The following is a 56,766-nucleotide window of genomic DNA, read 5'->3' on the forward strand; positions in this document are numbered from 1 at the left end:
CGGTAAGCAACCAAAGGTCGCCATCGTCGCCGTGGCCCGAAAGATTATGACCATCCTCAGCGCCATGCTTCGACACAACCAACCCTGGTATCCAGACAAAGCCTGAAAACACAGTTGCTCATCCGTCTCGGCGCTGCGCGCCGATCCACCTTCTCCCACAAGGGGAGAAGGTCAGGGCGCTACTTGATCGTCTTCCCATCAGCGCCAAACCGATAGGTCCTCCCCGGATCGGGCGTCGCATAAAGCGTGGCGCCGGGTTCCGCGTCGTAGACGCCGAAAATCCGCACGGTGATCAGCCCGGCCTTCTCGCAGTCGAGATAGAGATTGGTGTCGGCGCCGAGATGCTCGGCATGGACGACCGTGCCCTTCCAGGCGCCGGATTTCGGATCGACGGTCAGATGCTCCGGCCGCACGCCGATGCTCTTGGCTGTCTCGCCGAGGCGGGCGCCGTCGACGAAATTCATCTTGGGCGAGCCGATGAAGCCGGCGACGAACTCGTTTGCCGGCGAATTGTAGAGCTCCATCGGGCCGCCGATCTGCTCGATTTTTCCCGCGTTGAGCACGACGATCTTGTCAGCCAGCGTCATCGCCTCGACCTGGTCGTGGGTGACGTAGATCATCGTCGCCTTGAGGCGGCGGTGCAACTGCGCGATTTCCAGCCGCGTGTTGACGCGCAACGCGGCATCGAGGTTCGACAGCGGCTCGTCGAACAGGAACAGTTTCGGCTCGCGCACCACGGCGCGGCCGATGGCGACGCGCTGGCGCTGGCCGCCGGAGAGCTCCGCCGGCCGCCTTTCCAGGTACGGTTCCAGCGACAGCATGGACGAGGCGATGCCGATGCGGCGGTCGATCTCCGCCGCGGGGGTGTTCGCCTGCTTGAGGCCGAGGCCCATATTGTTTTTCACCGTCAGATGCGGATAGAGCGCATAGGTCTGGAACACCATGGCGATGCCGCGTTTCGCCGGCGGCGTGACGGAGACGTCCTCGCCATCGATCAGCACCCGGCCCGAGGTCGAATCCTCCAGCCCGGCGATGACCCGGAGCAAGGTCGACTTGCCGCAACCCGAAGGGCCGACAAAGACGACGAACTCGCCATCCGTCACTTCGAGATCGATGCCCTTCAGCACCTCGACCGGCCCAAAGGCCTTTTTCACATTCTCGATATTTAGCGAGCCCACGGCTTCTTCCTGTCGTTAGAGTTTGACGGCTGCGCCGCTGCGAACGCTCTCGTCGGCGGCAAGGCAGACGGCGAGCGACCGCACCGCATCGTCCATGTGGCGGGTCAGGTCCAGGTCCTCGCGGATTGCCTTGAGGACAAAAGCCTGTTCGAGATCACACAAGTCCTGATGGCCGGGTTCGCCTTCCATGGACAGCATCTCGTCCGGCTTTAGGAACTTGCCGTCCGTGCCGGTCGCCGCACTGTGCAGGCGGATGGTCGAGGTTTTGGTGTGGGTGTCGATGTCGTCGGACTTCACGCCCTCCTTCATGACGATCGACACGCAGCCCTTGGGCGAGATGACGTCCTTCACGAAGAAGGCGGTTTCCGAAATCATCGGGCCCCAGCCGGCCTCGTACCAGCCGACCGAACCGTCATCGAAGAGCACCTGCAGATGGCCGTAATTGTACATGATGGGCGCCACCTCGTCGGTCAGCCGCACGCCCATGCCGCGCACTTCGACTGGTCTCGCGTCGGTGATCTGCAGCATGACGTCGAGATAGTGCACGCCGCAATCGACGATCGGCGAGGTCGTCTGCATCAACTGCTTGTGCGTCTCCCAGGTGTGGCCCGAGGATTGCTGGTTGAGGTTCATGCGGAAGACGTAGGGGCCGCCCAACTTGCGCGCCTCGGCGATCAGCCGCACCCAGGAGGGGTGATGGCGCAGGATATAACCGATCACCAGTTTTTTGCCATTGGCCTTGGCGGCGGCGACCACGCGTTTGGCGTCGGCGACCGTCGTTGCCAGCGGCTTTTCGACGAAGACGTGGCAGCCGGACTCGAACGCCTTCACCGCATAGTCGGCATGGCTGTCGGAATAGGTGGCGATGCAGGCGACATCGGGCCTTTCGTCGCGCAGCACCTCGTCGAAGGAGCGCCGGATGCCGTAGGCGGCCAGCCCGCCCGGCAGCGGCACGTCGGAACGGTTGATCAGGGCGGCGATCTCAAAGCCTGGATTGGTGTGATAGGCCAGCGCGTGACTGCGCCCCATATTGCCGAGCCCGGCGACGACGACACGAAGGGGTCTTTCTGAACTCACTTGACGGCTCCGGAAGTAATGCCGCGGATCAGCTGCCGCGAGAAAATGACGTAGAGGATCAGCACCGGCAGGATCGCCAGCGAGAGTGCCGCCAGGATGGCGTTCCAGTTGGTGACGAACTGGCCGAGGAAAAGCTGGGCGCCGAGCGTCACCGTCTTGGTCTCTTCGGACGGCGCCAGGATCAGCGGGAACCACAGGTCGTTCCAGATCGGGATCATGGTGAAGACGGCGACGGTCGCCATGGACGGCCGCACCAGCGGCACCACCAGGCGGAAGAAGATGGTGTACTCCGACAGGCCGTCGATGCGGCCGGCATTCTTCAGATCGTCGGACACCTGCTTCATGAATTCGGACAGGATGAAGACGGCCAGCGGCAGGCCCTGCGCGGTGTAGACCAGGATCAGCGCCGTCAGCGTGTTGACCAGCCCGCTCGCCACCATCAGCTGCAGGATGGCGACAGTGGCGAGCCGGATCGGGATCATGATGCCGAGCGCCAGGTAAAGCCCCATCAGCGTGTTGCCGCGAAAGCGGTATTCCGACAGCGCGAACGCCGCCATGGCGCCGAACAGCAGCACGAAGAACAGCGAGCCGACGGTGACGACGAGACTGTTCTGGAAATAATGGATGAAATCGCCCTGGCCGATCACCGTGGTGTAGCCGATCATATCGAAGGTTTTCGGCGTCGGCGGCGTCAGCGGCGCGCCGAAGATGCCGGCGCGCGACTTGAACGAATTCATGATGACCAGAACCACCGGGAAAAGCGCGATCACCGTGTAGGTCAAGAGGATCGCGTGGGCGCCGATGGTGCGGGGGAGTGAACGGGTGGCGATGCTCATCTCTTGCCCCTCAGAACTGGTAGCGACGCAGGCGCGTCTGGATGAGGAAGAGGTAGACGCAGACACCGCCGAGGATGATCAGGAACATGATCGTGGCGATGGTCGCGCCCATGTTGGGATCGCCGACCTGCAGCTGGAAGCCGAAGAAGGCGCGGTAGAGGAAGGTGCCGAGAATATCGGTCGAATAGTTCGGCCCGGCGAGCGCGCCTTGCGCCGTGTAGATCAGGTCGAAGGCGTTGAAATTGCCGACGAAGGTGAGGATCGAAATGATGCCGATCGACGGCAGGATCAGCGGCAGCTTGATCTTCCAGAACTGCGACAGTCCGGTGATGCCATCGCATTCAGCCGCCTCGATCACCTCGTCGGGGATCGACAGCAGGGCGGCATAGATCAGCATCATCGGGATGCCGATGAACTGCCATACCGACACCAGGCTGAGCGCGGTCAGCGCGTATTGCTCCTTGCCGAGCCACGGCGTGAACAGGCTTTTCAGGCCGACGAAATCGAGCAGATGCGGCGCCACGCCCCACAGCGGCGACAGGATCAGCTTCCAGGCGAAGCCGACGATGACGAAGGACAGAATGGTCGGCACGAAGATCGCCGTGCGGTAGAAGGCCGAGAACCGAAGCTTCGGGCTGGACAGGAGGGCGGCCAAAAGCACGCCGACCGGGTTCTGCACCAGCATGTGGATGATGAAGAACCAGACATTGTTCCTGAGCGCATTCCAGAAATTGACCGACCAGTTGGGGTCGCCGAACAGGGTGCGGAAATTGTCCAGGCCGACGAAGACCTGGGACTGGTCAACGTTGCGGAACAGCGAGAGCTGCAGCGTGCCGGCCAGCGGCAGGATCATGATCGCCGTATAGACGAGCACCGCCGGCGCCAGGAAGACGGCGATATGCCAGCGGAACGGTCTTTTCGGTCGTGTTTGTGCGGCCATGAGTTCGGTCCCCGCCGTCTCTCGGTTCAGACGATATGATGCTAGATGACGCCTCGATGCACGGCCGAATGTTCTTGCCGGTGAGGCAACAACAAAGCCTGCGACTGGTCAGCCAGCCTTCCCCAACAAGAGCAAGGGTAAGGCCGAGAGGCGATGCCGACAATCGCTATCTGAACTGCCAGGTAGTCCGGAACCGGCCGGGCATGCGCCCAGCCGGCTCCGTTGCCTGAGCTCTTACTTCGCCGGATGATACCAGCTGTCGAGACCGGTCTGCAGCTTCTTGGCCGCGGCTTCGGGCGTATCGGTGCCGTTGATGACGTTGGCCGATTCAACCCAGGTCTCGTTTTCGAGATTCGGCGTGCCGCGCGACAGGATCTGGTAGGTCGAGCGGATCGTCGACTTGCACTTGCCGCGCCAGGAGACGAATTCCTGCGCCAGCGGGTCTTCCATCTTCACCGGCGAGGAGTTCAGGCTGAAGAAGCCCGGCAGCGCGTTGGCGTAGATGGTGGCGAAGTCAGCCGAAGCCACCCAGGATAGGAAGGTCTTGGCCGCATCCGCGTGCTTGGAAGCCGCATTCAGGCCCATGCCGATATCGGTATGGTCGGAGATGTAGCAGGTGTCGCCGGCCTTCTCGACCGGGGGCGGGAAGGCGCCCATCTTGAACTGGGCCTGGGTGTTGAACAGGCCGATTTCCCACGAGCCGGCCGGGTAGATGGCGGCACGGCCGAGCGTGAACAGGTTCTGGCTGTCCGGATAGGTCTGTGCCTCGAAGCCGTCGCCCAGATAAGGCTTCCACTTGGCCAGCTCCTCATAGGGAGCGACCCAGTCCTTGTCGGTCAGCTTCTGATCGCCCTTGATCAGCGCCGCGCGGCCGTCCTCGCCCTTCCAGTAGTTGGGGCCGATGTTCTGGTAGCCCATGGTCGCGGCTTCCCAGAGATCCTTGGTGCCCATCGCCATCGGGATATAGGTGCCGTCGGCCTTGATCTTGTCGAGCGCGGCGAAGAACTCGTCGCGGGTCTGCGGCACCTTGATGCCGAGCTTGTCGAAGGCGTCTTTGTTGTAGATGAAGCCGTGGATGACGGAGGCCATCGGCACGCAGAAGCTCGCCTTGCCGTCATCGGTCTGCCAGGCGGACTTGGCGACGGGCGAGAAGTTTTCCATGCCGGGCAGCGCCGAGAGATCGGCAAGGTTGCCCTTCTTGAACAGTTCGAGCGACTTGTCGAACGGGCGGCAGGTGATCAGGTCGCCCGCAGAACCGGCGGCGAGCTTGGCGCCGAGCGCGGCGTCATATTCCGTCGGAGCCGATGGCGCGAACACCACCTTGATGCCGGGGTTCTTGGCTTCGAAGGCCGGGATAAGCTTGTCCTTCCAGATGGCGAGATCGTCGCCGCGCCAGCTTTCGATGTTGAGCGTTACGTCATCGGCATGAGCCAACCCGGCGGAGCCGAGAATGCTTGTGCCCAGAAGCAGTGCCGTCAGTAGTTTCGTTGTCATGCTCAGTCTCCCTGTTGACCTTTTTCAGGTTCCGTTTTGATGAGAACAGAGGCGTTGCGCCCCTTGCTCCCCTCGATTGCTGAAAGCGCCGGCCGCAGCTTCTGGCCGGTCCCTTCCAACAGTTTCTCGGCCGCGTCGGCGCTGTCGGCGCCGGCGGCAAGCAAAATGGCTGTCTTGACCGCGCCGCCGCTCTTTTCGAGCAGGCGCGCGGCCTCTTGCCTGTCGCGGCCGCTGACGGCGGCGACGATGCGCGCCGCCCGGTCGCGCAGCTTCATGTTGTCGGCCATGAGGTTGACCATGTAGCCGTCATGAACATGACCAAGATGAATGGCGGTCAGCGTCGACAGCATGTTGAGCGCGATCTTCTGCGCCGTGCCGGCACCCATGCGGGTCGAGCCGGCAATGACTTCCGGCGGGGTTTCGAGCAGGATGGCGGTGTCGGCCTGCCGCAGCAGAGCCGAACCCCTGTTGTTGGCAATGCCGATGGTGACGGCACCCCGTCGCCGCGCATCCTCGATGGCGCGCACCGCGTAGGGGGTCGTGCCGCTGGCGGAAAGTGCGATCAGGCAATCGCCCGCGCCGATGCCGGCATTGGCGACCGCGGTCGAGGCCTCCTCCGTATCATCCTCGGGCCCGCCGGCCAGTGTCTTGAATGCTTCGTCGCCGCCGGCGATCAGAATGGCGATCCGGTCGCGCCGGATGCCGAACGTGCCGGGCAGTTCCAGCGCGTCGGCCAGAGCCATCAGCCCGGAACTGCCGGCCGCGGCATAGGCAAGCTTGCCGCCGCCGCTCAAACCGGCCGCAATGATGCCGGCTGCCTCCGCGATGGCGGGGATGGCGTCGCGGACGGCCTTGGCGGCTTCGATCTGTGCGTCCGCCAGCGAAAGAAGGATGGCTTCCGGGGCCTGGATATCCAGCCCCTCGGCATTTCTGTGAAGCGCTTCGGTGCGCGTTTCAGCCATCCCTGTTCCTCCAATACCAGAACAATACCAAAAAAATACCACTTGTCCACATGCATTAACGAATTCGCGGAGAGGAAATCGTTGAGCCGGCGAAATGCCTAGGTTTTTCAATAAAATACGGCTTAATCTTTTTGAAACGGAAATTAAGCCTTGGCTATTGGTATTTTATTGGTATTATCCGCCCGGAGGAGAAATCGCGTGAAATTCGTGCTTGGCATCGATGGCGGCGGCACCAGCTGCAGGGCCGCACTGGCGACAGTGGACGGCGCTGTCGTGGGCCGCGCCAGAAGCGGCGCCGCCAACATCCGCACCGACCTCACCGGCGCCCGCTCGAACATCGTCGATGCGGCGCGGCAGGCCTTCATCGCCGCCGGGCAGGACCCGGACCTGATCCCGCAAACACCCGCCATTCTCGGACTTGCGGGCGCCAATGTCGGAACCTATCGGCAGCAGCTCGAAGCGATCCTGCCGTTCAGCACCAGCCGCGTCGAGACCGACGCCGAGATCGCGCTCGAGGGCGCTGTCGGTTCCGGTGACGGCGCGATGGCGATCCTGGGCACCGGCACAGCCTATATGGCGCGCAAGAATGGCAAATCGCGCGCCATTGGCGGCTGGGGGTTCCAGGTCGGCGACCAGGGCAGCGGCGCCCGCATCGGCCGCGACCTGCTTGAACAGACACTGCTCGCGCATGATGGCGTGCGCCAGGCCTCGCCGCTGACCGACAGCATGATGGCCGTTTTCCGCAACAATCCCGAGGACGTGGTCGAGTTTACCACCAACGCCAAACCGGGCGATTTCGGCGGCTTCGCGCCGAAAGTGTTCGAGCACGCGCAAAAAGGCGACATCGTCGCCAACTGGATCCTCGACAAGGCGGTCGCCGATGTCGAGGCATCGCTCGGCGCGCTCGACCTCGCGGCCGGCGCGCCGCTCTGCCTGCTCGGCGGGCTGGCGCCGCTCTATGCGCCGCGCTTGTCGGCACGCTACCGCGCCCTGCTGAAGGAACCGCTCGACGATGCGCTAGGCGGTGCCGTTCAGATGGCGGCGCGTCTGTTCGCCAGGACGGAGGCCGCACGATGAGCGATGCCGCCGACCAGATCTTCGCCGCGCTCAAACAATCCTCGCAAAGCGGTGCGCCACTTTACCTGCAGCTCAGGAAGAGCATCGAGGACGCCGTCAATCGCGGCCTGATCGGTCCGGGCGACGCGCTGCCGTCCGAGCGCGACATCGCCACCAAGGCCGACATTTCGCGCGTCACCGTACGCAAGGCGGTGCAGGACCTGGTCAAGGGCGGCATCCTGGTCCAGCGCCATGGCTCCGGCACTTTCGTGGCGCCGCGCATGGAACGTGTCGAGCAGTCGCTGTCGCGGCTCACCTCCTTCACCGAGGACATGGCGCGGCGCGGCATGGCGGTGCGCTCCGCCTGGCTTGATCGGGGGCTCTACGCGCCCTCGCCCGACGAGATGATGGTGCTCGGCCTGTCGTCGAACGAGCTGGTGGCGCGCGTCGCGCGCCTGCGCATCGCCAACGACACGCCGCTGGCGATCGAACGTGCTTCGCTGTCGGCCAGCGTGCTGCCCGATCCGGCCGGCATCGGTTCCTCGCTCTACGCGGCACTGGAACTGACCGGCAACCGGCCGGTGCGCGCCGTGCAGCGTATCTCCGCCGCCAATCTCGGCGAGGGCGATGCGCGCCTGCTCGAAGTGCCGCCGGGTATTGCCGGCCTGCACATCGAGCGTATTTCCTATCTGGCGAGCGGCAAGGTGATCGAATTCACTCGCTCCATCTACCGGGGCGATGCCTATGATTTCGTCGCCGAACTGCGGCTGACAGGGCCGAGCGAAGAGGGCCGACCATGATCTCCAACACCACCCATATGCAGCGCGAGATCGAGGAAATCCCGCAAGCCGTCGCCCGCCTGCTCGACGGCTCCGGCGCGGTGCTGGCCGAAGCCGGGCGCGGCATCAGGGAACGCGACCCGCATTTCGTCGTCACCGTGGCGCGTGGCTCGTCCGACCATGCCGCCACCTTCATGAAATATGCCGTCGAACTGACCGCGGGCCTTGCCGTCGCCTCGGTCGGCCCCTCCATCGCCTCGATCTATGGCCGCAAGTTGCGGCTTGACGGCTCGGCGTGTCTCGCGATCTCGCAGTCGGGCAAGAGCCCCGACATCGTCGCCATGGCCGAAACCGCACGGACCGGCGGCGCCCTGACCATCGCCGTCACCAACACCGCCGATTCGCCGCTCGCGCGCGCCTCGGACTATGCGATCGACATCCTCGCCGGCCCCGAGCGCAGCGTCGCGGCTACCAAGACCTTCATCAACTCCGCCGTTGCCGGTCTTGCCTTGATGGCGCATTCGACCGGCGACGAAGCGCTCCTCGCGGCACTTGCCCGCCTGCCCGAGCATTTCGGCAAGGCGATCGCCTGCGACTGGATGAGCGTGCTCTCCGAAACGATCGAGAAGCAGAAGTCGTTGTTCATTCTCGGCCGCGGCCCGTCGGCGGCGATGGCCAACGAGGCGGCGCTGAAGTTCAAGGAGACCTGCGGCATGCATGCCGAGGCCTATAGCGCGGCTGAAGTCATGCATGGCCCGCTGGCGCTGATCGGCCCCGACTTTCCGGTGCTGGCGCTGGCCGCGCGCGACGCGTCCGAGCCCTCCGTCGCCGAAGCCGCCGACAGCCTGGCGGCCAAGGGCGCGCCGGTGTTCGTCACCTCGGCACTCGCCAATCGCGCCACGCGCCTGCCGCATGTCGCCACCGGTCATCCGCTGACCGATCCGCTGACGCTGATCGTCTCCTTCTACATGTTCGTCGAGGCCTTTGCCCGCCATCGCGGCCTCGACCCGGACGCGCCGCGCAACCTTCGCAAGGTGACGGAGACCGTATGAGCGATCGTTTTGCCCTGACCGGAGCCCGCATTTTCGACGGCGACGACTGGCATGAAGGTGCCGCCCTTGTCGTGCGCGACGGCCTTGTCGAGGCCATGTTGCCGCAAGGCGCACTTCCCGGGGATATCCGCGCCATCGACACCGGCGGCGGCATGCTGGTGCCGGGCTTTGTCGATATCCAGGTCAATGGCGGCGGCGGGGTGATGCTCAACGACCATCCCGATGTCGCCTCGATCGAAACCATCTGCCGCGCGCATGCGCCGTTCGGCACGACGGCACTGCTGCCGACGCTGATCACCGACACGCCCGCGATCACCGCTGCAGCCATCGCCGCCGGCGAAGCCGCAGCGCTGCAAAAGGTGCCGGGCTTTCTAGGCCTGCATCTGGAAGGGCCGCATCTCTCGATCGCCCGCAAGGGCGCGCATGATCCGGCGCTGATCCGGCCGATGACGGACGCCGACCAGGCCATGCTGATGGCGGCGCGCCGGAAGCTGCCGGTGCTGCTCACCACGATCGCGCCGGAATCGGTCGACCCGGCCCGCGTCACGGCCCTGGCCAAGGCCGGAATCGTCGTCAGCCTCGGCCATTCGGATACGGGCCACGCCACGGCAAAAGCCTTCGCCGAGGCCGGCGCCAGTGTCGTCACCCACCTGTTCAACGCGATGAGCCAGATCGGCAACCGCGAGCCCGGACTGGCGGGGGCCGCCCTCGACATCGGGACCTTGTCCGCCGGCCTGATCGCCGACGGCATCCATGTCCATCCGGCGACGATCAGGATCGCTCTCGATGCCAAGCAGGGACCGGGTAGGATCGTGCTGGTCACCGACGCGATGGCGACGATCGGCACCGACATGACCTCGTTCACCCTCAACGGCCGCACCATCTACCGCAAGGATGGGAGCCTGCGGCTTGCTGACGGCACGCTGGCCGGCGCCGACCTCGACATGATCTCGGCCATCCGGTTCATGCACCGCACCGTCGGACTCGACCTATCCGAAGCCTTGCGCATGGCTTCGCTCTATCCGGCGCAGGCGATCGGCCAGTCGCACCGGCTTGGCCGCTTCGCCAATGGCACGGCGGCGGACATCGTTGCGCTGTCGGACGATCTTGGCATAGGAAGCGTCTGGATCGGCGGCGACAAGGTGTTCGAGGCTGCCGCTTCCCGCTGAGCGAGAGGGCATGCAGACAATCGATTGTGTCGTCGCCGGAGCAGGCGTCGTCGGCCTTGCCGTCGCCAGGGCGCTTGCCTTGTCGGGCCGCGAGGTGGTGGTGATCGAAAAGGCCGACGCGATCGGCACCGTCACCAGTTCACGCAATTCGGAAGTCATCCATGCCGGGCTCTATTATGCGCCCGGCAGCCTGAAGGCCCGGCTCTGCGTCGAAGGCCGCCGGCTTCTCTACGCCTACTGCGCCGAACACAATATCGGCCATCGCCGCGCCGGCAAGCTGATCGTCGCCAGCGAGCCCGGCCAGGCGGACGGGCTGCGGGCGATCGCGGCCAATGCCAGGCGCTGCGAGGTCGACGATCTTGAGTTTTTGACGCGCGGCGAGGCCGAGCGCCTGGAACCGGCGCTGAGCTGCGCCTCCGCGTTGCTGTCGCCGTCGACCGGCATCATAGACAGCCATGCGCTGATGCTGTCGCTGCGCGGCGACGCCGAGGCATCAGGCGCATCCCTGGCTTTCCTCACTTGCGTTGCCGGCGCGACGACCGAAGCCGGCCGGATCCGGATCGACACGCGCGATGCCAATGGCGAGACCTTCGCTCTGGAAGCAGACGCTTTCGTCAATGCGACGGGCCTCGATGCGCAGGCGGTGGCCGGCCGGATCGAGGGTTTTCCAAGGGACCTCATCCCCCGGCAGTGGCTGGCGCGCGGCAATTACTTCGCGCTTCCCGGGCAGTCGCCCTTTTCGCGGCTGATCTATCCGGTTCCGGTCGAGGGCGGTCTCGGCGTCCATCTGACGCTCGACCTTGCCGGCAATGCGCGCTTTGGTCCCGACGTCGAATGGACCGACAGCGTGGATTACACGGTCGACCCCGGCCGAAGCGCTGTCTTCTACGAGGCGATCCGCAGCTATTGGCCCGACCTTGCCGATCATGCCCTGCAGCCGGCCTATGCCGGCATCAGGCCGAAGCTGTCCGGCCCGGGCCAGGCTTCAGCCGATTTCATGATCCAGGGTCCAGCCGATCATGGCGCGGGCCGGATCGTCAATCTGTTCGGCATCGAGAGCCCCGGCCTGACGGCGAGCCTGGCGATCGCCGACCATGTCGTCGAACTCTTGTACACAAGCTGAACCGGCGTCCTCGCCGGGGCGGGGTTTCTGCCTAGCCGGCCTCGGCGGAGGCATAGAGATCCTTGTAGCTGTCGCGAAGCAAGTTCTTCTGTACCTTGCCCATCGTGTTGCGCGGCAGTTCGTCGACGAAGATCACCCGTTTCGGGTGCTTGTACTTCGCCATGCGGCCGGCGATGGCGTCGAGGATTTCGGCCGCGGTGATACGCGAAGCGGGCGAGCGCACGATGACAGCGGTGACGCCTTCGCCGAAGTCCGGATGGGCAAGGCCGATGACGGCGCTTTCCAGGACGCCGTCGAGCGCGTCTATCTCGCTTTCGAGCTCCTTCGGATAGACGTTGTAACCGCCTGAGATGATCAGGTCCTTGCCGCGACCGACAATATGGACATAGCCGTCGGCATCGATCGTGCCGAGATCGCCAGTGATGAAGAAGCCGTCGGCGCGAAATTCCGCCCTGGTCTTTTCCGGCATGCGCCAGTAGCCGCCGAACACGTTCGGCCCCTTGACCTCGATCATGCCGACCTCGCCCTGGGCAAGCGGCTTGCCGGTGTCGGGATCGGCGATGCGCAGCGACACGCCGGGCAAGGGGAAGCCGACCGTGCCGGCGCGCCGCTCGCCCTCATAGGGATTGGAGGTGTTCATGTTGGTCTCGGTCATGCCGTAGCGCTCGAGGATGGCGTGGCCGGTACGCTCGCGCCATGCCTTGTGCGTTTCGGCCAGCAACGGCGCAGAACCGGATACGAACAGGCGGATGGTCTTCGCAGCCTCGCGATCCAGCCCCTCCTGCTGCAACAGCCTGGTATAGAAGGTCGGCACGCCCATCAGGGCGGTGGCGCGCGGCAGCAGCGAGACGACGCGGCCGGCGTCGAATTTCTGCTCGAACAGCATCGCGGCGCCGGCCATCAGGACGACATTGGTGGCGACGAACAGGCCGTGCGTGTGGAAGATCGGCAGCGCGTGGATCAGCACGTCATCCCCGGTGAAGCGCCATTGCTCGACCAGGACCCGGGCATTCGAGGCGAGATTCTCGTGGCTGAGCATGGCGCCTTTCGAGCGGCCGGTCGTTCCCGACGTGTAGAGGATCGCCGCAAGGTCGTCCGCGCCGCGCTCGACATCATGGAAATCGGAGGACTGGCGCGATGCCTGGTCCGCAAGGGATCCCTCGCCATTGCGGTCGAGCGTGACCACGACGGCACCGGACGGCTCGACCATCCCACGGATATCCGCCGACCGCGCCGGATCGCAGACAATCACCCGGGGTGCCGCATCGTCGAAGAAATAGCCGAGCTCGGCCAGCGTATAGGCGGTGTTGAGTGGCAGGAAGACGGCGCCAGCGCGCACGCAGGCGAGATAGAGCAAAACCATCTCCGGGCTCTTCTCGACCTGCACGGCAACCCGGTCGCCGGGCGCGACATCCATTTGCAGCAGCGCATGCGCGAGCTGCGCCGATCGCGCCAGCATGTCGCCATAGGTGAGCGTGCGGCCATCATCGGTTTCCATCAACAGATGCCCAGGCGAGGGCATCCGGGACCGGAATGCATCGAACAGATGATTGCTCATGAAATCTTCCTGGGGTGACGCAATTGTGGGTGACGGCAATGTCGACGCCGGCCGCGGGTCGGCACGCGGCGAAGCGTTCGCGTTTCCCGGCCCGGCCGTCAAGGCCGCAAACGGCTGCCCGGCGTCTACCGAAAAGATTCGAGAGATGGGACAGCGGAGCGCGACGGTCAGACAGCCGTCAACGCTGGGCGCGCTGACCCGGACCGGCGGCGGCCTTTGGCGTCTCGCCTTGCTTGAAGCGTTCCATGCACATGGCGGCGGTCAGCTGGTAGTGATCGATCAGGGCCTGGACGGCGCCGTCCGCATTTCCGTCCAGCGCATTTTCAGCAATGAGCCGGTGTTCGGCGAAATCGTCGCGCTGGACGCTCTCGCCGTCATTGGCCATCTGGCGATAGCGGTAGGCGTGATCGGAAAGCTGGTCGCAGAAGCCCACCAGCCAGTGCGACCGGCAGGCCGAGATCAGCACCCGGTGGAAGGTGCGGTGCAATTTCTCCCAGTCCGGATTGAGCGACGAGCTGCTTTGCGGCAAAAGACGTGAGGCACGCCCCAGGCGATGCAGCGCCAGCACCAATTGTTCTTCCCATTCGGCGGTGCGGTGGGCAATGGATTCGCGCAGCGCCCGCTCCTCGAGCCAGCAACGGGTGCGCGTCAGCTCCTCGAGTTCGGCCGCAGTGACCGGCATGATGAAGAAGCCGCGCTGGTCATGGCGGCCGAGGAGACCTTCGGAGGCAAGGCGATTGAGGGCTTCACGAACCGGAGAGGCGCCGGCGCCATACTTGGAAACGACCCACTCGACGCGCAGCTTGCTTTCGGTTTCCAGGGCGCCGGCGAGAAGATCATCACGCAATTGATGATAGACCGTGCTGGCAAGCGTACTCTTGGCTCCGGGCCCGTCGTCGTTCAGATTGGCAACTCCGTATGTCAAAAGCGACTCCTTGTCCCCAACTGTCGTCTTGGGCAATTCGAGTCCGAAAATTCCCCTTCTGTACCAGTACCATACAGCGCCACGCTCCAGCCGCTCAAGCAGAAGATCGCGCTATTGTACTTTAGAACAAAGAAATATACCCAATCCGCACGCCGATCGCGGGAATTCGAATATCTCTACAACCAGTGGAAACTTAACGTGTTTTGTATGCACGCAGAAACATCTGTTTCTCCTGTGCCCGTGCGAGCATCTTTTCTGTCGCGCGCAAAGACAAGGAACAACGCGCCGAATCAGGCCTCCCGGGCGGCCTGATTCGGGCGTGCCTACGCTGAAGGGTGGTGATCGCACAAAGCCGGCGTGTTGGAATTGAAGCCGGATGACCGCGCTGTGTTAGCCGGCAGCCTTGTCGGCCGCGGTCCTGATCGCTTCGATATTGGTGCGGTAAGCCTCGACGCTGCCGCCCTTGAAGATGGCAGCACCCGCCACCAGCACGTCGGCGCCGGCCGATGTGACCAACGGGGCTGTTTCCGGCGAGACCCCGCCGTCGATCTCGATGCGGATCGGCCGGTCGCCGATCAGTGCCTTGACCCTTCTCACCTTGTCGACGATCCCCGGGATGAAGGCCTGGCCGCCGAAGCCCGGATTGACGGTCATGATCAGGATCAGATCGAGCCGGTCGAGCACATATTCGATCATTGTTTCGGGCGTCGCCGGATTGAGCGAGACGCCGGCCTTCTTGCCGAGGTTCCTGATGGTCTGCAGCGAGCGGTCGAGATGCGGCCCGGCCTCGGCATGCACCGTCATGCCGTCGCAGCCGGCCTCGGCGAAGGCGGCGAGGTAGGGATCGGCGGGCGCGATCATCAGGTGGCAGTCGAAAAAGGCCTTGGTGCGGTTGCGGATCGCCTTGATGACAGGCGGGCCGAAGGTGATGTTGGGCACGAAATGTCCGTCCATCACGTCGAGATGGATCCAGTCGGCACCTGCCGCCGCCACCGCCTCGACCTCGTCGCCGAGCTTCGAGAAATCCGATGCCAGCACCGACGGTGCGATCAAGGTTTTTTTGCTCATCTCGCGGCCTTTCCGGGCGCCCTTTTCATACGGGCGCTCCGAACCGACTGCCTAAAGCGCTCCCGGCGACTTGTCGAGGGCGCAAGTACGGCGGTTCCACAGGCAGGGGTAACGTGGCGGCGCGCGTTGGTCCTGGGCCGCCAATCGCCGCCCGCGCGGGTCGTGAAGAAAAACCCGCCGGATTGCTCCGGCGGGTTCTCGTTTGGCATCGCGCAGATGGCTATTGCTGCTGGAGCTTCAGGACCCTGTTAGGAACCGGATCCTGTTGCTGGTCGATCTGCTGCCTGCGCTGCGGCAGCAATTGCAGCAGTTGGCCCGGATCGAGCTGCAGCGACGGCTGCCCGCGTATCGGCCGGCAGTTCGGATACCGCCCGATCGTACCCTCCGGGCAGTGTCGCCTGAAGATCGGCTGGCACTGGCCGTTGACCATCTGCGAGCCCGGCGCGCATTCGCTCTCTTGCCTGGGCTTGCGGCATGCGCCGTCGATCACCTCGGTCCCACGCGGACAGACGCATTCGCCGCGCTTGTTGTGGACTTGGCCGCGTATGTCGCACTGCTGGAGCACTGGACCTGGTCGACGACATGCGTTGCCCTGCACCTCGGTACCCCTCGGGCAGACGCAATTGCCGTTGGCGTCGTGGACCTGGCCACGGATGGTGCACTGGTCAGGCTGCGGCCGGACCGGGCGGCAGGCTCCGTCGCGCACGTCGGTTCCTTGCGGGCAGACGCAGTCCCCGTCCGCATTGTGGACCTGGCCACGGATGGTGCACTGCTCGGGCTTCGGCCGGACCGGGCGGCAGGCGCCGTTGCGCACCTCGGTGCCTTGCGGGCAGACACAGTCGCCATCGGCGTTGCGGAACTGGCCAGGGATGCGGCACTGCTGCGGTTTTGGCCGGATCTGACGGCAGGCGCCGTCCCGCAGCTCGGTGCCGCGCGGGCAGACGCAGTAGCCGTCGGCGTCGTGGACCTGACCACGGATGGTGCACTGCTCGGGCCTGTCGGTCCTGACGCATTTTCCGTTCTCCAGCTCCGTGCCGCGCGGACAGACGCAGCGTCCGTCCTCGGTGCGGATCTGGCCTTCGAGCAGCACGCAGCGCGGTGGCGGTGGCAACGGAAGAACGTTGGTGCCGCCGCCCGTGCACTGGCCGTTGCGGAAGGTGGTGCCTTTCGGGCAGACACAGCGGCCGGCGTCGTTCATGACAAAGCCCGGCGAGCACTCGTTCCTCACCTCATGCGTGATGATGAAGGGATGGCACGCATAGGCCTTGCCGCGATCGCCCTGGACGTTGGTCGCATCCTTGGACAGCACATCGCCGCCGCCCTGCACACGTGTGTCGGGAGAGAGCACGCCAACGCAGTTCTGGCCACTGACGTTGCCCTGCAGGTTGGCAAGACGCCCATCGTCGGGGATGACCACCGTCACACGGTGCGACTGGCTTTCGCCGGCGCCGAGCGTCAGGTTGGCGATGCAGGAGGCCGGCAAGGTCGTCGGCTCCGGCGAGCAGCCGAAAGGCGGGTCGATCGAGGTGACCGCAACACCTTCCAGCCGGCCAAGCCCTTCCACGCCGATCGCATCGCCGATGCGGACCGGACCCGAGAAGGGGCTCGTCCCGTCATTTGTGATGGTGATGTCGAACGAGCAGGGCTGGCCGACGCGGCATTCGCGGTCGCCGGTCTTTTCGACACGGATCGTCGAAGGACCGCCGCCCTTTGCGCAGGCCTGGCCGATCGGATAGACGACATCGTCGCCCTGCGCCGGCCCGTAGGAGCCGCGCGCGCAGTTCTCGAACTCGCCATTGGCCGAGACCGTCACGTCGAAGTGCCTGGAGGTTCCGGGCGTCATGACGGCGCCTGGTATCTGGCACGACAACGCATTGGCCGGAACCGGTCCGCATGCCCATTCCGCGCCGTCAGGGGTGACGGTCTGGATCTGCACGGGCGCTCCGCCCGACACCAGCGTGGCGGCATCGTTGACCCGCACCGGACCAGTGGGGGCAGCGGTGCCAACGCTGCTGACGGTGATGCGGCAGGAAACCGCGGCCGCACCGGCGAGCGAGCCGCTGCACACCTTGGTGATGCGCAAGGTCGGCTGGCCGCCGTTGGGATGGCGGATGCGTTCCTTGGCGCAGGCCTTGTTGTTGGTGAGGTCGACCTCACCGGGGATGGCCTTGACCTCGGCGCAGTTCTCGACCGTGTCGGACCGGTAGCCGGCCGGCACGACCGCCTTGACGAAGATCGGCGTCGAGGCGCCCGCCGGCAGCGATATGCCGGCATTGTCGCAGCGGAACTGGCCGGGGCCGTTCGGGCCGCATGTCCAGGGCGGGCTCGGCCCGAAGGTCGAGGATGTCGGCGCGCCGCTTGGGTAGTTGTCGATCACCGTCAGCGGCCCGTTATAGGTCAATGTGCCGTTGTTGATGATGTCGATGATGAAGGTGCAGACGCCATCGGCGGTGCAGACTTCGGTGCGGGCACGCTTCTTGAGGATCAGGTCGACCTTCTTCTCGACCGGCGGCTGGCACTCCGGGTTGCGGTCGCCGCGGCGGCAGATCGGGATCGAGGCACAGCCACGGTCATTGGCCTGGCTGCCGAACAGCGGCTTGCCGCTGGCGCCGTAATTGTAGGTGGCGCAGTTGCGCAGCACGCTGCCTTGCCAGCCTCCGGCCGGCTTGAAGCCGAGCTTGAGGTCGACAAAGGCCCCCGGATTGAGCGTGGTCACCGGATAGGTGCACGTCATCGGGGTGGTACCCGGCGCGCAGACCCAGGGCGGATTGGGCCCTGAATCGAGCGTCGAGCCGGCCGGCAGCGTCACCTCGTCGAGCACGATCTTGCCGTTGTAGGGCGCGGTGCCGACATTGGTGACCCGGATGGTGAAGACGCAGCCGCCACCCATCGTGCAACGTGTGACATCTGCATGCTTTTCAACCTTGAGGTCCGGCTCCTTGTCCTTGGGCGGGCACCTCTGGTCGCGCGGGATGATGATGTCGATGGTTTGCGTGCAGCACAGGCCCCAACCTTCCTTTGGTCCGGCATAGGTCTCGATGCCGGTGACGATGAGATGGATGACGTCACCGGGTGAAGCGCCTACGATCTTCCAGTCGAGCACCCCGCCGCCCACCGGCACCTTCTGGGTGTCGGGGATGATGGCGATGCCTGGTGAGGTCGTCGAAACCTGCACCCACTTGCCGCCCATCTCCGGGCCGACAGGCATGTGATAGATGAAGGCGCCGCCGCCGGGCACGCAGTCGACCGTGCCGCGCTCGACCTTGAAGCATTCGTGGTCGGTTGGAGGCGGAGGTTGCCTGTCGCATTTGGTGAGGTCGATCCGGATCGAGGTCTTTTCGCCGGTCGCGATGTTGCCGTCATCCGGCTTGCCCGGATCCTGCGACGGGATGAAGGTACCCGTGCCGGGGCCCGAGGTAACCTTGATCAGGCCCTGGTTGTCGACATTGACCGGCGCCGGAAACGCGGCGTGGTCGATCTTGGCCGTAATGCGGAAAGTGATGACGCGTTCGTTCGGTGCGCCCGAGCCATCGAGATCGCTGGCGGAAATCCGGAAATCGGAAACCGTTGCGGTGTCGTTGGGGCCGGCCGAATTGCTGATGACAGCACTCGGCAAGGCCCCGCCCGATGCATCGGTGCCGTCGCCGGAGACCGTCACGTTGACGATCGAAAGACCGTGCGGAAGCTGGCCCTTGAAGTCGAGCTTGGCTTTCTTCAGCGCCGCCTCGAGGCCCGGATTGGCAAAACCTTGCGGATTGCCGCGCAGCCCGAAGGTCAAGGTGTAGAAGACATAGTCGCAGCTGCGCTGGCCACCGGTCTTGGTGAAGAACGGCACGACACGTCCGGGTTCCGGGTTGATGATGCGCGGATTGTCGAGCTGCAGCGGCTGCACATCCGGGCTGGTGACTGCCTGGGCGGTCTGGGCGGCGGATGCCGGCAATGCGGGCGCAAGGGCGACCGCGATACCGGCCGCCATCAGCCAGCGCGCACCGCGCCTGGCATATGACAGGGGTTTCATGATCGTCTCCATGACGGTTTTTTGCGTTTTGGTCGCGAGCGGGGACGGGGCAAGAATGGTCATCTTTGCCTCCTCAACGTTCGCAGCTGACGGCTGGGGTGCGGAGCGGCAAGGTCATCTTGCAGCAAGGGTAGTAGCCACCCTTGTCCTTGTCGGACTTCCTGTAGAAGCACAGCCCGACATCCACTCTGTCGCCCGGATAGTGGCCGGTGATGTCGATCGTGTACGGCTTGCCTGGCGCATGCGACATGGGTGATGTCACCCCGACGCCTGGCGTCCTGGACTGGACCTTGATCGAATCGCCGCCGAAGCCGGCATGGTCATGGAGATAGAGATCGGCCTCGAGGCCGCGCGGCGTGCAGTAGAATTGCACGTCCTCGACATCGAGACACGGAGGCAGATTGCCGGGCGGTGGGAAGTCCGGCGGGTAGAAGGGAGGCTCATAGCCGCCCGGTATTTCCTCGTAATAGCCGGCACGGCCCTCGCAGGGATGCCAGACGGCGACGTCGCCGACATGGCCTTCCACTTCGGGATCCTCGAAATAGCCGTCGAAATCGACGAACCAGGAGCCGAAGGGCGGCACGTTGGCCGGCTTGACCAGGTCCTTGGGCGTGATCTGCACGCCATGGACGGCAAGCGGCCCGCCAGCCGCGAGCTTTTCGGCAAGCTCGGGGTTGTCGCGCAATTTGTCGCCGGTGATGACCAAGGTCTGGGTGCAGACCGAGGTGTCGAGATTGCCGTCGGCATCGTAGCCATATTGCAGGTCGAGACCGCCGGCCGACTGCCCGTTGCCTTGCGGGAAGCCGACAGCATATTCCTGCGGCGCTTCGACCCAGACCGATTCCGTCGAGGGATCGTCGGGATTCTCTCTGAAGTAGCGGATTACCTCGCCCTTGCCGGAATCGGCGAAGCGGCTGTAGTCATAGCGGTTTTCGACAGGGCCGCGCTGGGCGAGATACATGAAGCCGCTGTTGTCGAAGGTAATGTCGGTGACGGCGTAGTCCTTGTCGGCCTTGACCGTCAGTTCCCAGCGCGGATCGCCGGCGAAGGTGCCGTCGCGGGCAATGCCCACAGACCAGATTTCCGACTTTTCGCCAACCGAATAATAGAGCCGGCCGCCATGATAGGAGACGGCCCAGACGCGGCGCTCATCCTGGGTGTAGCCCCAGCTGTCGGGGTCTTCGGTGTCGAAGGCCGCGCCCTGTATGTCCATTATAGCGCCATCGTCGGCGACCGGGGCCAGCCCATGCGCTGGGCGGCCGGCGACACCGTGGTCGAAAGTGTCGATCAGTCTGCCGTTGGCGTCGATGCGATGGATGAGGCCGGTGTCGAGATCGGAGGCGAAGAACTGGCGGTGGACGGGATCGAAGGTGAGATTGCCGATGCCAGGACCGCTGTTGGTGTCGATATCGGCGAATTTGGCGACCTGGCCGGTAATGCCGTCGATCTTCCAGATGGTGCCCGGTCCGCCGCCGTTTTCGGTGCCGAACTGGCCATTCATGAAGGTGGCGCCCGCCGTGCCGCGGCGCTGCCGCTCCGGCCTGCCGTCCTTGTCGGCGTCCGGCGTGACGATCTCGACGCCATGCAGCGAGGTGGCGGCGGCATAGAGGTTGGGAATGCCGGACGGCACACCGTCGCGCACGCCGTCATCATAGGTGAGGCCGAACACCTCACCGATCTGGCCTGCGGTCACCTCGAAAGGCGGCGGCGTGAAGACGAGCTGGCCGGAGGCCGGACCGCCCAGGTGCGAAACGTCGAACACGCGCAAGGTGGCGCGCGAGGTGTCTATGAAGGTCTCGTCGACCGGATCGACGCCGGGCGGCAGTCCCTCGTCGAAATTGGGGATGATGGTGCCGGGAAAGCCGGTGACCGCCATCGAGCCGGGATAAATGATCTGGGTTTCCTGCGCCCTGGCCGCGCCGCCCAGCCACAGGCTGGCGGCAAGCGCGAGAGCCAGCAAGCCTGTGGCCTGCAAGGCACCGCGCAAGCGGCCGTCTAACTCTGAAGAAGGCACGAACGAGCCGCGGATGCGAGACATGACACTACCCCCGTAGTCCAGGGGAGAGACGTCCGGACTTGCCGCACAAATCAGGGCAAGTCGCGGCGGTCCGGCTCGTTCTTCCCTGATTGAATTGTCTGCTTTCCTCATAGTGACGATACGCCTGCTCCTGCGCAGGGTCAACGGAATCAGCGGAAAGCCCAGCGCATCGACCCCGTCCCGAAGGCGGTGGTCGCGCCGAGCTCCTGTTGGTCCCGGAGACCGCGGAGTCTCTGGGTTGCTGGTCATGGGGGCTTCCTTTCCGGGGCCGCACCATGCGGCACCTGGACATCAGTCGCTGGCCGGCGTGGAAAGGTTCATGGAAGCCTTGCGCAGAATGCTTGCGCGCGATGCCGCCTGTTCTTATATACGCGCCAAGCCGTGCGGCGCCGGACAACCGGTGGCCGGACGGGATTTCTTGTGAACAGGGGCTTTCATCGGAACGCCTTTACCGGGTCCTGAGAGCCTGCTTAGCGGAGAGACTAGAAAAATGGCAAAAGTAATCGGTATCGATCTCGGCACCACCAACTCCTGCATCGCCATCATGGATGGCAAGGAACCGAAGGTGATCGAGAATGCGGAAGGCGCGCGCACGACGCCTTCCATCGTCGCCATCTCGGGCGACGGCGAACGTCTCGTCGGCCAGCCGGCCAAGCGCCAGGCGGTCACCAATCCTGAAAACACCATCTTCGCGGTCAAGCGCCTGATCGGCCGCCGCTATGACGATCCGGTGACGGAGAAGGACAAGAAGCTTGTCCCCTACAAGATCGTCAAGGGCGACAATGGCGATGCCTGGGTCGAGGCCGGCGGCAAGAAGCAGTCGCCCAGCCAGATCTCGGCCATGATCCTGCAGAAGATGAAGGAAACGGCGGAAGCCTATCTCGGCGAGAAGGTCGAGAAGGCGGTCATCACCGTTCCGGCCTATTTCAACGACGCCCAGCGCCAGGCCACCAAGGACGCCGGCAAGATCGCCGGCCTGGAAGTGCTGCGCATCATCAACGAGCCGACGGCCGCGGCACTCGCCTACGGCCTCGACAAGAAGGAAGGCAAGACCATCGCCGTCTATGACCTTGGCGGCGGCACGTTCGACATTTCGGTGCTGGAAATCGGCGACGGCGTGTTCGAGGTGAAGTCGACCAATGGCGACACCTTCCTCGGCGGCGAGGATTTCGACATGCGCCTGGTCGAGTATCTGGCGGCCGAGTTCAAGAAGGAACAGGGCATCGACCTCAAGGCCGACAAGCTTGCCCTGCAGCGCCTCAAGGAAGCGGCCGAGAAGGCCAAGATCGAGCTGTCGTCGACGACGCAGACCGAGATCAACCTGCCCTTCATCACCGCCGACGCGACCGGCCCGAAGCACCTGACGCTGAAGCTGACCCGCGCCAAGTTCGAAAGCCTGGTCGAGGATCTCGTCCAGCGCACCATCGAACCGTGCAAGGCGGCGCTGAAGGATGCCGGCCTGAAGGCTGGCGAGATCGACGAAGTGGTCCTGGTGGGCGGCATGACCCGCATGCCCAAGATCCAGGAGATCGTGAAGCAGTTCTTCGGCAAGGAGCCGCACAAGGGCGTCAACCCGGATGAGGTCGTCGCACTCGGCGCCGCCATCCAGGCCGGCGTGCTGCAGGGCGACGTCAAGGACGTGCTTTTGCTCGACGTGACGCCGTTGTCGCTCGGCATCGAGACGCTGGGCGGCGTGTTCACCAGGCTGATCGAGCGCAACACGACGATCCCGACCAAGAAGAGCCAGGTGTTCTCGACGGCCGAGGATTCGCAGTCGGCCGTGACCATCCGCGTCTTCCAGGGCGAGCGTGAAATGGCCGCCGACAACAAGGCGCTCGGCCAGTTCGACCTGGTCGGCATTCCGCCGGCGCCGCGCGGCGTGCCGCAGATCGAAGTCACGTTCGACATCGACGCCAACGGCATCGTCAACGTCTCGGCCAAGGACAAGGGCACCGGCAAGGAGCACCAGATCCGCATCCAGGCCTCGGGTGGTCTTTCGGACGCCGACATCGAGAAGATGGTCAAGGACGCCGAGGCCAATGCCGACACCGACAAGAAGCGTCGCGCCGTTGTCGAGGCCCGCAACCAGGCCGAAGCGCTGGTGCATTCCTCGGAGAAGTCGCTGAAGGAATATGGCGATAAGGTCTCCGAGGCCGAGCGCACGGCGATTTCGGACGCGATCGCGGCGCTCAAGACCGCTGCGGAGGGCGACGACCCGGCCGACATCGAGGCCAAGAGCCAGACGCTCGCCGAAGCTTCCATGAAGCTTGGCCAGGCCATGTACGAGGCCTCGCAGAAGGAAGCGGCGGAAGCCGACGCCAAGGCGGATGCAGCCAAGGACTCCGACGTGGTCGATGCCGATTTCGAGGAAATCGACGAGAACGACGACAAGAAGAAGTCGGCCTGAACGGCCTGACGGCAAGATAATGCGAAAAGCCCGGCGCAGGCCGGGCTTTTTTGCAACCCTCGCGGAAAAAATAACAGAAAAACCCGGACAGGCGCACACCGGCACTGGCATCCGGGCGGCACCGATCCTAAATCGAGACAACATGCCGGCAAACGACGCAACAATGCATCAAGACGTTGATCCGGACTGCGGGAAAAAATGAAAGCTGATTTCTACGAAACGCTGGGCGTGCAAAAGGGCGCCGACGAGAAGGCGCTCAAGAGCGCTTTTCGCAAGCTCGCCATGCAGTTCCATCCCGATCGCAACCCCGGCGATCATTCCTGCGAGCACAAGTTCAAGGAAATCAACGAAGCCTATGAGACGCTGAAGGACCCGCAGAAGCGCGCGGCCTATGACCGTTTCGGTCACGCCGCCTTCGAGCAGGGCGGCATGAATGGCGGCGCGCAAGGCTTTGGCGCCGGCGGCTTCGCCGACATCTTCGAGGATATTTTCGGCGACATGATGGGCGGCCGCCAGCGCCGCTCTTCCGGTGGCCGCGAGCGCGGCGCCGACCTGCGCTACAACATGGAAATCTCGCTGGAGGAAGCCTTCGCGGGCAAGACCGCGCAAATCCGCGTGCCGGCTTCGATATCCTGCACGGAATGCTCCGGCAGCGGCGCCAAGCCCGGCACCCAGCCGGTTACCTGCTCGATGTGCAACGGCCACGGCAAGGTGCGCGCCACGCAAGGCTTCTTCTCGATCGAGCGGACCTGCCCGCAATGCCAGGGCCGCGGCCAGACGATCAAGGACCCGTGCCCGAAATGCGCCGGCCAGGGCCGCGTCACCGAGGAGCGCTCGCTCTCGGTCAACATCCCGGCCGGCATCGAGGACGGCACCCGCATCCGGCTGGCCAATGAAGGCGAGGCCGGCCTGCGCGGCGGGCCGTCGGGCGACCTCTATATTTTCCTGGCGGTCAAGCCGCACGAATTCTTCCAGCGCGACGGTGCCGACCTCTATTGCAAGGTGCCGATCTCGATGACGACGGCGGCCCTTGGCGGCTCCTTCGAGGTGACGACGCTCGACGGCACACAGACCAAGGTGAAGGTCACCGAAGGCACGCAGAACGGACGTCAGTTCCGCCTCAAGGGCAAGGGCATGCCGGTGTTGCGCCAGCCCAATGTCGGCGACCTCTACATCCAGACCGCGGTCGAGACGCCACAGAACCTGTCGCGCCGCCAGCGCGAGCTGCTGGAGGAGTTCGAACAACTCTCCTCGCAGGACAATTCGCCCCAATCGAGCGGCTTTTTCGCTCGCATGAAGGACTTTTTCGAGTCTTTCGGCGAACGTTGAGACGCGACCAAAGCTATCTTATCCACGACATAGGCATGGCCGTGCCTTGCCTTGCGTCACCCAGATGTTAAGTAGCTTCCAAGGGGCGCGCTGAGGAGAGCTTGCATGGCACGTGGTCACGGACTGCGGAAGGCGTTTGCCGAGAAGTTCGACGACGAACTCAAATTCTTCAAGGGCTGGATCGACAAGCCGAAGACTGTCGGCTCCATCGTTCCGACCAGTTCGATCACCGCGCGCAAGATGGCCTCGATCGTCAACCCGAAGTCCGGCCTGCCGGTGCTCGAGGTCGGTCCCGGCACCGGCGTCATCACCCGCGCCATCCTCGCCCAGGGCGTGCGGCCCGAAAACCTCTACGCGGTCGAATATTCCACCGATTTCGTGCGCCATCTGCGCCAGCTCTATCCCGGCGTCAACGTCATCGAGGGCGATGCCTTCAACCTCAACGCCACGCTTGGCGAGAGGCGCGGGATGATCTTCGATAGCGTCGTTTCCGGGGTGCCGCTGCTCAACTTCCCGGTCGCCCAGCGTATCGCCTATATCGAAAGCTTGCTCGATCGCATCCCGGCCGGACGGCCGATCGTCCAGCTGACCTATGGTCCGATGTCGCCGATCCCGGCGGGCCGCGGCGACTACACGGTCAAGCATTTCGACTTCATCTTCCGCAACATCCCGCCGACGCAGCTGTGGATCTACCGGCGCGAAGCGAATTAGCGGACGCGCTGAGCCGTTCGCGGTTCCTGATGCTGGCTGCATAGCTTGGCGATTGGCCGAAACATCCCTCATTTCGTCATCCACGGGCGGAGCAAGGAGCGCAGCGACGCGGCGCAGACCCCTGGAGTTGCTTCGCAGCCCAAGGGATCCATGCCGCGACCTCGACGTGCCGCGGCGAAGAAGAATTCTGCTCCGCTGCACTCTACGTCCAAGGTCACGGAATGGATCCCAGGGTCTCCGCGACGGAGCTTCGCTCCTGCTTCGCCCAGGGATGACGAAGTCGGGGGCTTCGGCCAATACCGAGCGTTTTATGGCGCCGATGCGTTGATTTGATCGAACCTTGGCTGTACGTGTCCCAGAACAAGGTTGGCCAATGGCAGTGATCCCGAAAATCCTCGTCTTCGCCGGCTCGGTGCGCACAGGCGCTTATAGCGGCAGGACCGCCGACGTGGCGCAGAAGGAACTTGCGGTGCAGGGCGCCGAGGTCACCCGCGTTTCGCTCGCCGACTATCCCTTGCCGATCCTCGACGAAGACCTGGAAATGGAAAGAGGCGTCCCCGAAAACGCCCAGAAGCTGGCGCGGCTGATCGCCGCTCATGACGGGCTGCTGATCGCGACGCCCGAATATAACGGCTCGATCCCGCCATTGCTCAAGAACACGATCGACTGGGTGAGCCGGGTGCGACGGGATGGCGGCCGATCGGTCAGGCCGCTTGCCGGCAAGGTCGCGGGCCTCTGCTCGTCCTCCAACGGACACTTCGGCGGCATACGCTGCATCAACCATCTGCGCGCCGTGCTGGTGCGCTGCCAGATGGAGGTGGTGACGCCCGAATGCTCGGTGCCGGAGGGTGGCGACGCCTTCGACGGGGACGGCCATTTCCGTGACGAAAGACTGCACAAATCGATGGAGCACCTATGCCGCACGCTGATCGAGACCTCGCGCATGCTGTCGACCAGGGTCGAGGTGTGACCGCCGCAACCATGCAAGCTCATTCCATGCAGGCCCAATCCATGCAAGAACGATTGATCGTCGGCCTCGACGTGCCGACCGTGAAGGAGGCCGAGCAGGCGGTGCGCGAGCTCGACGGCGTCGTCTCCTTCTACAAGATCGGCTATCAGCTGGCCTTTGCCGGCGGGCTCGACTTTGCCAGGGAGCTGGCCAGCGGCGGAACGAAAATCTTCCTCGACATGAAGCTGCTCGACATCGACCACACGGTGGCCAAGGGCGTCGAGAACATCGTCAAGATGGGCATGACCATGCTGACCATCCATGCCTATCCCAAGGCGATGCAGGCGGCGGTGGAGGCAGCGCGCGGCAGCGAGCTTTGCCTGCTCGCCGTCAGCGTGCTGACATCGATGGATGAGCAGGACATGATCGATGTCGGCTATGAATATGACCCGCACACGCTGGTGCTGAGGCGCTCGGAACAGGCGCTGCATGCCGGCATGGGAGGTATCGTCTGCTCGGCCGCGGAAGCCGAAGCGGTGCGCCGCATCGTCGGCCCGGACATGGCGGTGGTGACGCCCGGCATCCGCCCGGCCGGCAGCGACCATGGCGACCAGAAGCGCGTTGTGACGCCGGCGCAGGCGGTCCGCAACGGCGCCAGCCATCTGGTCGTCGGACGGCCGATCGTCGCGGCAAGCGACCGGCGCGCGGCGGCCGGGGCCATTCTGGAAGAAATGCGCTCGGCCTGACGAGCGCCAGCACGATAGGAGAAAAGAGAATGCCCAAGGGATACTGGATCGCACGTGTCGATGTGCGCGATGCCGAAGGCTACAAGGACTATGTCGCGGCCGCCAAGCCGGCCTTCGAGCGCTTTGGCGCGACATTTCTCGCCCGCGGCGGCGAACACGAGAAAGCCGAGGGTCCGGGCCGCGCGCGCAATGTCATCATCGAGTTTCCATCGCTCGCCGCCGCGCATGACTGCTATCACTCGCCGGAGTATCAGCGCGCGGTCGCCATCCGTCAGAAGGTCGCCGACGGCGAGATCGTGCTGGTCGAAGGCATCTAGGTCGGGGGCGGCGGAGCGGAATTCCGCACTGTCGCAATGTGTCGAAGTCACGGCATGTCCGCGCCGCGTCGCTCCTTGCTTAGCCGTCGGATGCCGATTGCGAGGGGGTGTCGCGCCGCCATCCCTGACGTCATGGGCGCAACCGGCTTGCGGCGGTTTCCGCCATCGCGTCGGTCAGGCCCAGCGCCCATTGCTGGCGGCAGTAGGCGCGGAAATCGAAGCACGGCAGGCCGGGGCAGACCTCGAACTCGATGAGATGAACCGTGTCATCTGCCTCGACGCGCAGGTCGATGGAAAACACGTCGCGCAGGCCGAGCCCGCTGATCAGCCGTTCGGCGATCACCCTGATCCTCGCATCGGCCACCGGCTGGCTGTCCGCGACTGGAGCGAGTTCGGGTTCGGCATAGTGCCCGGCAGTCTTCGCCGCCTCACCGGTGTCACCATAAAGCGCCAGGCTGTCCGCCATGGTCTGGAAGTCCGCGCCTGACTCGACAAAGGCGACGCCAAGCGCCTCGACGCCGGTTTCCGGCGTCAGGCCGAGGAAGCTGGCGCGCACATTGCGGCCGGCGACATAGGGCTGGACGACGACATCGTCGCGATAGGCCGCGAAAACACGGCGGCTGAGCTCCAGCGCGTGGCCGAGATCGGCTACGCGCGAATCCGGCCAGATGCCGATCTTGGCGCCGAGCCTGTTGGGCTTGACGAACCAGCCGGCAGCGGAGGCCGGCGGCTCGACCAGCCAGTTTCCATTGCGGGCAAGTCCCGCCTGCGGCGCCGGCAGGCCGAGCGCGCCAAGCACGGCGCCGGAGCGGAACTTGTCCTGGCAGAGCGCGAACAGCGAATCGTCCGCGCCGATCGTTCTCAGGCCATTGAGCCGCGCCAGCGCGGGTGCGCCGCCGCCACGGAAATAGGCGATGCCGTCGGTCAGCGTCCAGACCAGCGTCGTGGCCGGATCGGCTCCGGTGAGCGCGCTTGCGGCATCGTCCAGCTCCACCGCGGCGAAGGCGAGGCCGCGGCTGTCACAGGCTGCGGCGAGCGTGTCGAATTCGGGCGCGAGGTCGGTCGACTGCGCCAGGTAGGACGAAATCTCGGCGGCACGCTTCGGCGCATAGCCCTCGGCGACCAGGCGCTCGAAGCAAGCCTTCTCCGGCTCGTGGACGAGGATCAGTTCTGGCCTGCGGCTGGACATGCGATATTTGAATCCCGGCTATGTGATCGCCCAGCATCGCACGGCGCATGCCGTGGGCTTTCGCGAAACCGACCGTCCCGGACGGTTGCGTGACAACGCCGGCGAGGACGTTTATCGGCCACCTTCGTTCAGGCGATCAGCACGCGTGGCTCGAAGCGGCCGTTGACCTTGATGTCGAGGACGAACGTCATGCCGGCCTGCGGGTCGAGCTGGCGCTGCTTCTCGTCCTTGCCCTTCCAGGCCGACGTCACCGCCAGCCGGTCCGCCTTCGCGCCGGCGAAAGCCGGGCAGGAAGGCTGCGTCACCGGCATCGCAATTTCGCGCAACAATGTGCCGTCGGGCGAATAGGCCTTGACCGCCTTGCCGCCCCAGACGGCGTTCCACAGCACGCCATCGTGGTCGACGACCGACCCATCGACATAGCCCTTGGACGAGCGGTGATCGACGAACACATTTGGTTCTCCAGCGGGCAGGCCGGTCGCCGGATCACAGGCGACGCGCATCAGCAGGCCGGTCGAGGTGTCGGTGTAATAGGCGAGCGCGCCATCCCCGGAGAAACAGATCGAGTTCGACACGGTGATGCCGGAGAATAGCTTGCGCAGTTCGCCCTTGAAAAACCAGTAGATCGAACCGGCGCCCTTTGCCTCGCTCTTGCCCATCGTCCCCATCCACAAGGCGCCGCAGGGATGGACACGGGAATCGTTGGAGCGGGTAAGGGGGTTGTCTGCCTCGACAGGCGTATGCAGCGTCATCCGGCCGGTCGCGACGTCGCGGACGAAGAGGCCGGTCTCGGTGGCGATCAGCTGACGCTTGTCGTCGATGATGGCGATGGCGCTCGCCATCTGGCCAAGCTCGTGGATCTTCAGCGCACCGCCGGCCACGGATTTCTCCAGGAGCCGACAGTTGACGATATCGAACCAGTACAACGCATCGGTGGCGGGATCGTAGCTTGGCCCTTCGCCGAGCTCGCAGACATGGTCGGAGAAAACCGAAACCTCGCTCATCATGCGTCTCCGAATGCCGCGTCCCAGGCAGCGACGGCGGCGTGTGCGCGCGCCGCTACGTCGTCGACGCTCGTGCCAGGCTTGAACAGGCTGGAGCCAAGCCCGAAGACCGTCACGCCAACCGCCTTGTAGCCGGCAAAATCCTTGTCCGAAACGCCGCCGACCGCGCCGACCAGCGTCTGCGCCGGCAGTACGGCCCGGATCGCGGAAATGCCCGATGCGCCGAGCACGCTGGCGGGAAAGAATTTCAGCGCCGAAGCGCCGAGCCGGATCGCCTGGAAAGCTTCCGTAGGGGTGAACACGCCAGGCATGGTGACCATGCCATATGTCTTGGCGCGGCCCATCACCTCGGCATCGATGTTGGGGCTGACCAGCAATCGACCGCCGGCCCGGTGCAGGCTGTCGACATCGGCCGCCGTCAGCACGGTGCCGGCGCCGACCAGGGCCGTTTTCGGCAGCACTTCGACAATCCTGGCGATCGACGAGAACGGTTCGGGCGAGTTGAGCGGCACCTCGATCGCCTCGATGCCGGCGTCGAACAGCGCCTGGCCCATGGCGATCGCCTCGGTGGGCTTCAGGCCGCGCAGGATGGCGACCAGGCCGCGCTTGAGTTTGGGAAAAGGTGCGGTCTGGCTCATAGGGCTGCTCCGGTTCTGGCGATCATGCCGTTCTCGCGCGCGGCTTCGATCAGCCCGGCGCGTACTGCTTCGTCGGCGTCGACGGTGCGCAGGCCAAGCCCGGCAAGGCCGAGCGCCGCCTGGTAGAGCACGGCCAGCGCGCCCGAGGCAACCAGCACCACCGATGTCGCGCCGGCGCCGTGCCGGCGCCGGGCGGAGGCAATCTCGCCGCCGATCAGCAGGCCGGACAGGCAGGCGGCCGCATCATCGGCCTTCAAATCCTGGAGCAGGCCGGCGGCGCGGATGGCAAACAGCCGCGAGGTGACGTCACCACCCTCGCCCAGTGCGATTTCGCACCAGCGGCGGAAGAACGGATTGTCGGCAGCAACCGGGCTGGGATGTTCGCCCAGCGAATGGCGCAGGATCGAGTGCGCGGCAAGCACGGAAAACAGCTCGCCCGTCGGCCAGGTGCCAAAGCCGGTGACGGCGCCGTCCTCGACCAGCACCCATTTCGAATGGGTACCGGGCATGCAGACGAGATGGCGGCCCTTGGCCGGCAGGCCGGCGCCGGCCAACTGCGTTTCCTCGCCGCGCATGACGTCGGGCGCGTCGGCCAGGCGCTGGGCAAGGCCGGGAACGATACGGATGTCACGTTTCTGATCAGGCACACGGGCGGCGCCGCCGAGAATGGCGCCGAGCGGCGACGGCACGCTGACATAGGGCGCCTCGAGCCAACCCTGGCGCGAACCGGCCATGCCGCAGATGATGACGGGCAATTCCTCCGGCGCACCCATCGCCGTCAGATGGCTCTCCAGAACGTTGGCGAAGCCCTTTTCGCGCGCGGTGATCAGGCCGTCGTCGCCGCGACGCTCGGCAAGCACCTTGCCGGCGCCGTCGATCAGCCAGGCCCGGAGCCGGGTCGTGCCCCAATCGAGCGCGGCAACCGCCGGAACGTTGCTGGCTGGGCTCACAGGAAGCCTCCATCGACGATCAGCATCTGCGCGGTCAACATGCGCGAAGCGTCCGAGGCCAGGAACAGCACCGTGCCAACCATGTCGTCCGGCCGCATGACGTCCCTGATGCACTGCTTGGCGACATGGGCGGCGAGCGCCTGTTCGGTCACCCAGCGCTCCTGCTGCCGCTCGGTGATCACCCAGCCGGGCGCGACGGCGTTGACGCGGATGCGATCGGGCCCGAGCTTGCCGGCCAGCCCCTTGGTGAGGCCGAGTATGCCCGCCTTGGCAGCGGTATAGGCCGGCATGTCGGGATGGTTGATCAGGTAGGAGGTCGAGGTGAAATTGATGATCGAGCCGCCGCCGGCCCGCTTCATGCCTGACACCACCGCCTGCGCGGTGAAGAAATGCGGCCTGAGATTGATGGAGAGATTGTTGTCCCAGAATTCGACGGTGACGTCCTCGACTTCATGGCGTTCGTCCCAGGCGGCGTTGTTGACCAGCACGGTGACGTCGCCATGCGCGTCGGCGGCCCGGGCGGCTGCAGCGCGCAAGGCCTCGACGTCGCGCAGATCGGTCTTGAGGTAGAGCGGACGCCGGCCGAGCTCTTTCTCAACGCGGTCGGCGAGCGTGATGCTCGGCGCATCGGCGATGTCGATGAAGGCGACCTTGGCGCCCTGGCGCGTGAACCCTTCGGTCAACGCCGCACCGATGCCGGAGCCGCCGCCGGTGATCAGCACCGAAGCGCCTTCGAGGTCGGCAAACCGCGCCGATGGCATCATGATTTTCGTCTCCCGGGTCAACCGGCGCGCATCCTAGCCAGACACGTCCGGCGGGCAAGGGCGAAAAGACGCATTTTCGGGCTTATGTCTGACAAAAAGGCGATGGTGCCATGCTCGACCCGCGAAGTGGCGTCGCCACATGGCGGGCGGCGCCGAAGTCCTGGGCTCAGATCGCTTTGGCGCGCAAGGCGCCACGGAAGGAATCACGGAGGTAGCCCAATGTGGCATCGGCATCGGCCGGTTTGCCGAACAGATAGCCCTGTCCGCCGGCGCAACCGAACTGGACCAGCCGGTCGGCCTGCGCTTCCTCTTCGATGCCTTCGGCGACGACGTCCATGCCGAGCCCTTCGCACATGGCGAGGATGGCGCGGATGATGTGCTCGGATGGCCGGTCTTCGAGAATGGAGGCGACGAAGGCGCGGTCGATCTTGAGCTTGTCGAAATGGAATTCACGCAGCCGGCCGAGCGAGGACTGGCCGGTGCCGAAATCGTCGAGCGAGACGCGGATGCCGACGCGGCGCAGATCCTCGACGATCTGCGCCGCCGAGGCAGGGTCGTTCATCAGGCCGGTCTCGGTGATCTCGATCTCCAGCCGGCGCGGATCGAAGCCGGTGCGGTCGAGGATCGCCAGTATGTGCAGGCCGGTGTTCTGGTCGACGAGCTGCGAGGGCGACAGGTTGAAGGACAGGAACAGGTCCTTCGGCCAGCTCCTGGCGGCTTCGGTCGCCTTGCGCAGCACCAGCTGCGACAGCGGACCGATGATGCCGCGCTCCTCGGCGATGGGGATGAAGACGGTCGGCGGCACCGCGCCGAGATCGCGATCGGTCCAGCGCGCCAGCGTCTCGAAGCCGATGGTGCGGCGCGTGGTGAGGTCGACGATCGGCTGGAAATGCGGCTCCACCTCCCCGGCGGAGACGGCGCGGCGCAGCGCCTGCTCGATGCGGGTGACGCGCTTGGCGGCCTCTTCCATCTCACGGGTGTAGACGACGACGCGGCCGCGGCCGGAACGCTTGGCATGGTAGAGCGCCGTTTCGGCCTTGTTGATGAGGATCTCGGTGGTCTCGTCGCCCGAATAGAACAGCGAGCAGCCGACCGAGGCCGAGAGCCTGGCGGTGCGCTCGCCGACATCATAGGGCGCCGACAGGATCTCGATCAGCATGCGGGATTTTTCAGCCGCCGCATCCTCCGAGAACACCAGCGGGTAGAGGAAGGCGAATTCGTCGGCACCGATGCGGCAGACCGTCGAATGGCCGTCCATCGAGGCACGCAGCCGCATGGCGACCTGGATCAGGATGTCGTCGCCGGCCTTGTGGCCGAACAGATCGTTGATCGGCTTGAAGCCGTCGAGGTCGAGAATGCCGACGGTGAAGGGCGCGGGATCGTCGGCGCGGTCGCTGATCAGGCGGTCGACCTTGTCGAAGAAGCGGCGATGATTGCCAAGCCCGGTCAACGGATCGGTGAACGCCAGATCCGTGCTTTCCCTGTTTGCCTGACCGGTGCCAAACGGAGCTTGCATCGGTGTCCCTGTTCGTCCCTGTTTTGTCGTCGGAATTTATTTCGAGACTGGCAGCAAACCCTTTAGGAAACGTATCGCTTGAATCGATTTTTCGAGACCCGCCAACGATCCCACGACGCTATCTGAAGCGCTGCAGGTGATCGACAAGCGCGCGCAGCTTCGGCGCCAAGTTGCGGCGGCCGGGATAATAGAGATAGAAGCCGGCAAAGCGTGGGCAGTAGGACTCCAGGATGGGCACCAGCTCGCCCCGGTCGAGCCAGGGACGGAAGCTCCGTTCCATGCCGAAGGTGATGCCGGCGCCGGCGACAGCGAGCCTGATCATCAACGTCATGTCGTTTGTCGTGATCTCCGGGGCGACGGCGACGCTGAACTCCTTGCCGTCGACCGCGAATTCCCATCGGTAGGGCGCAACCCCGGGAGCGGGACGCCAACCAATGCAGCGACGGGCCGCAAGCTCGCTCGGATGCGCAGGCTCACCAAATCGATCGCGGTAGGCTGGCGCGCAGACAGCCAGCTGCCGCTCGTCACCGGCAACGGGAACCGCGATCATGTCCTGCTCGATGACTTCGCCCAGCCTGACGCCGGCATCGTATCCCTGGGCAACGATATCGAATTCATCGTCCGTCACCGTGATGTCGATCTGAACCTCCGGATTGGCCTCGGCGAAGGCTGCCAGGAACGGCCCTGACAGGAAGCCCTCGGCGATCGACGAAACAGCGAGCCGCAACTGCCCGCGCGGGCGCCCACGCAAGCTGCCGGCGGCCTCGACCGCGGCACGCATGTCCGCGATGGCCGGCGCGATTTCGGCGCGGAGCCGCTCCCCCGCCTCGGTGAGGCTGACGCTGCGCGTCGTGCGCCGCACAAGCGCTATGCCGATGGTCTCTTCCAGCCGCCTGATCGTCTGGCTGACGGCCGAGCGGGTGACACCCAGCCGGTCAGCGGCGGCGCGAAAACTCCGCTCCTCGGCGACAAGCGCAAAAACGGAGAGCGCGTTGAGATCCATTGGTTAGCGTGGCTTTCCATAGCGTCAAGAAATGGCTGTCTTAACGCGACAATGGGGCAATTCTATCTTCCTGGCAACCGACGCAAGGCGGCGGTCAATCCAGGAACAGGAGACAAGCATGCCCCTCGACAAGACCGTCCTCATTACCGGCGCATCAAGCGGAATCGGCGCGGGGATTGCCCGCGAACTCGGCGCCGCCGGGGCGAAAGTCATGCTCGGCGCGCGGCGCACAGACCGGCTGGAGGCGCTCGCCGAGGAGATCACCGCGCACGGTGGGGAGGCCAGGATCCGCGGCCTCGACGTCACCGACCGTAACGATGTCGCTGCCTTTGCCGAGGCGGCGCGACAAGCCTGGGGACGCGTCGACGTGATCGTCAACAATGCCGGCGTGATGCCGCTTTCGCTGATGGCCTCCCTCAAGGTCGACGAATGGGACCGCATGGTCGATGTCAACATCAAGGGCGTGCTGCACGGGATCGCCGCGGTGCTGCCGGAGATGGCCGCGAGAGGCTCCGGCCACATCATTAACATCGCTTCGGTCGGCGCGCTCTCGGTCGCGCCAACGGCAGCGGTCTATTGCGCGACCAAATACGCGGTGCGGGCGATTTCCGACGGCCTCAGGCAGGAGAACGACGACATTCGGGTGACCTGCATTCATCCCGGCGTGGTCGAGAGTGAATTGGCCCATTCCATCACCGATCCGCTGGCGGCCGAAGCCATGAAGACCTACCGGGCGATCGCCTTGCAGCCGGACGCGATCGGCCGCGCGGTGCGCTTCGCCATCGAGCAGCCCGACGACGTCGATGTCAACGAGATCGTCATTCGGCCGACGGCCACAAGGTAGCGGCCATGACGTCGTCGTTTTCCCTGCTTGCATCGCTCATGCTTCTCTTTGGCGCGGTCCCCGTGCAGAAAGGTGTCGCCCAGATGAATCCCGACCAGCAAATCACTGCTCAAAGCCATCCCTATGCAGGCATGTGGGTGACAGCCGATGGCCATGTCCGTCACAAGCTGCTTCCAAATGGCCGGTACGACGAAGCGCGTGGAACCCGGGAGAGCGCGTATCGGGGGCGTTACGAAGTCCGGGGGCATCACATCGACTATTGGGACGATACCGGATTCACCGCCGATGGCACGTTCATCGACGGCGTGCTGCATCACGGCGGCATGATCTTGTATCGGAAGGAGTAGCGTCTGCCGGCTGGATCAGCCGCCGAGCCGGACGCGGTACAGTTCCAGAGGAGCGCCACGGGTCTCCGCCACCGGCTCCAGCCATTCCGGCACGCTGCCGCGCATCAGCCCGGCCAGAAAACCGTCCGGCGCCCTGGCAGCGAACAGCCGGCTTTCAGGGTTGTCGCGGCAGAGCGCGACAAGGCCGACATGGTGACTTTCGACGATGGCTTTGGCGTCGGTGGCCGAGCCCAGCAATGCATCGAACACGAGCAGGTTTCCGGCGACGTTGCGATGGTAGGGCCCGGCGAACACGCGATGACCGGTAAAGGCGAGGATGGGCGAGCCAAGATTGGAGATGGCAAGCACCGTGGTGGGGGCCATCGCGCCAAGCACGGCGAACGAGGCCTTGCTGTTGCAGGGCGCATCGATGCTGGCGTCCCTGGCGGGTGCAGCAGTTGCGAAGGCGCTCGAGGCAGCCTCGGCGGCACCCGACCAGATGGCATTGACCGAGATCAGCCAGGCCGCCGCCATCCTGAGTACCGAGCCGCTGGACGGGCTGGCTTCGGCCCGCTGCCGCCATTTGGCGATCCAGGCCGAAAGCGGGATCACCGCGAAGGCGATGGAGAAGGTCGAGCCGCGCACTTCCCAGGCGCTGACCAGGACCGCCACGACCAGCAGTGCGGCGACGAGGCTGTCCTGCCGCCGCCAGCCGCCATGGCTGAAACGGAGCGCCATCAGCACGATGGCCACCAGCGGCGTGGCAAAACGCGCCACGGCCCTTGCCGGATCGTCGACGACAAGCTGGACGATCGACTGCGCCTCCTCGATATAGCCGAGCCACATCTGCTGCAGGCGCGGGTCGAGATGGGCATAGGGCGCCGCCAGGCATTGCGGGAACAGCAACGCCACGACGAGGGCGAGAGCGACGGCAAGCAGGCCAAGCGACATCAGGCGCTGGGCGGCCGTCGCGTTGGCTGCCCTCCATGAAGCAATGATTGCCAGACCGGTGCCGGCAAGCGCTGTGACGGCGAACTGCACGACCGAGAACGTGTCGCACTGGGCCTGGCCCCAGGACGAGACGGGGATGGTGGCGGCGAAGACCAGAGCCGAGACGCCGGCGACGCCGAGGCCGAAATCCCTGGCGATCAGCCTTTCGGCGTCGCCATTGCCGAGAAACAGCAGAGCGACGACGGCGCCGAGGGCCCCGGCATAGGGCGCGCTTTCCATGCCGATGGCCAGGGTCAGCGTGGCGCAGATGCCCGCGACAAGGGCAGCCGGCCGATACGTGGGCGCCTCGAGCAGCAGGGCCAGGCTCGCCAGCGTCAGCATCAGCTGGACATTGTGATGATCGAGCGCGCCTGGGGAAAAAATCCCGATGTAATACAAGGCCGCCCCGCCGACGACGGCGGCGGGCAGCACAGCGGGCGGGCCGGCGAAAGCGCGCGCGGCGCGGATGATGAACAAGACCGCGATAAAGAACTGCAGGGCCGGCCAGACTATTTGCACGATCTGTTCGGCCAGGGCGGCGCTGCCAGTCAGGCTCGAAACGGCAAGGATGCTCAATGCCAGCGGCGCGTCGAGCAGCCGCGACCAGTGCATGACGAAGCCGCCCTCCAGCCCCATTCTGTATTGGTGCAAGTCGAACCAGCCTTGGCCCGCCAGCAGGTCGCGGACTTCGACCAGTTGCAGCAGGCTGTCATTGTCGCCCGCCGGATTGGCCAGTTGCGGGAATCCCTGCTGGGCATTGAGGCCGAGCAGCAGCAAGGCGGCAAGCAACGCGAACGCGATATCGGACTTCCCTGTGGAAGTTCCCGTTGCTGTGCTCATGCCGATCGCCCTTGGCGGGAATGCCGGGCCTTTCCAGGCCAATCGACACTCGTGAAGTCGGTCTTAAACCTAGCCTTAACGGCTTCAATAAATAGTAAAACCGCCTGAACGCGGCCGGTTTCCGGAGCGCGACCGCATGGTCGACAAGGCATTCGGAGACGAAAATGCCGCAAGACATCAGCCATGAACCCGTCATCGCCGTGCTCCTGCCCTGCTATAATGAGGAGCTCACCATCGCCGAGGTGGTGCGGCGGTTCCGCGAGACGCTGCCCGCGGCAACCATCTATGTCTACGACAACAATTCGAAGGATCTGACGGCGCTGCGCGCCCGCGCGGCCGGCGCCATCGTGGTTCGCGAGCCGCGCCAGGGCAAGGGCAATGTGGTGCGGCGCATGTTCGCCGACATCGACGCCGACATCTACCTGATGGCCGATGGCGACGGCACCTACGCGCCCGAGGACGCGCCGCAATTGATCAACACGCTCCTGACCGAGCGTTGCGACATGGTGGTGGGCACCAGGCGCGGCGTCACCGACGATGCCGGCAGGGCCGGCCATGCCTTCGGCAACCGGGCCTTCAACAGCCTCTACAAATGGCTGTTCGGCAGCGATTTCACCGACATTTTCTCCGGCTACCGCGTCTTCACCAGGCGTTTCGTCAAGAGCTTCCCCGCCGTCTCCGGCGGCTTCGAGATCGAGACCGAAATGTCGGTGCACGCCTCGCAGCTCAAATTGCCGGTCAGCGAGATTGCGCTCGACTACGGCCGCCGGCCGGAAGGCTCGTCGTCGAAGCTGTCGACCTTCCGCGACGGCGCCAGGATCCTGTGGATGTTCGCCATGCTGATGAAGGAGACGCAGCCGTTGCGCTTCTTCGGCGCCTTTTCGCTGTTCTTCCTGGCCTCGAGCCTGTTCCTGATGGCGCCGGTGCTGGTCGAATTCGCCGAGACCGGCCTGGTACCGCGCATGCCGACCTGGGTGCTGTCGGTCGGCCTGCTGCTTCTGTCCATGCTGGCGGCGGTGACCGGACTGATCCTCGATTCGGTCTCGCGTGGGCGCGCCGAGCAGAAGCGGATCTTCTATCTCTCCATGCCTTCGGGCCGTGTCGAGCGCCGCACCGGCGACGTGGTTCGGAAGCCGCAACCGGGCAAGGCCTCGCGTGCGGCCTGACCGATGCAACGCATCGTCCGCTTTGTCTTCGCCGGCGGCATCGGCTTCGTCGCCGACGCGGCGGCGCTGTGGCTGCTGCTCGCCGTCACGCCGCTCGGACCCTTCGTCGCCCGCATGCTGTCGATCGGCTTCGCGCTCTTCGTCACCTGGCAGATCAACCGGCACCTGACCTTCTCGCCGTCGAGCAGAGGCGTGACACAGGAAGGCGCCCGCTATGGCGGCGTCGGCGTCGCCACCAGCATCGTCAACTATGCCGTCTACTCAGCCATCCTGCTGGTGCTGCCGGCGGCGCCACCACTGGCGGCGCTTGCCATCGCTTCGCTGGTGGCCATGACGCTGTCCTTCCTGGGTTACTCGCGGCTGGTCTTCGACCGTTAACGGCGTGGCCCGATTGGCAGAAGGCGCCGGGACCCTTATATCGCTTGCGTTGACTGCGCTGGGGATCCGCCATGAAGCTGAAAATCGCCGTCCAGATGGACCATGTCTCGACCGTGTCGATCGCCGGCGACACCTCGTTCGCGCTGTCGCTGGAAGCGCAGCGGCGCGGCCATCAATTGTTCCACTACACGCCCGACCGCCTGTCGCTGCGCGACGGCAAGGTGTTTGCCCGCATCGAGGAGATGCAGGTGCGCGACGAAAAGGGCAGCCACTACTCGCTGGGCGAAAAGGTTCGCACCGACCTATCGGAGATGGACGTCATCCTGCTGCGCCAGGACCCTCCCTTCGACATGAACTACATCACCACCACGCATATCCTCGAGCGCATCCATCCGAAGACGCTGGTCGTCAACGACCCGGCCTGGGTGCGCAACAGCCCGGAAAAGATCTTCGTCACCGAGTTTTCCGATCTGATGCCGGACACGCTGATCACCAAGGATCCGCTCGAGGTGGCCGCCTTCCGCAAGGAATTCGGCGACATCATCGTCAAGCCGCTCTACGGCAATGGCGGCGCCGGCATCTTCCATCTGCACGAGGCCGACCGCAACCTCGCCTCGCTGCTCGAAATGTTCGGCCAGCTGTTCCGCGAGCCCTATATCGTGCAGCGCTACCTGAAGGATGTGCGCAAGGGCGACAAACGCATCATCCTGATCGACGGCGAGCCGGTCGGCGCCATCAACCGGGTGCCGGCCGAGCACGATTCGCGCTCCAACATGCATGTCGGCGGCCGTGCCGAGAAAACCGAGCTGACGGCGCGCGAGCGCGAGATCTGCGCCCGCATCGGGCCGTCGCTCAGGGAACGCGGCTTCATCCTGGTCGGCATCGATGTCATCGGCGACTACATGACCGAGATCAATGTCACCTCGCCGACGGGCGTGCGCGAAGTGCATCGCTTCGGCGGGGCGGATATTGCCGCCCTGTTCTGGGATGCGGTCGAAGCGAAGCGGACATAATCCGTTTTCATTTTGTGTTAACCATGTTCCGCTTTTTGCAGCCGGCTACAACCGGGGCGCAACCGGTCCGGTTACCGGTTCCCCTGATGTTCCTGATTTGATCAAGGCTCTTCGACCCGGCGCTGTTCGCGCTCCCTGACATCAGCCGTCTCGGCCAGCACCCAGTCCCTGAACAGCCTGATCTTCGGGGTGTTGCGGCGGCTTTCGGAATGCACCAGCCAGTAGCCGTCGCCGTCGGACCCCATGGCCTCGAACGGCTGAATGAGCTGTCCTGTCGCCAGCAACGAGCTGTAGAGGTTGCGGGTGAGGATGGCGACGCCCTGATCGGTCAGCGCCGCCATCGCGTCGTAGGCCTGCGTGCCAAGCTCCGGGCCGGCTATGATGCGATCGGGCTCGAAGCGGGCGCCGGCTGCTTCGAACCAGATCTTCCACCAGGGATCGGTCGAACAGCATAGTGGCAGCTTGTAGAGATCCTCGGGCCGGCGGATGCCTCCCACGCTCCGCACCAGCCTCGGGCTGAGCATCGGCGTGTAATCCGCCTTGAACAGATAGTGGGCTGCCAGGCCCGGCCATTTCCCGGTGCCGGTGCGAATGCCGATATCCATGCCGTCGCGCCCAAAATCGGCCAGCCGGGACGATGTGTCGACTTTCACGGCAAGGTCCGGATGCATCAGCTGGAATGCTCCAAGGCGCACGGCGAGCCAGGTCGAGGCAAAGGTCTGGACCGTGGTGACCGACAAGACGCCGGTGGCGCCGCCCTTGGTCGCCACCCACGCATCGGCCAGCGCCGAGAAGGCACCCGATGCGTGCGGCGCCAGCTGCTCGCCGGCCTCGGTCAAGGCGATCTGCCTTGTTTTTCTTACGAAAAGCGGTGTTCCGGCGCGTTCCTCCAGCACCTTGATCTGGTAGCTCGCCGCCGACTGGGTCATGCCGAGTTCTTCGGCCGCCTTGGTAAAGCTGCCCAGCCGCGATGCGGCTTCAAACACCCTGATGGCGCCCAATGGCGGCAGGTCCCAGCTCATCACACATCAATCCTGTTGATGCATGATAAGCGACGTTCGATTGGAAGCCAAGAGCCGGCAAGCGCACACTCAAACCATCGACCCAACCCGAAAGGACATGGCCATGAACACTTCCACGCGGCGCCTCACAGTCCGTCATCCGATGCTGGACCTCTTCGTTGCTCCCTTCCGATCGCGGTCGCGCCGCCTGCTCGATCAGCGCGCGCTGTCCGACCATTTCAAGCGCGACATCGGCCTGCTCGACGGCCACGCGCCTTATGGCAGCATCCGCTAGACACGATTGGCGCCCGGAGACAGAGAGAATGATGACCGTGCCCGCGAAAGCCCTGGCGCAGAGCCGTCGGACGGTCGAGTCGTATGAGGACTACGCGGTCCGTTATGACGAGATTGTCGGACATGTTCCCCACCCGAACGACCAGGCCGCGCTCAAGCGCGCCGCGGCGATCGCCGGGCCGGGCGGCCGAATCCTGGAGATCGGGTCCGGACCTGGCCGCGATGCGGACTTCCTGGAGGGCCTCGGCGTCAAGGTCCGGCGGACCGACGCGACGCGGCGCTTTCTCGAACTGCAGGCAGCACGCGGCAAGACCGGCGATCTGCTCGATGTGATCACCGACGAGCTTGGCGGTCCCTATGACGCGGTGGTGGCGCTTGCCGTGCTGATCCATGTGCCGCGCGACCAGATCGACCCGGTTCTGGAGAAGATCGCGCGGGCGTTGCGGCCCGGTGGTGCCTCTGTCGTCTCGATGCGCGACGGCGACGGCGAAACGAGCGGCAGATACCATACGGTCGACTGGCGCAAGGACGCCTTCGCGGCGCGCATCGAGGCCGCCGGCATGGAGCTTGTCAGCCACAGCTTCCGCGTCGGCAGGAAGGAGCGAGGGTGGAACACTTTTCTGGCGGTGAAGCCGTCGTGATCTGCACGGACTCCCGGAACGTTCGCCTCCATCCTGCGCGGCTCGCATCGTCACGCGCACGGTGAGGCGCCTTGCAGGCAGTTGCGAGCCCGTCGACGGTATGCGCACGCCTCTCTTTGTTCCTGTATTGTTCTTGCCTTGGCTTGAAATCTGTGGTTGTCTCGCGTTGACGTCGCTCGCGGCCGGCTCACAAAGGCTGGGGAGAGACGGCATCGGGGGCAAAGAATGGTGGCGCGGGTTCGTACGGTCGCTTTCCAGGGCATCGAGGCCGTGCCGGTCGACGTGCAGGTGATGATCGCGCCCGGCAAGGTCGGCATTCAGATCGTCGGCCTGCCCGACAAGGCGGTGGCCGAGAGTCGCGAGCGGGTGCAGGCGGCTCTGCATGCGTCGGGCCTGTCGATGCCGTCGAAGAAGGTCACCGTTAACTTGGCGCCGGCCGATCTGCCCAAGGAAGGCAGCCACTACGATCTGCCGATCGCGCTTGGCCTGATGGCAGCACTTGGCGCCATTCCGGGCGACATGCTGGCCGGCTATGTCGTGCTTGGCGAATTGTCGCTCGACGGCACGATTACCGCCGTGGCCGGCGCGCTGCCGGCGGCGATCGGCGCCAATGCCGAGGGCAAGGGCCTGATCTGCCCGTTCGCCTGCGGACCGGAAGCTGCTTGGGCGGGGCGGGAATTCGACATTCTGGCGCCGCGCAGCCTGATTGCCATCGCCAACCATTTCCGCGGCACGCAGGTGCTGTCGCGGCCCGAGGCCGGCATCCGCGCCGCGCCGCGCGACCTGCCGGACCTCGCCGACATCAAGGGCCAGGAGACGGCCAAGCGGGCGCTGGAGGTGGCGGCCGCCGGCGGCCACAACCTGCTGATGGTCGGTCCGCCCGGCTCTGGAAAATCGATGCTGGCGCAGCGGCTGCCGTCGATCCTGCCGCCGCTGGCGCTGAAGGAGCTCCTGGAGGTCTCGATGATCGCCTCGGTGGCCGGCGAGCTCGGCGAAGGCAAGCTGACGGACCGGCGACCGTTCCGCGCTCCGCACCACTCGGCCTCGATGGCGGCGATGGTCGGAGGCGGCATGCGCGCCCGGCCGGGCGAAGTGTCGCTGGCGCATCACGGCGTGCTGTTTCTCGACGAGTTCCCCGAATTCACGCCGCAGACGCTCGATGCGCTGCGCCAGCCGCTTGAGACCGGCGACTGCATGATCGCGCGCGCCAACCACCGCGTCACCTATCCGGCACGCATCCAGCTGGTGGCGGCGATGAACCCGTGCCGCTGCGGCATGGCCGGCGAGCCGGGTTATCGTTGCGTACGCGGCGAGCGTTGCCGTACCGACTATCAAGCGCGCATCTCAGGACCGCTGCTCGACCGCATCGATCTTCGTATTGAAGTGCCGGCGGTCTCGGCCAGCGACCTGATCCGGCCCGACCGGGCCGAGAAGAGTGCTGACGTTGCACTTCGCGTCGGCCGCGCGCGCACGCTCCAGCGCGAGCGCTTCGAACGGCTCGGCGTCAACAGCGCCACCACCAACGCGCATTGCGCGCCGGCTGTCATCGAGACGATCGCAATGCCGGATGCCGCCGGCCTGTCCCTGCTCAAGGAGGCCAGCGAAAAACTCGCCTTTTCCGCGCGCGCCTATCACCGGGTGTTGAAAGTGGCGCGCACGCTCGCCGATCTCGACGCCAGCGAGACCGTCGGCCGCATCCATCTGGCTGAGGCGATTTCCTATCGCATGAGCGCGGAGCGGGTGGCGCAGGCAGCGTGAGCTTCCCCCCTCAAGGGAGCGGGGGACGCTGCGCCAGACGATCCTTCAGGCCGATGCGCGCGCCTTCAGCTCCAGCCTTCGAGCATGCAGCACCGGTTCGGTATACCCATTCGGCTGGCTCGTTCCTTTGAACACCAGGTCGCAGGCGGCCTGGAAGGCGATGGAACTGTCGAAATCCGGTGCCATCGGGCGGTAGAGCGGATCGCCGACATTCTGCAGATCGACGATGGCGGCCATGCGCTGCAGTGAATCCCTGACCTGGATTTCCGAGCAGATCTTGTGGCGCAGCCAGTTGGCGATGTGCTGCGAGGAGATGCGCAGCGTGGCGCGGTCCTCCATCAGGCCGACATCGTTGATGTCGGGAACCTTGGAGCAGCCGACGCCCTGGTCGATCCAGCGCACGACATAGCCCAGAATGCCTTGCGCGTTGTTGTCGAGTTCGCGCTGGATCTCGTCGGGTGTCCAGTTCGGCCGCACGGCCACCGGCACCGACAGGATATCGTCGAGCTTGGCCTTTGGCCGGCTCTTCAGCGCCGCCTGGACGGCGTGGACATCGACCTTGTGATAGTGCGTGGCGTGCAGCGTCGCCGCCGTCGGCGACGGCACCCATGCGGTGTTGGCGCCGGCCTTGGGGTGGGCGATCTTCTGTTCCAGCATCGCCGCCATCAAATCGGGCATCGCCCACATGCCCTTGCCGATCTGGGCATGGCCGGCGAGCCCGCATTCGAGACCGGTGTCGACATTCCAGGCCTCGTAGGCGGAAATCCAGGCGGCCTGCTTCATGTCGCCCTTGCGGATCATCGGGCCGGCTTCCATCGAGGTGTGGATCTCGTCGCCGGTGCGGTCGAGGAAGCCGGTGTTGATGAACACCACGCGCTCGCGTGCGGCGCGGATCGCTTCCTTGAGGTTGATGGTGGTGCGCCGCTCCTCGTCCATGATGCCCATCTTGATGGTGTTCTTCGCCATGCCGAGCAGCGCTTCGACACGGTCGAAGATCTCGACCGCGAAGGCGACTTCCTCCGGTCCGTGCATCTTCGGCTTCACCACATACATCGAGCCGGCGCGGGAGTTCATCCGCCGCCCTTTCGGCCCGACATCGTGCAGCGCGATCAGCGCCGTCATCGCCGCGTCCATGATGCCTTCCGGCACCTCGTTGCCGTCACGGTCCAGAATCGACGGATTGGTCATGAGGTGGCCGACATTGCGCACCAGCATCAACGAGCGGCCAGGCACGGTGAGTTGGCCGCCGGCGGGTCCAGTGTAGGCGCGGTCGGGGTTGAGCTTGCGGACAAAGCTCTTGCCGCCCTTGCTGATCTCTTCGGCGAGGTCGCCCTTCATCAGGCCGAGCCAGTTGCGGTAGACGACGACCTTGTCCTCAGCGTCGACAGCGGCGACCGAGTCCTCGCAGTCCTGGATGGTGGTCAAAGCCGATTCCAGGATGACGTCGGCGATTCCAGCCGGGTCGGTGCGGCCGATCTGGTTGGCGCGGTCGATCAGGATTTCGATATGGAGGCCGTTCTTGACCAGAAGCACGGCTTCCGGATTCTCGGCATCGCCGCGATAGCCGGCGAACTGTTTCGGGTCGGCAAGGGTGGTGGCGCCGGCGCCCTCGCCGAGCTTCAGCGCGCCATTGGCGATCGAGAGCCCGTTGACGCCTGCCCATTTGCCCGTGGTCAGCGGTACCGACTGGTCGAGGAAGTCCTTTGCCCAGGCAATCACCTTGGCGCCGCGCGCGGGGTTGAAGGCCTTGCCCTTCTGCGCGCCGCCGGTCTCGGGAATGGCGTCGGTGCCGTACAGCGCATCGTAGAGCGAACCCCAGCGCGCATTGGCGGCGTTGAGCGCATAGCGCGCGTTCATTACCGGCACGACGAGCTGCGGCCCGGCGACGACGGCGATTTCCGGATCGACATTTTCGGTCGAGACGCTGAAGGCCGGACCTTCGGGAACGAGATAGCCGATCTCCCTCAGGAACGCCTTGTAGGCGCCCATGTCGATTGGCGCGCCATTGTCGCGGTACCAGCCGTCGAGCTTTTCCTGCATGGCATCGCGTTTTGCCAGCAGCGCCCGGTTCCTGGGCGCCAGATCATGGACGATGGAGGACAAGCCGTTCCAGAACCGTGCCGCTTCGATGCCAGTGCCGGGCAACGCTTCGTCGACGACGAAGTCATGCAGCTCGCGGGCAATGCGCAATCCGGCGATCTCGATGCGATCGGTCATCAGGGCTACTCCAGATGAAAGGCTTTGCGGGGCGTTTGGCATGTTGGGGGTGCAGGGTCAATTCAGCTTAGGGTGAAGGTGGGGCATTTTAGGCCTTCTTTGAAGACACATCCGTGCGGAGTGTTCTTCATCTGTTTGCGTGCGCCATTCTGAACCGTTCGCTCTACCTCCAACGTCACGGAATGGATCCTAGGGTCTCCGCAACGTCGCTTCGCTCCCGCTCCGCCCTAGGATGACGAAGGCGCAGGATTCAGGTCAGGCCGAGTCGAAAATGGTGGCGTCCGAGAACCGGAGCGGAGCGTACTTAAGGGACGTGAGCACCGGAAGCGCAGGACGCCGCCATTTGCAGGCCGGCCTCACCTGAATCTAAACCGCGATCCTTGGCCTGCCCGAGGCCACCGCCACCACATGCGCTTCGATGAACATGCGCTGCGCTTCGACGGTCGAGACACGGAACTCCGTCGCGACCTCGATCTCGGCGCTGTCGGTGCCGGCATCGCGGGCGCGTTGGGCGACAATCGCCCGCACGTCGGCCTCGGCGGCCGCGATCGCCGCCGCTTCGTCGAGAAAGTCGCGCACCGTTTCGCCCGAGGCAAGCCGGAACAGGCCTTCCTTGGGCTGGCTGACGCGGGCCTCGGCCGAAACCCTGACCTGGCCGACGACGGCGCCGAGCGCGTTGGCGACATCGGTATCCCGGGGCACCACGCAGTCATTGCCGACCAAGGGCGCCAGACCGGCGTAATGCAGAGGGGCCGAAGCGCCCAGCCCAATGACGGGACGGTCGAGCGCGACGCTGAGGCGAGCGATGCCTGGATGCGCATCGACGGCGCGCTGCACCAGCGCGTGCGCCACGGTGGCCGCACCATCGAGCCCGTCCTCGGCAAAGGCGGTTTCCAGGATGTATTCGGCCGACCAGCGCGTCAGCGTCACCAGCACGCGTTCCGAAATCACCTCCGGTGATGCGGCGATCGGCTGGCCACGGCCATCGCGCCTGCGGGCGAACAGTTCGGCGCCAAGGCGGGCGGCGGCGACATCCCAGTTCGCCTGCTTGCCGAGCACATGAGCGGCGTCCGATGGCGTGAAGCCTGAGATATGCACCAGCCCGCGCGAGACCAGCCGGTTCAGGGTGGCATTCTGGGCGTTCGAGGTCAGCAGCCTGTCGAGGGCAAGCGGCGTCGCGCCGATCGCCTCGTAGAGCTTCGCCTCCGGGACGGTCAGCCCCGCCGCGAGCCGGTCCGGCACGCCGGTGCGGACCGCGAAGCGGCCATCCATGCGGCCGGTGTTGGGGGCGCGCAACTGGCGTTCGAGCTCCGCCGTCACCGCCTCGCCATGCGCCATGCCGGCCAGCGCCAGCGGCACCAGGCGGCGCGGCCCGAGCAGGATTTTCGGGTTGAGCGCGCCATCCTCCAGCGTCACCTCGGAATCGCCGCCGAGGCCGAAAGTGCGCATGGCGACCGCCTCGACCATGGTGCGGAAGCCACCGACGGTGGCGCCTTCCGGATCGAGCCGCGGCCGGCCGCCATCGAGCACGGCGACGTCGGTGGTGGTACCGCCAATGTCGGACACCACCGCATTGTCGAGCCCGGTCATGTGGCGGGCGCCGACGAGGCTGGCGGCGGGGCCCGAGAGGATCGTCTCGATCGGCCGCTGGCGGGCAAACGCCGCCGAAACCAGCGCGCCATCGCCACGCACCACCATCAGGGGCGCGGCGATGTCGCGCGCCGCGAGAAAGCCCTCGGTCGCCGCCACCAGCCGGTCGATCATCGAGATCAGCCTGGCGTTGAGCAGCGTGGTGAGCGCCCGGCGCGGACCGCCGAGCTTGGCCGACAGTTCATGGCTGGCCGTGACCGGCAGGCCGGTCCTGTCGCGGATCAGCTCGCGGGCGGCGATCTCATGCGCGGGATTGCGGGTGGCGAAATAGGCGCAGACGGCAAAGCCGGACACCGAGGCGCCGAGTTCCGGCAGCATCGCCTCCAGCCCGGACAGGTCGAGCTTTGCCGCATTGCCGTGCACATCATGGCCGCCGGGACAAAACACCACCGGGTCGGTGCCAAGTGCGGTCTTCAAGCCATCGCGGGCAAGATCGGCCTCGGAAAAGCCGATCATGACCAGCGCCACCCGGCCGCCCTGGCCCTCGACCAGTGCGTTGGTGGCGAGCGTCGTCGACATCGAGACCAGCTTGATGTCAGCCGGATCGGTGCCCGCTTTCTCCAGCACCGCATCGACGGCGCCAGAAATGCCGACGGCCAGATCATGCCGCGTGGTCAGCGCCTTGGCCTTGGCCAGCACCTTGCCCTTGTTCGCTCCCTGCTGGGGACCTTCGGTCTCGGACCACAGCACGGCATCGGTGTAGGTGCCGCCGGTGTCGATGCCGAGGAAGAGAGGTTTTGGCTTGGTCATTTTGGGGCGGGGTCCGGGCAGATTGTTTGGTTGCCTGCCCTTAGCGGATACGGGCTTGCGGATAAAGCCGGGAGAGATGGGCCACAAGCGATCTCCCCCCTCGTGGGGGAGATGTCCGGCAGGACAGAGGGGGGCGCTGTCCCGCCGACCTTGCCGCGGTTATGGCAGCATCAGCCAAGCCCGGCCGCCATAACAATATGCTGGCACACATTATCGATGTCGCGAATGACGTCGTCGTTCCAGAAGCGCAGAACGATTCAGCCGTCTTGCTCCAGGCGCAATGTCCTGGCTTGGTCGCCGGTGATTGGGTCCGCATGCTGGGAGCCATCGACTTCGACGACAAGTTTCTTCTCCGGACAAGCAAAGTCGACAATGTAGCCGGCGATTGGAAATTGCCGGCGGAAGCCAAGCCCCATCAAACAGTGCGCGAAGCTCGTTCCACAGCTTCAATTCAGCTGGTGTCATGACCTTGCGCATCGATCTGGCGTTTGCGCGATGTCTTGGAGGCAAAGGCGTATGAGGCGTTGCACTATTCGCTGCGTGTTGGAGGCAGCGCTCTACGGCGCCCCCCTCTGTCCTGCCGGACATCTCCCCCACGTGGGGGAGATTGGCTACTCACCTATCCCACAAACCCCACCTTCTTATGACTGCCATCGCAGAACGGTTTATTCGCGGAATGGCCGCAGCGGCAAAGGAAGACCTTGGTGGTGCGGTCGACCGTGTGACCGGTGCCGGTGACGATCTCGACATTGCCTTCGAGCTTGAGCGGACCGTTGGGGGTCGGCGTCGCCTTCAGCGGCCCGTCACGGGTCTCCAGCGCGGGCGTGTCCTTCAGCGCCGGTTCGCCGGTGGCGGCAAAGCCCGCCTTGATGTGGCTGTTGTCGCAGAACGGCTTGTTCTGCGAGGCGCCGCAGCGGCAGAGCGTGGCGCGATAAAAAGTCTCGTCACCAAGCACGATCTCGGCATGCACCGCCAGCGGACCATTTTCTCGTAGCCGCACGGTGTTGACCACTGGTGGCTTTTCCTGCGGCCCGCCATCCTTGCGCACATAGGTGATGGCGCCCGAGGGGCAGTTCTCGGCCAGCGCGACGATCTTCTCGACGCTGGCCGCCTCGGGATGGATCCACTGGCCCGGCGCGTTGGGCACGAAGACGTGCGGGTCGCCGAGCACGCAATTGCGCGAGTGGATGCAGCGCTTGCCGGAAAATCCGACGTCGATCTTGTCGCTTTCGACCATGCCAGCCATTGGCGTGCTCCCTGTTTGCCTGGAGCACGCCGCGCCTGAATACGCGGCGTGCCTTGGGTATTTGGACAGGCTATGGCTCCCAGCAGGAAAACCGTCAAGCTGGCAAACCGGTCAGGGGACCAGATCGATCTCCTCGGTCTCGCCGCCGCTGCAGGTATAGCAGCAATCCTCGCATTTTTCCTTGTTGCCGGGGCCGACGCCCCAATAGGTGCCTTCGTCGCCGTCGACCCAGGCGCCATAGCAGATCGATTCGCCTTCGTTGCAGGAAATCGGCAGCTGCTTGGTCTCGCCGTCGTCGAGATAGAAATCCTTGCCATCGCCCGGCCAGACATAGTCGCGGTCCTGGCTGTAGAGCTCGAGGCGCATGGCATTGGGGTGGCTGTTCTTGACGGCGAAGGTGACGTCGCCGGCATGGGCGGCTGGGACAAACAGGACGGCAAGCGAAAACGCGGCGGCAAGCCGGCGCGCGGATGTGAAAGACATGGAAACCCCCGATGTAGAATCGGCCCCCACGGCCGATGGGGGGATCATGGCATGACGCGGGCCGGCGCTAAAGGGATGATGCTGGCAATCCCTGCCAAATCATCGCGGCATTTCGCCTTATCGCTGCCAAAAGGGCAGCTTGGTCGCCTTATCGCTGCCAAAAGGGCAGCTTGGTCGCCTTATCGCTGCCAAAAGGGCAGCTTGGCGATCTCTTCCTCGACCTGCCGTGTCGTCAAGCCGATGTCGTCGATCAGATGCGGATTGGCTTGCGCCATCTGCTTCAGCTGCCAGCGAAAATGTGCCTGCTCGCGCCAGGCAGCGATGGCGTTTCGCAAGCTCGCCAGGCTGTAGCGCCGACGCGGCGCGTGCGTGGAACTTGCGGGCATTCCCGGCCGCAGTGCCTGCGGGACCGAAGCAAGGATATGGTTCATGACAACCTCCGTGGGGCCGGACTTGATGGCCCTCGAGCTGAAAGAGGTTGAATTCTGCCGGATACGAACGCTGCCGTAATTAAACCCTCCCAAATAGTTCTCAAAAGTTCCAAACCGGCGTCTAACGCTTTGTTTTCACGCAATTCCCTGGCAATGCGCTACACGCTTCTCCGCTTCGCGTTTTGCCTCGAATTGCTCTATAGATGCGCCGATGCAGGGAGAGCGCTTTGCCTTTGGCCCGTTCGTGCTCGATGCCGGTGCGGGAACGCTGCTCCGGAACGATGCCCCCGTGGCCATCGGCTACCGCGGGCTGAAGCTGCTCGCGGCGCTGGTCGCAAGATCCGGCGAAATCCTCGAGAAGACCGAACTGATGGACGCGGCATGGCCGGGCACAGCCGTCGAGGAAGGCAACCTCACCGTCCAGATCGCGCAGCTGCGCAAGCTGCTTGGCCCGCCCGGCATTGCGGGTGAAGGGAGCGGTGAATGGATCGCCACCGTTCCGCGCGTCGGCTACCGTTTCACGGCGGCCGTCGAACACCTCAATGGCGCCAAGCGAAAACCGTTGCCGCTGCCTGACAAGCCATCGATAGCGGTGCTGCCCTTCGTCAATTTCAGCAACGATGCCGGGCAGGACGCCTTCTGCGACGGCTTGACCGAAGACCTGATCACCGACCTGTCGAGGATCTCCGGCCTGTTCGTCATCGCGCGCAATTCGACCTTTGCCTACAAGGGAAAGGCGATGGACGTGCGCGAGATCGCCAGGGAACTCGGCGTCCGCTATCTGCTGGAGGGCAGCGCGCGGCGCGATGCGGGGCGCGTGCGCATCAACGCGCAGCTGGTCGACGCGGCGAGCGGCGATCATCTGTGGGCGGAGCGCTTCGACCGCGGCCTGGACGATATCTTTGCCGTCCAGGACGAGGTGACCGCCAAGATCGTGGAGGCGCTGCTCGGCCGGCTGCGCGCGCCGCCGCCACGCAACCGGCCCACCAATCTCGACGCCTACGATCTGTGCGTGCGGGCGCGCAAGCTGATCGACGATTCGCCGCAGACGGCGCGCGAAGCGCATCTGATGCTGACGCGCGCGGTCGCGCTCGATCCCAGCTACGCCGAGGCCTATCGCTGGCTCGCCATGAACCACTGGATGGGATGGGTGCATTGGGGCGCTCCGGTCGACCCCAACCGCCGCATTGCCCTGGATCTGGCGCTCAAGGCGGTCGCGATCGATCCCAACGATGCCGGCTGCCACTGGGTGCTCGGCAATCTGCTTGCCTATGAGCATGATTTCACCGAGGCGGATGCCGAATTCGCCAGGACCTTCGAACTCGACCCCAACGAGGCCGACGCCTGGGCGACATTGTCCGATATAACGACGCTCGCCGGGCGGGTCGAGCAAGGCCTTGAGCACATTCGCAAGGCGTTCCGGTTGAACCCGTTTCCGGCGAGCTGGTACTATCTGACGCTCGGCCAGGCGCAATATGCGGCGCGTGACTATGAAGCAGCCATCGAGACGCTGCGCCGGGACGAGACCTACCGCACCAGTTCACGCCGCTTCCTGGCGGCGAGCCTTGCGCAACTTGGCCGGCTCGACGAGGCGCGCGCCGAGGTCGAGCTGTTCCTCGTCGGCAACCCGCATTTCACCACCAGCCATTGGGTCTGGACCGAGCCCTTCCGCGACGACGCGACGCGCGCGCATTTCATCGAGGGCTTCCGCAAGGCCGGCCTTCCAGACTGACGCGTCGGAATAACCGCCTGCACGAGATCCCTGATCACGGCACCAGGTCGATCGTCTCTGTCGTGTGTTCCACGCAAATGAAGCAGCAGGTATCGCAAGGCTGGTCGTTGTCCGGCCCGACGCCGGCGGAAATCTTGTCATTGCCCTCGACCCAGGCGCCATAGCAGATGCGTTCGCCCTGGTTGCAGGAGATCGGCACTGATTTCTGCGAGCCCGGATCGACGAGAAACACCTTGTCGCTGCCCGGCCAGACGGTCTCGCGGTCGCGGCTGAACAGCTCGACCGCGACCCCCTCCTTGCGCAGGTTCTTGATGAAGAAGGCCATGTCGGCGGCCTCGGCCGAATTGGCCAGGACCAGTGCCGCCAGCGCAACCATGCGAAACAGCGTCACCGCCGACCTCCCCCGAATCATCGCGGGCAGGTTCGCACGCCTGCCGGGAACTAGGAAGACACGCGGCCGTCCGCGGTGATCTCACGCCCCAGCCTCACCACTTCACGCACCAGCAGATCGAGATCGTCACGTCGGGTGCGATGGTTGGTGATCGCCACGCGCAGCCAGTGCCCGCCATGCACGGTGGTGTCGGAGAGGGCCGCGATGCCTTGCTCCTGCAGCCGCAGCATGATCTCGATGTTGAGCGCCTTGAGCGCTTCGCCCGCCAAACCGGGCAGGTAGCGGAAGCAGACGATGTTGATGGTCGGCGCCGCCGCCAGCTCCAGCGACGGCTCGGCTTCGATCAACCCGGCCAGATAGGAGACCTGCGCGATGTTCTGGTCGATCAGGCGGCCGAATTTTTCGACGCCATGTTCCTTCAACGCCATCCACACTTTCAGGGCGCGAAAGCCGCGCGAGGTCTGCAGGCCATAGTCGTGCAGCCATTCGCCTGAGGCCAGGCCGCGCGGCGTCGATTCCAGATATTCGGGCGTCACCGCGAAGGTCCGGCGGTGCGCGGCGGCATCCCTGACCAGCGCACAGCCGACCTCGAAGGGCGCATGCAGCCATTTGTGCGGATCGAGCGCGATCGAATCGGCCCATTCGACGCCAGCGACGCGATGCTTGTTGTCAGGCGCGATGGCGATCAGCGCGCCGATGCAACCGTCGACATGGAACCACAGGCCTTCCTCATGCGCGAGTTTGGCCAGCGCCTTGAGGTCGTCGATCGCCCCGGTGTTGACCGTGCCGGCATTGCCGATGAGGCAGGCCGGCGTGAACCCGGCTGCCCGGTCCTCCGATATCGCGCTGCGCAGGGCCGATATGTCGATGCGCAGCCCGGCATCGGTCGCAATCCGGCGCAGCGCCCGGTTGCCCAAGCCGAGCGCTTCCATGGCCTTGCGGTGGCAGGAATGGATCTGGTCCGAGCCGTAGAAGCGCAGCGGTTTTTCGATCGCGGCTACGCCGTGCTCACGCACGTCGATGCCCGCCTTGGTGTTGCGCGCCACCGTCAGGCCGATGATGTTGGCCATCGAGCCGCCACTGACCAGCGTGCCGGAGGCCGATGCCGGAAAGCCGAGCATCTCCTTGCACCAGTTCACCACCTGGCTGTCCATCAGCCCGGCGGCATGGTTGCCGCCGCCGAGATTGGAGCCCTGGATCGCCGCCAGGAAATCGCCGAGCGCGCCGGTGAAGTTGCTCGATCCCATGTACCAGGACCAGAAGCGCGGGTGGATGTTGCCCATCGGGTAGGACATCACGGTGCGGGAGACGTCCTCGTAGACAGCGGCAAGCGGTGCCGGCGAGCGCGGCAACGGGGCGGTGAAGAAGTCCCGCAGCTGGCCGGGCATCTCCCGCCATACGGGGCGGTCGCGCAGCTCGCGCAGATAGTCGACGGCATCATCGACGACCCGATGCGACAGGGCCTGGACATCGGCCCAGTCGGCGGGGTCGAGCGTTTCCTCGGCCACCATGTCGAGATGGTCGTGCGCGACGTCCATGACAACCTCCCGTCAAGCCGCCGGGAATTGGCAGCCGGGCGTCGAGCGCGACAGGGCGATCTCGTCGGCGTCCATTTCGGCCTCGATGCCGTCGAACAATGGTGTCGACATGTAGCGCTCGCCAGTGTCGGGCAGCATGCACAGGATCACCGACCCGGCCGGAGCCTTCTCCGCGACTTGCCGCGCAACGGCGAAGGTGGCGCCGCCGGAAATGCCGGTAAAAATACCTTCCTTCTGGGCCAGCGCCCGCGCCCATTTGATGCCCTCCGGCCCGGCGATCGGCATGACCTCGTCATAGAGGCTGGCGTCGATCGCTTCCTGCAGGACATTGGGGATGAAGTCCGGCGTCCAGCCTTGGACGGGATGCGGCTCGAAGGCCGGATGGCTGGCGGCGGGAGCGCCATCGGCACCGCGCGGCTGCGCCTTGCCGCTGCCGATCAGTTGCGCATTGGCCGGCTCGGAGAGCACGATGCGTGTATCGGGCCGTTCGCGGCGCAAGACGCGCGCCACGCCGACGACGGTGCCGCCGGTGCCATAGCCGGTGACGAAGCAGTCGAGCCGCGAGCCGGCGAAATCGTTGACGATTTCGCGCGCGGTCGTCGCCTCGTGGATGGCGGCGTTGGCGACCGTCTCGAACTGGCGGGCAAGGAACCAGCCATTGGCCTCGGCCAGCTCGACCGCCTTCTTGTACATGCCAAAACCCTTTTCGGCGCGGGGCGTCAGCACCACCTTGGCGCCGAGCATGCGCATCAGCTTGCGGCGCTCGACGGAAAAGCTGTCGGCCATGGTGACGACCAGCGGATAGTTTTTTTGCGCACAGACCATGGCAAGGCCAATCCCGGTGTTGCCGCTGGTCGCCTCGACCACGGTCTGGCGCGGCTTCAGCGCGCCGCTGCGTTCGCCCTCCTCGATGATGTTGAGCGCCAGCCGGTCTTTCACCGAGGCCGCGGGGTTGAAGAACTCGGCCTTGACATAGATGGCCGCATGGGCCGGCGCGAGATTGTTGATGCGCACCGCCGGCGTGTCGCCGACCGTGTCGAGAATGCTGTCGAACAGGCGACCGCGCCCGGCAGTGGTCCTGATTTTCTGTTTGTTCAACATCGTTGATCTCCTCGATCGTGTTCATCTTCACGGGCCGGTTACAAACCGGCGCGTTGGGCGGCGAGGTTTCGAGACCTTGCCGCGCTAGGACTGACGTGCCGGCGATGCGGCAATGAGCGCGGCTGGCGCGAAATTCGCCGCCGGATGCGCCATGTCGTGTTTGGTGATAGAGCAAGGGCCGACAGGCCAGCGTGGGAGCAGGCGTGGAAACGGACGTGGAATCCGCACCATCGAGACAGGACGGCGGCATGCCGTGCCTGTTGGTGCGGCTGCTCGGACCGCTGACGATCACGCATAACGGCGTGCCGATGGCACTGCCGGCGTCGCGCAAGCTGCGGGCGCTGCTTGCCTATCTGGTGCTGGCGCCACATCCGGTAGGGCGCGGCCGCCTGTGCGAGCTTCTGTGGGATGTGCCCAACGATCCGCGCGGCGAGTTGCGCTGGTGCCTCAGCAAGTTGCGCGGCGCTCTCGACACGCCGGACCGGCGCCGTGTCCGCTCGCAAGACGATACTGTCGCGCTCGATCTCAGCGGCTGCCTCGTCGATGTACTGGAGATCGGCCATGCCGCCACGCACGGGATCGACGCGCTGGATGCGGAGCGGTTGCGGGCGCTGGCAAAACTCTTCGCGGGCGATTTCCTCGACGGGCTGGAGCTCGAACGCAGCCCGCACTTCAACAGCTGGCTGATGGGCCAGCGCCGCCGCTTCCGGTCCGTCCACGCGGCGGTGCTGGAACAGCTCGTCGCGAGCCTGCCAGCGGACTGCGACGAGGCGATCGCGCATCTCGACAGATGGGTGGAACTCGCGCCTTTCGACGCGCGCGCGCATGCGAGGCTGCTGGCGAGCCTCGCCAGGCGCGGCGAGATCGCCGCGGCCGAAAAGCACCTGGCGGCGGCGGCACGGTTGTTCGAATCGGAAGACCTGGATTTCGCGCCGCTCCGGTCAGCCTGGCGGATGATCCGTGACGAGCAGCCGGCTGCCTGGCCGCGGGTCCAGCCGGCCTGCCGGTCCACGGCGGCGCAATTGGCGCCCCCGTGCGACCCTGGTCCGGTCGAGCCGAGCCATGCATCGCTGGCGGTGATGCCGTTCGTCGAGGAATCCGGCCTGCGCGGTGGGCTGGCCGACGGCCTCACCCACGACATCATCACCCGTCTCGCCAAGCTGCGGGATTTCTTCGTCAT

General features: G+C 65.2%; 49 protein-coding genes and 2 pseudogenes (1 of these 51 only partly in view). 22 read left to right on the forward strand and 29 right to left on the reverse strand.

Features of this window, described 5'->3' with window-relative positions; genetic code table 11:
* Window positions 1-106 (forward strand): annotated as a pseudogene (locus EN808_RS37390) (IS110 family transposase); the annotation flags it as partial.
* A gap of 73 nt (window positions 107-179) precedes the next feature.
* On the opposite strand, the gene EN808_RS32435 reads toward EN808_RS37390, so the two are convergent.
* The 6 genes from EN808_RS32435 to EN808_RS32460 all read right to left on the reverse strand — a co-directional run bounded on the left by EN808_RS32435 (window position 180) and on the right by EN808_RS32460 (window position 6,487).
* Window positions 180-1,178: an ABC transporter ATP-binding protein gene (locus EN808_RS32435; RefSeq protein ID WP_135918021.1), complete on the reverse strand. Its 999-nt coding sequence runs from the start codon at window positions 1,176-1,178 to the stop codon at window positions 180-182.
* Window positions 1,179-1,193: 15 nt separating this feature from the next.
* Window positions 1,194-2,255: a Gfo/Idh/MocA family oxidoreductase gene (locus tag EN808_RS32440; protein ID WP_135862823.1), complete on the reverse strand. Its 1,062-nt coding sequence runs from the start codon at window positions 2,253-2,255 to the stop codon at window positions 1,194-1,196.
* The gene (locus EN808_RS32445; RefSeq protein ID WP_127871135.1) at window positions 2,252-3,091 is read right to left on the reverse strand and encodes a carbohydrate ABC transporter permease; all 840 of its coding nucleotides are present in this window, start codon (window positions 3,089-3,091) and stop codon (window positions 2,252-2,254) included. The genes EN808_RS32440 and EN808_RS32445 overlap by 4 nt, the downstream gene beginning before the upstream one ends.
* A gap of 10 nt (window positions 3,092-3,101) precedes the next feature.
* Window positions 3,102-4,031: a sugar ABC transporter permease gene (locus EN808_RS32450; protein WP_127275355.1), complete on the reverse strand. Its 930-nt coding sequence runs from the start codon at window positions 4,029-4,031 to the stop codon at window positions 3,102-3,104.
* A gap of 234 nt (window positions 4,032-4,265) precedes the next feature.
* Window positions 4,266-5,525, reverse strand: a complete 1,260-nt coding sequence (locus EN808_RS32455) for an ABC transporter substrate-binding protein (protein ID WP_135918022.1) — start codon at window positions 5,523-5,525, stop codon at window positions 4,266-4,268.
* Between the two features lie 2 nt (window positions 5,526-5,527).
* A complete protein-coding gene (locus tag EN808_RS32460) occupies window positions 5,528-6,487 on the reverse strand; it encodes an N-acetylmuramic acid 6-phosphate etherase (protein WP_135918023.1) in 960 nt (319 codons plus the stop codon).
* 198 nt (window positions 6,488-6,685) lie between these two features.
* Here EN808_RS32460 and EN808_RS32465 point away from each other — a divergent pair, with 198 nt between their 5' ends.
* The 5 genes from EN808_RS32465 to EN808_RS32485 are packed head-to-tail and all read left to right on the forward strand — an operon-like array spanning window position 6,686 to window position 11,666.
* Complete coding sequence (locus EN808_RS32465; protein ID WP_135918024.1) at window positions 6,686-7,564, forward strand: N-acetylglucosamine kinase; 879 nt, start codon at window positions 6,686-6,688, stop codon at window positions 7,562-7,564.
* Window positions 7,561-8,343 carry a GntR family transcriptional regulator gene (locus EN808_RS32470; RefSeq protein WP_127275351.1) on the forward strand — a complete coding sequence of 261 codons (783 nt, stop codon included), beginning with the start codon at window positions 7,561-7,563 and terminating at the stop codon, window positions 8,341-8,343. The genes EN808_RS32465 and EN808_RS32470 overlap by 4 nt, the downstream gene beginning before the upstream one ends.
* Window positions 8,340-9,374 carry an SIS domain-containing protein gene (locus EN808_RS32475; RefSeq protein ID WP_135918025.1) on the forward strand — a complete coding sequence of 345 codons (1,035 nt, stop codon included), beginning with the start codon at window positions 8,340-8,342 and terminating at the stop codon, window positions 9,372-9,374. Before EN808_RS32470 ends, EN808_RS32475 begins: the two co-directional genes overlap by 4 nt.
* Entirely contained in the window at window positions 9,371-10,543 is a 1,173-nt protein-coding gene (nagA, locus tag EN808_RS32480) for an N-acetylglucosamine-6-phosphate deacetylase (protein WP_135918026.1), read from the forward strand. Before EN808_RS32475 ends, nagA begins: the two co-directional genes overlap by 4 nt.
* A gap of 10 nt (window positions 10,544-10,553) precedes the next feature.
* Entirely contained in the window at window positions 10,554-11,666 is a 1,113-nt protein-coding gene (locus EN808_RS32485) for an NAD(P)/FAD-dependent oxidoreductase (RefSeq protein WP_135918027.1), read from the forward strand.
* A 31-nt stretch (window positions 11,667-11,697) separates the two neighbouring features.
* Here the strand turns inward: EN808_RS32485 and EN808_RS32490 are convergent, their stop codons facing one another.
* From EN808_RS32490 to EN808_RS32510, 5 genes are all read right to left on the reverse strand, one after another.
* Window positions 11,698-13,224 carry a malonyl-CoA synthase gene (locus EN808_RS32490; protein WP_135918028.1) on the reverse strand — a complete coding sequence of 509 codons (1,527 nt, stop codon included), beginning with the start codon at window positions 13,222-13,224 and terminating at the stop codon, window positions 11,698-11,700.
* 178 nt (window positions 13,225-13,402) lie between these two features.
* Window positions 13,403-14,149, reverse strand: coding sequence for a GntR family transcriptional regulator (locus EN808_RS32495; RefSeq protein WP_127275346.1), 747 nt, complete (start codon window positions 14,147-14,149; stop codon window positions 13,403-13,405).
* A gap of 390 nt (window positions 14,150-14,539) precedes the next feature.
* Window positions 14,540-15,217 carry a ribulose-phosphate 3-epimerase gene (rpe, locus tag EN808_RS32500; RefSeq protein WP_135883825.1) on the reverse strand — a complete coding sequence of 226 codons (678 nt, stop codon included), beginning with the start codon at window positions 15,215-15,217 and terminating at the stop codon, window positions 14,540-14,542.
* Window positions 15,218-15,437: 220 nt separating this feature from the next.
* Entirely contained in the window at window positions 15,438-19,298 is a 3,861-nt protein-coding gene (locus EN808_RS32505; RefSeq protein WP_135918029.1) for a hypothetical protein, read from the reverse strand.
* 10 nt (window positions 19,299-19,308) lie between these two features.
* Window positions 19,309-21,273: a hypothetical protein gene (locus EN808_RS32510; protein ID WP_135918030.1), complete on the reverse strand. Its 1,965-nt coding sequence runs from the start codon at window positions 21,271-21,273 to the stop codon at window positions 19,309-19,311.
* Between the two features lie 490 nt (window positions 21,274-21,763).
* On the opposite strand from EN808_RS32510, the gene dnaK reads away from it, so the two are divergent.
* The 6 genes from dnaK (at window position 21,764) to EN808_RS32540 (ending at window position 27,732) form a co-directional block, all read left to right on the forward strand.
* Window positions 21,764-23,680 carry a molecular chaperone DnaK gene (gene dnaK, locus EN808_RS32515; protein ID WP_135918031.1) on the forward strand — a complete coding sequence of 639 codons (1,917 nt, stop codon included), beginning with the start codon at window positions 21,764-21,766 and terminating at the stop codon, window positions 23,678-23,680.
* A 198-nt stretch (window positions 23,681-23,878) separates the two neighbouring features.
* Window positions 23,879-25,009, forward strand: a complete 1,131-nt coding sequence (gene dnaJ, locus EN808_RS32520; RefSeq protein ID WP_127871124.1) for a molecular chaperone DnaJ — start codon at window positions 23,879-23,881, stop codon at window positions 25,007-25,009.
* A gap of 105 nt (window positions 25,010-25,114) precedes the next feature.
* A complete protein-coding gene (pmtA, locus tag EN808_RS32525; RefSeq protein ID WP_135918032.1) occupies window positions 25,115-25,720 on the forward strand; it encodes a phospholipid N-methyltransferase PmtA in 606 nt (201 codons plus the stop codon).
* A 373-nt stretch (window positions 25,721-26,093) separates the two neighbouring features.
* Window positions 26,094-26,690: an NADPH-dependent FMN reductase gene (locus EN808_RS32530; protein ID WP_127277747.1), complete on the forward strand. Its 597-nt coding sequence runs from the start codon at window positions 26,094-26,096 to the stop codon at window positions 26,688-26,690.
* Window positions 26,691-26,701: 11 nt separating this feature from the next.
* Window positions 26,702-27,415 carry an orotidine-5'-phosphate decarboxylase gene (pyrF, locus tag EN808_RS32535; protein WP_189524223.1) on the forward strand — a complete coding sequence of 238 codons (714 nt, stop codon included), beginning with the start codon at window positions 26,702-26,704 and terminating at the stop codon, window positions 27,413-27,415.
* 29 nt (window positions 27,416-27,444) lie between these two features.
* Complete coding sequence (locus EN808_RS32540; RefSeq protein WP_120017644.1) at window positions 27,445-27,732, forward strand: DUF1330 domain-containing protein; 288 nt, start codon at window positions 27,445-27,447, stop codon at window positions 27,730-27,732.
* A gap of 130 nt (window positions 27,733-27,862) precedes the next feature.
* Here the strand turns inward: EN808_RS32540 and EN808_RS32545 are convergent, their stop codons facing one another.
* The 7 genes from EN808_RS32545 to EN808_RS32575 all read right to left on the reverse strand — a co-directional run bounded on the left by EN808_RS32545 (window position 27,863) and on the right by EN808_RS32575 (window position 34,796).
* Complete coding sequence (locus EN808_RS32545) at window positions 27,863-28,921, reverse strand: D-alanine:D-lactate ligase-like protein (RefSeq protein WP_127871121.1); 1,059 nt, start codon at window positions 28,919-28,921, stop codon at window positions 27,863-27,865.
* Window positions 28,922-29,049: 128 nt separating this feature from the next.
* Window positions 29,050-29,925 carry an SMP-30/gluconolactonase/LRE family protein gene (locus tag EN808_RS32550; protein WP_135918034.1) on the reverse strand — a complete coding sequence of 292 codons (876 nt, stop codon included), beginning with the start codon at window positions 29,923-29,925 and terminating at the stop codon, window positions 29,050-29,052.
* The gene (locus EN808_RS32555; RefSeq protein ID WP_127277744.1) at window positions 29,925-30,563 is read right to left on the reverse strand and encodes a 2-dehydro-3-deoxy-6-phosphogalactonate aldolase; all 639 of its coding nucleotides are present in this window, start codon (window positions 30,561-30,563) and stop codon (window positions 29,925-29,927) included. Before EN808_RS32555 ends, EN808_RS32550 begins: the two co-directional genes overlap by 1 nt.
* Window positions 30,560-31,513, reverse strand: a complete 954-nt coding sequence (locus EN808_RS32560; RefSeq protein WP_127871120.1) for a 2-dehydro-3-deoxygalactonokinase — start codon at window positions 31,511-31,513, stop codon at window positions 30,560-30,562. Before EN808_RS32560 ends, EN808_RS32555 begins: the two co-directional genes overlap by 4 nt.
* A complete protein-coding gene (locus tag EN808_RS32565) occupies window positions 31,510-32,277 on the reverse strand; it encodes an SDR family oxidoreductase (protein ID WP_127277982.1) in 768 nt (255 codons plus the stop codon). Before EN808_RS32565 ends, EN808_RS32560 begins: the two co-directional genes overlap by 4 nt.
* A gap of 166 nt (window positions 32,278-32,443) precedes the next feature.
* Window positions 32,444-33,793: an EAL domain-containing protein gene (locus EN808_RS32570; protein WP_127277981.1), complete on the reverse strand. Its 1,350-nt coding sequence runs from the start codon at window positions 33,791-33,793 to the stop codon at window positions 32,444-32,446.
* 118 nt (window positions 33,794-33,911) lie between these two features.
* Window positions 33,912-34,796 carry a LysR family transcriptional regulator gene (locus EN808_RS32575; protein WP_127277980.1) on the reverse strand — a complete coding sequence of 295 codons (885 nt, stop codon included), beginning with the start codon at window positions 34,794-34,796 and terminating at the stop codon, window positions 33,912-33,914.
* Window positions 34,797-34,914: 118 nt separating this feature from the next.
* On the opposite strand from EN808_RS32575, the gene EN808_RS32580 reads away from it, so the two are divergent.
* Window positions 34,915-35,640, forward strand: a complete 726-nt coding sequence (locus tag EN808_RS32580) for an SDR family oxidoreductase (RefSeq protein WP_127277979.1) — start codon at window positions 34,915-34,917, stop codon at window positions 35,638-35,640.
* A 5-nt stretch (window positions 35,641-35,645) separates the two neighbouring features.
* Entirely contained in the window at window positions 35,646-35,987 is a 342-nt protein-coding gene (locus EN808_RS32585; protein ID WP_127277978.1) for an Atu4866 domain-containing protein, read from the forward strand.
* Window positions 35,988-36,002: 15 nt separating this feature from the next.
* Here EN808_RS32585 and EN808_RS32590 read toward each other — a convergent pair whose 3' ends face one another.
* Window positions 36,003-37,796: a GtrA family protein gene (locus EN808_RS32590; RefSeq protein ID WP_135918035.1), complete on the reverse strand. Its 1,794-nt coding sequence runs from the start codon at window positions 37,794-37,796 to the stop codon at window positions 36,003-36,005.
* A gap of 164 nt (window positions 37,797-37,960) precedes the next feature.
* Here EN808_RS32590 and EN808_RS32595 point away from each other — a divergent pair, with 164 nt between their 5' ends.
* From EN808_RS32595 to gshB, 3 genes are all read left to right on the forward strand, one after another.
* Entirely contained in the window at window positions 37,961-38,962 is a 1,002-nt protein-coding gene (locus EN808_RS32595; protein WP_127871116.1) for a glycosyltransferase, read from the forward strand.
* A 3-nt stretch (window positions 38,963-38,965) separates the two neighbouring features.
* Window positions 38,966-39,340, forward strand: coding sequence for a GtrA family protein (locus EN808_RS32600; RefSeq protein ID WP_127277975.1), 375 nt, complete (start codon window positions 38,966-38,968; stop codon window positions 39,338-39,340).
* A gap of 71 nt (window positions 39,341-39,411) precedes the next feature.
* Entirely contained in the window at window positions 39,412-40,353 is a 942-nt protein-coding gene (gshB, locus tag EN808_RS32605) for a glutathione synthase (RefSeq protein WP_127277974.1), read from the forward strand.
* 101 nt (window positions 40,354-40,454) lie between these two features.
* On the opposite strand, the gene EN808_RS32610 is transcribed toward gshB, so the two are convergent.
* Window positions 40,455-41,375 (reverse strand): LysR substrate-binding domain-containing protein, encoded by a 921-nt coding sequence (locus EN808_RS32610; protein WP_127277973.1) that lies wholly within the window; start codon window positions 41,373-41,375, stop codon window positions 40,455-40,457.
* Between the two features lie 103 nt (window positions 41,376-41,478).
* Between EN808_RS32610 and EN808_RS36585 the strand changes: the two genes are divergently transcribed.
* The 3 genes from EN808_RS36585 (at window position 41,479) to EN808_RS32620 (ending at window position 44,047) form a co-directional block, all read left to right on the forward strand.
* A complete protein-coding gene (locus tag EN808_RS36585; protein WP_189343562.1) occupies window positions 41,479-41,649 on the forward strand; it encodes a hypothetical protein in 171 nt (56 codons plus the stop codon).
* 31 nt (window positions 41,650-41,680) lie between these two features.
* On the forward strand, window positions 41,681-42,289 hold the full coding sequence (locus EN808_RS32615; RefSeq protein ID WP_127871113.1) for a class I SAM-dependent methyltransferase: 609 nt from the start codon (window positions 41,681-41,683) through the stop codon (window positions 42,287-42,289).
* A 225-nt stretch (window positions 42,290-42,514) separates the two neighbouring features.
* Window positions 42,515-44,047, forward strand: coding sequence for a YifB family Mg chelatase-like AAA ATPase (locus EN808_RS32620; RefSeq protein WP_135918036.1), 1,533 nt, complete (start codon window positions 42,515-42,517; stop codon window positions 44,045-44,047).
* A gap of 45 nt (window positions 44,048-44,092) precedes the next feature.
* On the opposite strand, the gene EN808_RS32625 is transcribed toward EN808_RS32620, so the two are convergent.
* The 6 genes and pseudogenes from EN808_RS32625 to EN808_RS32650 form a co-directional block, all read right to left on the reverse strand.
* On the reverse strand, window positions 44,093-46,264 hold the full coding sequence (locus tag EN808_RS32625; protein WP_135918037.1) for a malate synthase G: 2,172 nt from the start codon (window positions 46,262-46,264) through the stop codon (window positions 44,093-44,095).
* A gap of 366 nt (window positions 46,265-46,630) precedes the next feature.
* On the reverse strand, window positions 46,631-48,664 hold the full coding sequence (locus tag EN808_RS32630) for a hydantoinase/oxoprolinase family protein (RefSeq protein ID WP_135918038.1): 2,034 nt from the start codon (window positions 48,662-48,664) through the stop codon (window positions 46,631-46,633).
* A gap of 170 nt (window positions 48,665-48,834) precedes the next feature.
* A pseudogene (locus EN808_RS32635) lies at window positions 48,835-49,141 on the reverse strand (endonuclease domain-containing protein).
* Window positions 49,142-49,283: 142 nt separating this feature from the next.
* A complete protein-coding gene (locus tag EN808_RS32640) occupies window positions 49,284-49,910 on the reverse strand; it encodes a CDGSH iron-sulfur domain-containing protein (protein WP_135918039.1) in 627 nt (208 codons plus the stop codon).
* 111 nt (window positions 49,911-50,021) lie between these two features.
* Window positions 50,022-50,393 carry a hypothetical protein gene (locus EN808_RS32645; protein WP_127279667.1) on the reverse strand — a complete coding sequence of 124 codons (372 nt, stop codon included), beginning with the start codon at window positions 50,391-50,393 and terminating at the stop codon, window positions 50,022-50,024.
* Between the two features lie 179 nt (window positions 50,394-50,572).
* Window positions 50,573-50,824, reverse strand: a complete 252-nt coding sequence (locus EN808_RS32650; protein ID WP_135862849.1) for a DUF1127 domain-containing protein — start codon at window positions 50,822-50,824, stop codon at window positions 50,573-50,575.
* Between the two features lie 211 nt (window positions 50,825-51,035).
* On the opposite strand from EN808_RS32650, the gene EN808_RS32655 reads away from it, so the two are divergent.
* Window positions 51,036-52,556, forward strand: a complete 1,521-nt coding sequence (locus EN808_RS32655) for a winged helix-turn-helix domain-containing tetratricopeptide repeat protein (RefSeq protein WP_135862851.1) — start codon at window positions 51,036-51,038, stop codon at window positions 52,554-52,556.
* Between the two features lie 34 nt (window positions 52,557-52,590).
* On the opposite strand, the gene EN808_RS32660 is transcribed toward EN808_RS32655, so the two are convergent.
* From EN808_RS32660 to EN808_RS32670, 3 genes are read right to left on the reverse strand one after another with little or no spacing between them, the layout of a single operon-like run.
* On the reverse strand, window positions 52,591-52,947 hold the full coding sequence (locus EN808_RS32660) for a hypothetical protein (protein ID WP_135862854.1): 357 nt from the start codon (window positions 52,945-52,947) through the stop codon (window positions 52,591-52,593).
* A 50-nt stretch (window positions 52,948-52,997) separates the two neighbouring features.
* Window positions 52,998-54,485 carry an aspartate aminotransferase family protein gene (locus EN808_RS32665; RefSeq protein WP_135918040.1) on the reverse strand — a complete coding sequence of 496 codons (1,488 nt, stop codon included), beginning with the start codon at window positions 54,483-54,485 and terminating at the stop codon, window positions 52,998-53,000.
* Between the two features lie 12 nt (window positions 54,486-54,497).
* Entirely contained in the window at window positions 54,498-55,586 is a 1,089-nt protein-coding gene (locus tag EN808_RS32670; protein ID WP_135862858.1) for a pyridoxal-phosphate dependent enzyme, read from the reverse strand.
* Between the two features lie 248 nt (window positions 55,587-55,834).
* Here EN808_RS32670 and EN808_RS32675 point away from each other — a divergent pair, with 248 nt between their 5' ends.
* Window positions 55,835-56,766, forward strand: the 5' portion of a protein-coding gene (locus EN808_RS32675; RefSeq protein ID WP_135863009.1) for a BTAD domain-containing putative transcriptional regulator. It continues 1,054 nt past the right edge of the window; the window shows 932 of its 1,986 coding nt (coding positions 1-932); its start codon is at window positions 55,835-55,837; the stop codon falls past the right edge of the window.

It is taken from the genome of Mesorhizobium sp. M8A.F.Ca.ET.165.01.1.1, from assembly GCF_004792065.1.
In the GTDB taxonomy this organism is placed as follows: Bacteria; Pseudomonadota; Alphaproteobacteria; order Rhizobiales; family Rhizobiaceae; genus Mesorhizobium.

What these genes read in the sequence shown, in the direction of transcription:
- EN808_RS32455 (WP_135918022.1), bottom strand. Translation starts at nt 5,525, where the DNA reads ATGACAACGAAACTACTGACGGCACTGCTTCTGGGCACAAGCATTCTC.
- EN808_RS32470 (WP_127275351.1), top strand. Translation starts at nt 7,561, where the DNA reads ATGAGCGATGCCGCCGACCAGATCTTCGCCGCGCTCAAACAATCCTCG.
- dnaJ (WP_127871124.1), top strand. Translation starts at nt 23,879, where the DNA reads ATGAAAGCTGATTTCTACGAAACGCTGGGCGTGCAAAAGGGCGCCGAC.
- EN808_RS32620 (WP_135918036.1), top strand. Translation starts at nt 42,515, where the DNA reads ATGGTGGCGCGGGTTCGTACGGTCGCTTTCCAGGGCATCGAGGCCGTG.
- EN808_RS32505 (WP_135918029.1), bottom strand. Translation starts at nt 19,298, where the DNA reads ATGACCATTCTTGCCCCGTCCCCGCTCGCGACCAAAACGCAAAAAACC.
- EN808_RS32665 (WP_135918040.1), bottom strand. Translation starts at nt 54,485, where the DNA reads ATGGACGTCGCGCACGACCATCTCGACATGGTGGCCGAGGAAACGCTC.
- EN808_RS32590 (WP_135918035.1), bottom strand. Translation starts at nt 37,796, where the DNA reads ATGAGCACAGCAACGGGAACTTCCACAGGGAAGTCCGATATCGCGTTC.
- pyrF (WP_189524223.1), top strand. Translation starts at nt 26,702, where the DNA reads ATGCAAGCTCATTCCATGCAGGCCCAATCCATGCAAGAACGATTGATC.
- EN808_RS32545 (WP_127871121.1), bottom strand. Translation starts at nt 28,921, where the DNA reads ATGTCCAGCCGCAGGCCAGAACTGATCCTCGTCCACGAGCCGGAGAAG.
- EN808_RS32490 (WP_135918028.1), bottom strand. Translation starts at nt 13,224, where the DNA reads ATGAGCAATCATCTGTTCGATGCATTCCGGTCCCGGATGCCCTCGCCT.
- EN808_RS32570 (WP_127277981.1), bottom strand. Translation starts at nt 33,793, where the DNA reads ATGCAAGCTCCGTTTGGCACCGGTCAGGCAAACAGGGAAAGCACGGAT.
- EN808_RS32575 (WP_127277980.1), bottom strand. Translation starts at nt 34,796, where the DNA reads ATGGATCTCAACGCGCTCTCCGTTTTTGCGCTTGTCGCCGAGGAGCGG.
- gshB (WP_127277974.1), top strand. Translation starts at nt 39,412, where the DNA reads ATGAAGCTGAAAATCGCCGTCCAGATGGACCATGTCTCGACCGTGTCG.
- EN808_RS32625 (WP_135918037.1), bottom strand. Translation starts at nt 46,264, where the DNA reads ATGACCGATCGCATCGAGATCGCCGGATTGCGCATTGCCCGCGAGCTG.
- EN808_RS32540 (WP_120017644.1), top strand. Translation starts at nt 27,445, where the DNA reads ATGCCCAAGGGATACTGGATCGCACGTGTCGATGTGCGCGATGCCGAA.
- EN808_RS32565 (WP_127277982.1), bottom strand. Translation starts at nt 32,277, where the DNA reads ATGATGCCATCGGCGCGGTTTGCCGACCTCGAAGGCGCTTCGGTGCTG.
- EN808_RS32530 (WP_127277747.1), top strand. Translation starts at nt 26,094, where the DNA reads ATGGCAGTGATCCCGAAAATCCTCGTCTTCGCCGGCTCGGTGCGCACA.
- EN808_RS32640 (WP_135918039.1), bottom strand. Translation starts at nt 49,910, where the DNA reads ATGGCTGGCATGGTCGAAAGCGACAAGATCGACGTCGGATTTTCCGGC.
- EN808_RS32615 (WP_127871113.1), top strand. Translation starts at nt 41,681, where the DNA reads ATGACCGTGCCCGCGAAAGCCCTGGCGCAGAGCCGTCGGACGGTCGAG.
- EN808_RS32580 (WP_127277979.1), top strand. Translation starts at nt 34,915, where the DNA reads ATGCCCCTCGACAAGACCGTCCTCATTACCGGCGCATCAAGCGGAATC.
- EN808_RS32655 (WP_135862851.1), top strand. Translation starts at nt 51,036, where the DNA reads ATGCAGGGAGAGCGCTTTGCCTTTGGCCCGTTCGTGCTCGATGCCGGT.
- EN808_RS32650 (WP_135862849.1), bottom strand. Translation starts at nt 50,824, where the DNA reads ATGAACCATATCCTTGCTTCGGTCCCGCAGGCACTGCGGCCGGGAATG.
- EN808_RS32475 (WP_135918025.1), top strand. Translation starts at nt 8,340, where the DNA reads ATGATCTCCAACACCACCCATATGCAGCGCGAGATCGAGGAAATCCCG.
- EN808_RS32460 (WP_135918023.1), bottom strand. Translation starts at nt 6,487, where the DNA reads ATGGCTGAAACGCGCACCGAAGCGCTTCACAGAAATGCCGAGGGGCTG.
- dnaK (WP_135918031.1), top strand. Translation starts at nt 21,764, where the DNA reads ATGGCAAAAGTAATCGGTATCGATCTCGGCACCACCAACTCCTGCATC.
- pmtA (WP_135918032.1), top strand. Translation starts at nt 25,115, where the DNA reads ATGGCACGTGGTCACGGACTGCGGAAGGCGTTTGCCGAGAAGTTCGAC.
- EN808_RS32550 (WP_135918034.1), bottom strand. Translation starts at nt 29,925, where the DNA reads ATGAGCGAGGTTTCGGTTTTCTCCGACCATGTCTGCGAGCTCGGCGAA.
- EN808_RS32600 (WP_127277975.1), top strand. Translation starts at nt 38,966, where the DNA reads ATGCAACGCATCGTCCGCTTTGTCTTCGCCGGCGGCATCGGCTTCGTC.
- EN808_RS32585 (WP_127277978.1), top strand. Translation starts at nt 35,646, where the DNA reads ATGACGTCGTCGTTTTCCCTGCTTGCATCGCTCATGCTTCTCTTTGGC.
- EN808_RS32510 (WP_135918030.1), bottom strand. Translation starts at nt 21,273, where the DNA reads ATGTCTCGCATCCGCGGCTCGTTCGTGCCTTCTTCAGAGTTAGACGGC.
- EN808_RS32445 (WP_127871135.1), bottom strand. Translation starts at nt 3,091, where the DNA reads ATGAGCATCGCCACCCGTTCACTCCCCCGCACCATCGGCGCCCACGCG.
- EN808_RS32555 (WP_127277744.1), bottom strand. Translation starts at nt 30,563, where the DNA reads ATGAGCCAGACCGCACCTTTTCCCAAACTCAAGCGCGGCCTGGTCGCC.
- EN808_RS32450 (WP_127275355.1), bottom strand. Translation starts at nt 4,031, where the DNA reads ATGGCCGCACAAACACGACCGAAAAGACCGTTCCGCTGGCATATCGCC.
- EN808_RS32485 (WP_135918027.1), top strand. Translation starts at nt 10,554, where the DNA reads ATGCAGACAATCGATTGTGTCGTCGCCGGAGCAGGCGTCGTCGGCCTT.
- nagA (WP_135918026.1), top strand. Translation starts at nt 9,371, where the DNA reads ATGAGCGATCGTTTTGCCCTGACCGGAGCCCGCATTTTCGACGGCGAC.
- EN808_RS32670 (WP_135862858.1), bottom strand. Translation starts at nt 55,586, where the DNA reads ATGTTGAACAAACAGAAAATCAGGACCACTGCCGGGCGCGGTCGCCTG.
- EN808_RS32645 (WP_127279667.1), bottom strand. Translation starts at nt 50,393, where the DNA reads ATGTCTTTCACATCCGCGCGCCGGCTTGCCGCCGCGTTTTCGCTTGCC.
- EN808_RS32610 (WP_127277973.1), bottom strand. Translation starts at nt 41,375, where the DNA reads ATGAGCTGGGACCTGCCGCCATTGGGCGCCATCAGGGTGTTTGAAGCC.
- EN808_RS36585 (WP_189343562.1), top strand. Translation starts at nt 41,479, where the DNA reads ATGAACACTTCCACGCGGCGCCTCACAGTCCGTCATCCGATGCTGGAC.
- EN808_RS32595 (WP_127871116.1), top strand. Translation starts at nt 37,961, where the DNA reads ATGCCGCAAGACATCAGCCATGAACCCGTCATCGCCGTGCTCCTGCCC.
- EN808_RS32630 (WP_135918038.1), bottom strand. Translation starts at nt 48,664, where the DNA reads ATGACCAAGCCAAAACCTCTCTTCCTCGGCATCGACACCGGCGGCACC.
- rpe (WP_135883825.1), bottom strand. Translation starts at nt 15,217, where the DNA reads ATGAGCAAAAAAACCTTGATCGCACCGTCGGTGCTGGCATCGGATTTC.